The 57,671-nt window shown below is 34.5% G+C and carries 36 protein-coding genes (2 of these 36 running past the window's edge); 12 read left to right on the top strand and 24 right to left on the bottom strand.

From position 1 onward, the window contains the following. From ABTV69_RS04620 to ABTV69_RS04660, 9 genes are all read right to left on the bottom strand, one after another. On the bottom strand, positions 1–1,390 hold the 5' portion of the coding sequence (locus ABTV69_RS04620) for a LysM peptidoglycan-binding domain-containing protein (RefSeq protein WP_433834499.1). 440 nt of this gene lie to the left of the window's left edge; 1,390 of the gene's 1,830 nt are visible here — the first part of the coding sequence; it begins with the start codon at positions 1,388–1,390; the stop codon falls past the left edge of the window. 110 nt (positions 1,391–1,500) lie between these two features. After that, the gene (locus ABTV69_RS04625) at positions 1,501–2,688 is read right to left on the bottom strand and encodes a phosphoglycerate kinase (protein WP_433834500.1); all 1,188 of its coding nucleotides are present in this window, start codon (positions 2,686–2,688) and stop codon (positions 1,501–1,503) included. A gap of 158 nt (positions 2,689–2,846) precedes the next feature. Further along, positions 2,847–3,827: a PorP/SprF family type IX secretion system membrane protein gene (locus ABTV69_RS04630; RefSeq protein WP_433834501.1), complete on the bottom strand. Its 981-nt coding sequence runs from the start codon at positions 3,825–3,827 to the stop codon at positions 2,847–2,849. A gap of 43 nt (positions 3,828–3,870) precedes the next feature. Next, on the bottom strand, positions 3,871–20,343 hold the full coding sequence (locus ABTV69_RS04635; protein WP_433834502.1) for a T9SS type B sorting domain-containing protein: 16,473 nt from the start codon (positions 20,341–20,343) through the stop codon (positions 3,871–3,873). 119 nt (positions 20,344–20,462) lie between these two features. Beyond that, complete coding sequence (locus tag ABTV69_RS04640; protein WP_433834503.1) at positions 20,463–24,803, bottom strand: PorP/SprF family type IX secretion system membrane protein; 4,341 nt, start codon at positions 24,801–24,803, stop codon at positions 20,463–20,465. Between the two features lies 1 nt (position 24,804). After that, entirely contained in the window at positions 24,805–26,238 is a 1,434-nt protein-coding gene (sprC, locus tag ABTV69_RS04645; RefSeq protein WP_433834504.1) for a gliding motility protein SprC, read from the bottom strand. Further along, positions 26,235–26,636 (bottom strand): hypothetical protein, encoded by a 402-nt coding sequence (locus ABTV69_RS04650; RefSeq protein WP_433834505.1) that lies wholly within the window; start codon positions 26,634–26,636, stop codon positions 26,235–26,237. Before ABTV69_RS04650 ends, sprC begins: the two co-directional genes overlap by 4 nt. 100 nt (positions 26,637–26,736) lie before the next feature. Beyond that, the gene (locus tag ABTV69_RS04655; RefSeq protein WP_433834506.1) at positions 26,737–28,029 is read right to left on the bottom strand and encodes a hypothetical protein; all 1,293 of its coding nucleotides are present in this window, start codon (positions 28,027–28,029) and stop codon (positions 26,737–26,739) included. 181 nt (positions 28,030–28,210) lie between these two features. Next, the gene (locus tag ABTV69_RS04660; RefSeq protein ID WP_198855090.1) at positions 28,211–28,663 is read right to left on the bottom strand and encodes a hypothetical protein; all 453 of its coding nucleotides are present in this window, start codon (positions 28,661–28,663) and stop codon (positions 28,211–28,213) included. A gap of 446 nt (positions 28,664–29,109) precedes the next feature. Here ABTV69_RS04660 and ABTV69_RS04665 point away from each other — a divergent pair, with 446 nt between their 5' ends. From ABTV69_RS04665 to recA, 4 genes are all read left to right on the top strand, one after another. Then, positions 29,110–30,258, top strand: coding sequence for an ATP-binding protein (locus ABTV69_RS04665; RefSeq protein WP_433834507.1), 1,149 nt, complete (start codon positions 29,110–29,112; stop codon positions 30,256–30,258). Between the two features lie 6 nt (positions 30,259–30,264). Then, entirely contained in the window at positions 30,265–30,648 is a 384-nt protein-coding gene (locus tag ABTV69_RS04670) for a DoxX family protein (RefSeq protein WP_433834508.1), read from the top strand. A 131-nt stretch (positions 30,649–30,779) separates the two neighbouring features. Further along, positions 30,780–31,289, top strand: a complete 510-nt coding sequence (locus tag ABTV69_RS04675) for an acyl-CoA thioesterase (RefSeq protein WP_433834509.1) — start codon at positions 30,780–30,782, stop codon at positions 31,287–31,289. 144 nt (positions 31,290–31,433) lie between these two features. Further along, complete coding sequence (gene recA, locus ABTV69_RS04680; protein WP_095930180.1) at positions 31,434–32,441, top strand: recombinase RecA; 1,008 nt, start codon at positions 31,434–31,436, stop codon at positions 32,439–32,441. Between the two features lie 556 nt (positions 32,442–32,997). Here recA and ABTV69_RS04685 read toward each other — a convergent pair. Next, positions 32,998–33,738 carry a lysophospholipid acyltransferase family protein gene (locus tag ABTV69_RS04685; protein WP_433834510.1) on the bottom strand — a complete coding sequence of 247 codons (741 nt, stop codon included), beginning with the start codon at positions 33,736–33,738 and terminating at the stop codon, positions 32,998–33,000. Positions 33,739–33,887: 149 nt separating this feature from the next. On the opposite strand from ABTV69_RS04685, the gene ABTV69_RS04690 reads away from it, so the two are divergent. The 3 genes from ABTV69_RS04690 (at position 33,888) to ABTV69_RS04700 (ending at position 35,630) form a co-directional block, all read left to right on the top strand. After that, positions 33,888–34,247 (top strand): GxxExxY protein, encoded by a 360-nt coding sequence (locus ABTV69_RS04690; RefSeq protein WP_433836675.1) that lies wholly within the window; start codon positions 33,888–33,890, stop codon positions 34,245–34,247. 154 nt (positions 34,248–34,401) lie between these two features. Continuing rightward, a complete protein-coding gene (gene trpS, locus ABTV69_RS04695; RefSeq protein WP_433834511.1) occupies positions 34,402–35,376 on the top strand; it encodes a tryptophan--tRNA ligase in 975 nt (324 codons plus the stop codon). Positions 35,377–35,507: 131 nt separating this feature from the next. Continuing rightward, the gene (locus ABTV69_RS04700) at positions 35,508–35,630 is read left to right on the top strand and encodes a hypothetical protein (protein ID WP_433834512.1); all 123 of its coding nucleotides are present in this window, start codon (positions 35,508–35,510) and stop codon (positions 35,628–35,630) included. A 19-nt stretch (positions 35,631–35,649) separates the two neighbouring features. On the opposite strand, the gene dprA is transcribed toward ABTV69_RS04700, so the two are convergent. Further along, the gene (gene dprA / locus ABTV69_RS04705) at positions 35,650–36,750 is read right to left on the bottom strand and encodes a DNA-processing protein DprA (RefSeq protein WP_433834513.1); all 1,101 of its coding nucleotides are present in this window, start codon (positions 36,748–36,750) and stop codon (positions 35,650–35,652) included. A 237-nt stretch (positions 36,751–36,987) separates the two neighbouring features. Here dprA and ABTV69_RS04710 point away from each other — a divergent pair, with 237 nt between their 5' ends. Beyond that, on the top strand, positions 36,988–37,959 hold the full coding sequence (locus ABTV69_RS04710) for an SPOR domain-containing protein (RefSeq protein ID WP_433834514.1): 972 nt from the start codon (positions 36,988–36,990) through the stop codon (positions 37,957–37,959). Between the two features lie 345 nt (positions 37,960–38,304). Continuing rightward, positions 38,305–38,751 carry a hypothetical protein gene (locus tag ABTV69_RS04715; protein WP_433834515.1) on the top strand — a complete coding sequence of 149 codons (447 nt, stop codon included), beginning with the start codon at positions 38,305–38,307 and terminating at the stop codon, positions 38,749–38,751. 39 nt (positions 38,752–38,790) lie between these two features. Here ABTV69_RS04715 and ABTV69_RS04720 read toward each other — a convergent pair whose 3' ends face one another. From ABTV69_RS04720 to mnmG, 5 genes are all read right to left on the bottom strand, one after another. Further along, complete coding sequence (locus ABTV69_RS04720) at positions 38,791–39,552, bottom strand: hypothetical protein (RefSeq protein ID WP_433834516.1); 762 nt, start codon at positions 39,550–39,552, stop codon at positions 38,791–38,793. Positions 39,553–39,631: 79 nt separating this feature from the next. Continuing rightward, a complete protein-coding gene (locus tag ABTV69_RS04725; RefSeq protein WP_433834517.1) occupies positions 39,632–41,911 on the bottom strand; it encodes a helix-turn-helix domain-containing protein in 2,280 nt (759 codons plus the stop codon). A gap of 103 nt (positions 41,912–42,014) precedes the next feature. Continuing rightward, positions 42,015–42,599, bottom strand: a complete 585-nt coding sequence (locus ABTV69_RS04730; protein ID WP_433834518.1) for an OmpH family outer membrane protein — start codon at positions 42,597–42,599, stop codon at positions 42,015–42,017. A 240-nt stretch (positions 42,600–42,839) separates the two neighbouring features. Continuing rightward, positions 42,840–43,688, bottom strand: a complete 849-nt coding sequence (locus ABTV69_RS04735) for a class I SAM-dependent methyltransferase (protein ID WP_433834519.1) — start codon at positions 43,686–43,688, stop codon at positions 42,840–42,842. A gap of 200 nt (positions 43,689–43,888) precedes the next feature. Beyond that, complete coding sequence (gene mnmG, locus ABTV69_RS04740) at positions 43,889–45,760, bottom strand: tRNA uridine-5-carboxymethylaminomethyl(34) synthesis enzyme MnmG (RefSeq protein WP_433834520.1); 1,872 nt, start codon at positions 45,758–45,760, stop codon at positions 43,889–43,891. Between the two features lie 107 nt (positions 45,761–45,867). On the opposite strand from mnmG, the gene ABTV69_RS04745 reads away from it, so the two are divergent. Then, complete coding sequence (locus ABTV69_RS04745) at positions 45,868–46,089, top strand: hypothetical protein (protein ID WP_433834521.1); 222 nt, start codon at positions 45,868–45,870, stop codon at positions 46,087–46,089. 126 nt (positions 46,090–46,215) lie between these two features. Here ABTV69_RS04745 and ABTV69_RS04750 read toward each other — a convergent pair whose 3' ends face one another. From ABTV69_RS04750 to ABTV69_RS04760, 3 genes are all read right to left on the bottom strand, one after another. After that, the gene (locus ABTV69_RS04750) at positions 46,216–46,359 is read right to left on the bottom strand and encodes a hypothetical protein (RefSeq protein WP_433834522.1); all 144 of its coding nucleotides are present in this window, start codon (positions 46,357–46,359) and stop codon (positions 46,216–46,218) included. A gap of 238 nt (positions 46,360–46,597) precedes the next feature. Further along, positions 46,598–47,017, bottom strand: coding sequence for an rRNA maturation RNase YbeY (gene ybeY, locus ABTV69_RS04755; RefSeq protein ID WP_144216437.1), 420 nt, complete (start codon positions 47,015–47,017; stop codon positions 46,598–46,600). Next, on the bottom strand, positions 47,014–50,403 hold the full coding sequence (locus ABTV69_RS04760; protein ID WP_433834523.1) for a hypothetical protein: 3,390 nt from the start codon (positions 50,401–50,403) through the stop codon (positions 47,014–47,016). Before ABTV69_RS04760 ends, ybeY begins: the two co-directional genes overlap by 4 nt. Positions 50,404–50,566: 163 nt before the next feature. On the opposite strand from ABTV69_RS04760, the gene gltX reads away from it, so the two are divergent. Further along, positions 50,567–52,072, top strand: coding sequence for a glutamate--tRNA ligase (gltX, locus tag ABTV69_RS04765; protein ID WP_433834524.1), 1,506 nt, complete (start codon positions 50,567–50,569; stop codon positions 52,070–52,072). 254 nt (positions 52,073–52,326) lie between these two features. Beyond that, the gene (locus tag ABTV69_RS04770) at positions 52,327–53,310 is read left to right on the top strand and encodes an SPFH domain-containing protein (RefSeq protein ID WP_433834525.1); all 984 of its coding nucleotides are present in this window, start codon (positions 52,327–52,329) and stop codon (positions 53,308–53,310) included. 19 nt (positions 53,311–53,329) lie between these two features. Here the strand turns inward: ABTV69_RS04770 and ABTV69_RS04775 are convergent, their stop codons facing one another. From ABTV69_RS04775 to ABTV69_RS04795, 5 genes are all read right to left on the bottom strand, one after another. After that, the gene (locus ABTV69_RS04775) at positions 53,330–53,584 is read right to left on the bottom strand and encodes a DUF6327 family protein (RefSeq protein ID WP_433834526.1); all 255 of its coding nucleotides are present in this window, start codon (positions 53,582–53,584) and stop codon (positions 53,330–53,332) included. A gap of 2 nt (positions 53,585–53,586) precedes the next feature. Further along, positions 53,587–53,937 carry a competence protein gene (locus ABTV69_RS04780; RefSeq protein WP_433834527.1) on the bottom strand — a complete coding sequence of 117 codons (351 nt, stop codon included), beginning with the start codon at positions 53,935–53,937 and terminating at the stop codon, positions 53,587–53,589. A 73-nt stretch (positions 53,938–54,010) separates the two neighbouring features. Next, complete coding sequence (locus ABTV69_RS04785; protein ID WP_433834528.1) at positions 54,011–54,337, bottom strand: YtxH domain-containing protein; 327 nt, start codon at positions 54,335–54,337, stop codon at positions 54,011–54,013. A 93-nt stretch (positions 54,338–54,430) separates the two neighbouring features. Further along, complete coding sequence (locus ABTV69_RS04790) at positions 54,431–54,907, bottom strand: hypothetical protein (protein WP_433834529.1); 477 nt, start codon at positions 54,905–54,907, stop codon at positions 54,431–54,433. A gap of 1,215 nt (positions 54,908–56,122) precedes the next feature. Then, positions 56,123–57,671 carry the 3' portion of a glutamine--tRNA ligase/YqeY domain fusion protein gene (locus ABTV69_RS04795; RefSeq protein ID WP_433834530.1) on the bottom strand. Its footprint extends 569 nt past the window's final position, so only the last 1,549 of its 2,118 coding nucleotides appear in the window; the start codon falls outside the window, past its right edge; it ends in the stop codon at positions 56,123–56,125.

Below are 57,671 nucleotides of genomic sequence, written 5' to 3' on the forward strand. Positions count from 1 at the left end.
CAGCATTTACTTTACTAGCTGAAGATGAAGGCTCATCGGATTTAATTTTTAAACTTCTACCGATTGCAACGGCATTAGTTTTTAAATTATTCCATTTTTTAAGTTCGCTGATACTAACATTATATTTTGAAGCGATTGCACCTAAATTGTCTCCTTTTCTAACTTTATAGAATTCGAAATTATTGCTATCAGTTTCTGTTGGTCTAACGATTGCTTTCGCTGCTGGTTTTACTTTTGGAGCGTATTTTACAGCCAATCTTGAATTAGAAGATCTCGTTTCTGCATCGTATTTCACATAAGCGTAAATCTGCTCTTCGTTGGATACAAAAGTGGCTACTTTATCTTTGGGAAGACGAATAAAATGCTGTTCTTCCTGATAAAATGGCACCACTCCCATTTTATAAGATGGATTTAAAAGCTGAATTTGAGATTGTGGCATGTCTAATAAATCGGCAATCTGTTTGAATGACATTTGATTTTTTACACAAACCGTATCGGTTTCGAAGTTTTTAACTACAGCTCTTTCTGGATTAATTCCGTGCTCTTTGTGGTATTCGAAAAGGTACATTGTTGCTAAGAAAGCTGGAACATAACCTTGAGTTTCTTTTGGAAGATAATTGCGAATGTCCCAGTATTTTGTTTTTCCGCCAGAACGACGAATAGCTTTAGTAACATTTCCTGGGCCTGAGTTGTAAGAAGCTAACACCAGTTCCCAGTCTCCAAAAATATTGTACATTTTGGTCATATATTCTGAAGCTGCGGCAGTAGCTTTAAGAGGGTCACTTCTTTCGTCAATATAAGAATCGATTTTAAGAGCGTATTGTTTTCCGGTTCCGTACATAAACTGCCAAAGTCCAGTAGCGCCCATTTTAGAAACTGCTTTAGGATTTAAAGCAGATTCTACAACGGCTAAATATTTTATTTCCAAAGGAACGTTTTGTTTGGCAAAAGCGTCCTCAAACATTGGGAAATAATATTCTGATAAAGCCATTAATCGAGAAAACGATTTTTTACGGTTCTTAAGAAATGACTTTATTATATTTTCTAAACCTTGATTGTATTCGATTTCAAAAGGTGACTTCTGATTCATCGCCGCCAAACGCTGTTTTAGCAATTCGGTTGGCAGTTCTTCATCGACAGTTACATCCTTATTGATGGTTTGAATGTCTTTTGTTAAATCGTCATAAATGTCGAGACTTACTAATTCATTCATCCAAAGACTATCCACTTTTGAAGCTAATTGGTCTCTTTTGAATGTGCTTTTAATAGAATCTAAATACGACAACTTAATGTCTTGCTTAAACTCTTTTGGCAGCTCCGCAGATTCTTGCGCGAACATTGACAAAGAGAACAAAGCTGTCACCACTAAGGATATTTTCTTTACAATCATATAACATTTTTTTAAAATTCTGTAATTCAAACAATTACAAGAGTTGTATTTTTGCAAATCTAAGCCCTTTATTGAAGAAAAGTGTTTAAAAAAATGTTAATTGTGATTTTTTAGTCTAAAATCGCTGCGATTCCAGGTAAAATTCTTCCCTCTAACATTTCTAGCATAGCCCCACCACCAGTAGAAACATAGCTCATTTTGTCTTCAAATCCGAACTGTTTTACTGCTGCAACAGAATCTCCACCACCAACTAATGAAAATGCTCCATTTGCTGTAGCTTCTGCGATATAATCTCCTAATGCAATTGTTCCTTTAGAGAAAGTTTCCATTTCGAAAACTCCTAATGGACCATTCCAAAGAATCGTTTTTGAACCTAAAATTACCTTTTTGAAATTCTCTAAAGATTTTGGACCTGCATCTAAACCTTGCCATCCGTCAGGAATTGCAGTTACGTCTACAACCTGAGTATTTGCAGTGTTTGAGAAATCGTCTGCAGCAATAACATCAACAGGAATATGTACCTGAACTCCTTTTTCTTTTGCTAATCTTAAAATTTCAAGCGCTAAATCCAACTTATCATCTTCACAGATAGACTCACCGATTTTTCCTCCTTGAGCTTTAATGAAAGTAAAAGTCATTCCACCTCCAATAATCATGTGATCTACTTTATCTAAGATATTTTCGATAACGGTGATTTTAGAAGAAACTTTAGAACCGCCAAGAACAGCAGTTACAGGTTTTTCACTGTTTTTAAGAACTTTATTTAAACTATCAATTTCTTTTGCCAATAAGGTTCCGAAACATTTATCGTTTGGAAAAAATTGTGCAATAATAGTAGTCGATGCGTGTGCTCTATGAGCTGTACCAAATGCATCGTTTACATAGATATCTCCAAGAGAAGCTAATTCTTTAGCGAAAGCAACATCTCCTGCTTCTTCTTCAGCATGGAAACGTAAGTTTTCTAGTAAAAGAACTTCGCCTGGTTTTAAATCTTTTGCTGCAGTTTGTGCTGCTTCTCCAACACAGTTTTCAGCAAATTTTACTTGAACTCCTAAAATATCGGAAGCTGTTTTTAAGATATGTTTTAGAGAATACTTCTCTTCTGCGCCTTTTGGTCTTCCAAGGTGCGACATTAAAATCACACTTCCACCTTGTGCTAAAATAGCATCAATGGTTGGTTTTGCTGCTTCAATACGTGTTGTATCAGTTACATTAAAATTTTCATCCAATGGCACGTTGAAGTCAACACGGATAATTGCTTTTTTATTTTTAAAATCGAAATCGTTTAAAGTTTTCATCTGCTAATTTTTTTAATTTTTTGAAAGAATAACAAATATAGAACTTTTAGCGTAGTCTAAATTTCAAAAAAGCAAAAATAATCCGTTAATAAAAACGAAAACGTTGTAAATTATGAAAATAAACAAATTAATTCTCAAAAATGATAAAAATTACTTGCCTAATCGTGAACTGGACTTTGTGTACAAGGACAGTTACTAATTGATTGTAAGAAATCGAATCCGATAGTGATAGAATGGGTTCCTGAGTTATAAGATCCAAGTCCATTAAACATCAACTGGTAAGAGTATGCAAAATAGAATTTAGATTTCATAAAACCAGCCATTGGTCCCATTGCCAAAGGTTTTGGAAACTGGTCATTTAAGAAACGGTAAGAAACTCCGATCCAATAGTAATCTTCATAACGGTTGTAACGTCTGTATTTGAAGTTAAAATCAGTTGTAGAACGCTGGTCACTTGCAAAGTACTGTAAGAAAACCGATGGTTCGTATTCGATACGTCTGTTTTCACCATCTCTAAAAGTGAATCCAGAATATACCTGAAAGTTAGAGAGTAGATCTGGCTCTACTCCTCTATACTTATCAGTATTTTTCTTTAAAACGTTATTGGCGTTAAAACTAAAGTAAAATCCTCTGTTACGGTACAATGCACTAATATCAAAGTTATTATTTGAGTTGTAACGGTTGTCCGTAATCGAAGGGTCTAAAGCCACTGGAACACCATTTACGTCGCCAGTAAAATTGCCTGTTTCGATTCGGAAACTATTAAAGTTATACGATATACCGAATGAAAGATATTGTTCTGTACGATAATCTAAGATAAGGTGATGCGCAAACGAAACTTTAGCTCCTGTTTGTCTTGTGTTACCGTTGCTATCATTATACAATGAAACACCAACTCCAGAGCGGTCTAAAACACGAAAATCGGCGTATAACGATTGGTTATCTGGTGCGTCTTTAATTCCGACCCACTGAGTTAAACCATTGGCTCTAATACGGAGATTATCTCCAATACCCGCATAAGCAGGAGAAAGAATAAAAGGATTATCAGCTAAATACTGGGTAAACACTGGTAGGTTTAACTCTTGGCTGTAACTTGTTGTTACAGCCATGAGTACTAAGGATAAAATAAACTTTTTCATTGTAATAATATTTTTAGATAACATCATTGGGGCTATAATTTTGTTATCTGTATAAAGTGAAATGTCCAACAAATTCTCTTGGATCTTTCGGATCATTTAGTTTAAGAACGTACCAGTAATCACCTGTTGGCAATTCATTACCGTGATATCTACCATCCCATTTTCCATTCACACGGTATTTCGCAACTACTCTACCATATCTGTCATAGATATCAAACGTTAATTCTTTGTACGCTAATGCACCACAATCTGGCCCAATAGTATCGTTTTGTCCGTCACCGTTTGGAGTGAAGTAGTTTGGCATACAGAAGTCATAGAATGTACCATGAACTGTTATTGTAGCCTCACAACCATTTTTATCTCTTACGATAACAACATAATCACCTGTTTTATAGATTCTATAGCTATTAGATGACGTAAATGATTCTCCATTGAAACTGTACTCATAAGGAGCAACTCCACCCGTAGCTTGAACCACAATAGTGTTGATGTCTTTGCTTTGGTTGGTTATGTCTATTAATCCAAGTTCTGCAACTGCATTTACCTTAAAGATTGGTGTTGGCACTTCACATCCGTTAGTATGTCTTGCTACGATGAAGTGATCACCTGCAGGAACATTTGTAAAGATGTTACTTGGCTGGTATGTTCCATTGTTGTCTAATGAGTAATCTACATCTGTAGGATTAGTATTAGAAGCATCGATTGTTACGACTACCATGTTTGCCTGTGCATTGTTAACACAATCGTATGTTACTTCAGCAGTTGGGTTAAGAACTACTGGTTCTGGCATAGTGATTTCAACTTCAGTGATACATCCGTTACTATCTTTAATAAATACAGAGTGTTTTCCACCTACAAGACCTGTATAATCTTTCTCAGTTCCAGCAAATAAATTGAATGGACCTGCAGATTTATCAAGGCTTTCATAATAAGGAGCCGTTCCTCCTCTTACTTTAACACTAAACGCACCGTCGTTATCACCTTTACAAATTTCAGGAATCATTGATCCTGCGATTTCATTAGCAATTAAGATTTCTGGTTGGTTAATTTCAATAGTATGAATTTCTGTACAACCTAAAATATCTTGAACAATTACGGTGTAAGTACCAGCCTCTAATCTTTCGAATGTTCCGCTGTCTACGAATTGCGCTAAGAAAGGAGATATTGCAAACTTGATAGCACCTGTACCTCCAGAAGCTGTCACTACGATTTTACCTGTCTTCTCACCAAAACACTTAATTGGTTCTGCAGCATAAGAAGATGTTAATTTAACTGCTGCTTCTGTTATTGTTACTGGAACTTCTTTTTCGCAATCTCCACTTACTACACGAACAATGTATTGTCCTGCTGGCAAGTCAAAGAAAATTCCATCAGCTTGTGCTGGTCTAACTTCTGCATGAGTACTATCTAATAATGAATATTGATAATCTCCTAAACCTCCTTTTGCAACTGCATTAATAATTGCACTGCTATCTCCTTTACAGTTAACCACTGCATTTTTAGGATCTAACACGATATCTAGAGGAGTAAGTGGTTCTATATTTAATTGGTTAGAAATCTTAACACATCCTAAATTATCTTTTACATAGTATTTATGCAATCCAAGTGTAACAGAGAAAGTTGTCGAACTATTGAAACTTGTTGTACTATAGTTAACACCATCTTCACTGTATGTGTAAGGGCCCGTTCCTCCTGTTGCTGTTAATGTCACAGTAGCATCTGCCGTACATTTAACTCCTGTTGTAAGAGATAAAATTGGCTCTATTACTGTAGGATTTGTTAATGTGATAGTTGTTGGAGATGTAGCTTCACAGCTAAATCCGTCTTCAACTGTTACTACATACGATCCTGCACTTAATCCTGTAAAGACATTATCTTCTTGTGGACCTAACACGCTAACATCACCTTCTGGAGTTGTGTAAGTTAAACTATAAACATAATTTGAACCTTGTCCTCCTGTTGGAGCTGCAACTGTAATTACCCCACTGTTATCACCGTAGCAAGAAAGAACTGTACTCGTTGCTGAAGCAGTGAATTGTATCGGTGTTGGAACATCTAAATCAGCAAAATCAGTGATCTCACACTCGTTACTATCTTTAACAGTTATAATATAGTGTCCTGGCGTTAGGTTTTCAAAATGTCCTTCTGCTCCGTACTCATAACTAACTGGACCATCCAATTTATATTGGTAAGTTCCTGGCCATCCTCCGTCTGCAGTAACATCAATAGTACCATCATTGCTTCCTGGTGCACATGTAATAGGTCCTACTAATTTATTCATTGTTAACGCTGTTGATGGCGCAGCAATATCAAATGTAGTACGAACATCACAATTTGGCGTACCGGTTAATCTAGCTGCTACATCATATCTACCAGGTAATAATCCGCTTAATGAAAGAGTTGTACCTGTTGTCGTTCCTGAACTTGGAGTTGGACCTGTAACTGTGTATGTAAATGGACCCGCTTTATCTTTTGGAGAAGGACGATTATCTACAAGAGTTAGCACGACTGCTCCATCAGATGCTCCGAAACAGATATCTGTTCTTGTCGCATCCACATTGAAAGAGAACGAATTTGGATCTTGAACCAAATGGTTTTGAGATATTGTACAACCCGTTGCTGGATTTAAAACAGTTACCAAATAAGTACCAATTGCTAAATTTTGGAATAATCCTGTATTGTTTGTTATTGGTGTAATAACTGTATCATTCGTTCCTGTTAATGTGTACTGTAATGGAGCTGTTAAAGTTCCTTTAACGTCTACAACTGTTTGAATCGTTTCACCATCAATACATGTAATTGGCGTTACAGTGAAATCCATACCTAGTAAGCTTGCGAAAGCTCTAACTTCAATTGGGCTTGTATTGTCACCTTGGCAATAGTTACTATCATAAGCTGTTACGATATATGTACCACCTAAATGATCTGTTTCTGTATACGTATTTGATGTTCCGCTGTAAAGCAACGTTCCATCTCTTCTAAATTCGTATAATATATATTTACCAGAACCTCCAGTTACTGAGTTAACAGTAATTGTTGCATTATTGGTTTGATTCGTATTTGTTGTACAAGCATATTCTGTAAAACTTGCATTTACTTGAATTGGAGCTGGCTGTATAACTTCTACCGTTTGCGGTAAAGAAACACATCCTCTTCCAGATTTTACTGTTACAGTATATTCACCTGCAGCTAGACCATTAAAGTCTGGAGAAATGCTATCTACAATATTTACAGTAGGATTAGATGTTGGACCAGATATACTGTAAGTATATGGCATGTCAATATTCGTAGCATCTAATTCAACCGAAACACCTCCATTATTACCATTGAAACATGTTACAGGTCTAGCTTTTAAAGTTATTCCTAAAACATCTACCGCAGTAGCAATATGCACTTTAACGTCTTTTGTACACTTCGTTACAATGTCTTTCACACTGAAAATATAATCTCCAGGCGCTAGATTAACGAATTCGTCAAAAGTCTGATCTGTATTCCAATTGTCAATTGAGTAAATATAACTGCTTGGTGTAGTTACTGTACCTCCTCCAGCAGTTAACTTAACCGTTCCTGTAGCCGTGTTACATGTTGGCCATACTGTTACTTCTGCCTCTAATGTTAACGGTTTTAGAACTGTTACTGCTGTATTCCATTTAACAGGACATTGGTTTCTATCCCATACCCAAACCGTATAATTTCCTGGATCTTTTACCATAAAGTAATTATCATCTTGGTATACGATACCGTCTAAACTATACTGTAATTTCAATAATCCGCTTGCATCCACATCAATTCTATATCCTGCTGGACTTGGACATTGGTCTGCCACAGTTACATTATTGATTACTGGTAATGGATCTACTGAAATTCTTACCGTTTGGAATCTCTCACATTTATTAGCGTCTCTTACATAGACATCATACTCATCATATGCTGGCGCTATTTTAAGTGTAGCAAATGTTTTAATATTTGATCCATCAAAATCACTATCAGCTGGTGTTTGTCCTACTGGCACAAACGCATAAGTGTAAGTTCCTGTTCCTCCAGAAATACTAGCTGGATCAACCGTAATTGTTGCTACAGTTGTATTACAGTTTTGATTTTTCACATCAACCTTCATTGCAGTAATATCTACTGGTGAAGGCTCTGTAATTGTAACAGGGTCTGAAGTAACAGTACAATTTGGATAATTATTCTGAGTTACCTCTACTGTATAATCTATACCTGCCGCTAATCCTGTGATAACATAAGGATTGTTTGTTCCTGCATTGATGTTTGTTCCTGTTAAAACAGCAACTGGATTTCCTGGCAGAAGAACTTTATAATCATATAATCCTGTGTATTTATCAACATTGATTGTAATAGTACCATCATTAAATGTATTACAGCTTGCCATTTTTGAAGCAGTTGCTGTAACTGTCATTATGTTATATAATTTCACATCATAAGCGCTTGAAATAACGGTACAACCTGTACTCATATCTGTTATCTTAAACTGATACTTATGACCTGCATTTGGCGCAACATAGTTAAATGTATTTGTACCTACTACTGGAATTCCTGGAGTACTATAATTAGCTCCATCTACAGAAACTTGATACTCAAAATTGTATGGTGTTTTTCCTCCAACAATATCAACTGTAATTGTTTCTTGTCCTGCATTATTACAATCTGCTAAGATTGCTGTTCTAGGAGTTGCTGAAATTAATTCAGGGAACGGATTAATATCAATAGTATAAGAAGCCACACAACCTTTTAAGTCTTTAACATAATACGTTAAATGCTGAACAGCTGGCTTGTTATCAACTTTGAATTCGTTTGTTAAATACCAATTCGTTCCATTATCACTATAAGTGAAATTTGCAATTGGTTCAACACCCGCACCATGATTACCTGTAACCGTTACAATTGTTTGTTTGATAACATTTGCAGAAGTACAAGCAAACTCTGCTGCTTTTGCATCTGCAACTACCGCTGCAGGAATATCAATAATAACATTATTATTAGTTACTGGACATGATCTTTCCGAAGAAATAGTAACACTATAAGTTCCTGCTTCTAAACCTGTAAATAAACCATTACTTTGTGTAACTGGCAATCCAACAGGTGGAGTTAAGGTATAAGTGTATTCCTGATCATCTGCAAGCGCCGCTCCTGTTAACTCAACTAAAATTTGTCCGTTTGCTCCGTCACCTTGCGCAACCGTACAACTTGGTGATTTCGGTGTTGCATTAAAAGTAATAATCGTTGGATTGCTTACTGGAACTACATTTGTCGAAACAGGACAAGAATGTGCATCTGTAATATTAAATATATAATTACCAGCACCTGTTGCTCCATTTACAACATAGTCTGCTGTAGTCGAATTACCAACAAATGTATATACCGTTGGATCTGTTGTTCCGTCTTTAGTAACCGTATAGCTAAATGGCGCATAACCACCTACTACTTCTAGTTTAATTAATCCGTCAACTGGTCCACAGAAAATTTCTGTATCTACTTTCGCTGAAGCAAAAATTTGATTATTGATATCAACTGGAACAGAAGCTACTGCCTGACATCCATATTGGTCTCTTACTGTAATTTGATAATTCCCTGGTCCTAAATCACTAAATGTATTAGTTGTATACCATTTTTTACCATTATCAATACTATATTCATAAGATGGTACATATTCTGGCGTACCCGGTGTTGTTGCAGTAACAACTATTTTTGCTCCTTGCCCTACACCTGAACCAGTATAACAATATACTGATGTAAGATCGATTGAAGCAATTGGCTCAATTGGTGTTTTTAACTCGAATGTTTTTGTTTCAACACATCCATTTGCATCTCTTACCGAAGCAGTATAAACTCCTACCTGAGTAAGTCCTTCGAAAATACCATCTGTATTTGATGGCAGCACTTTATTTCCTGGAGCTGGCTCAGTAACTGTGTAAACATAACCTCCCCATCCTGCACTTGCTTCAAGTTTAACTGCACCTGTAGTTTTACAACCAAGAGGTGTAACAGTAACAGCTAAATCTAACTTAGTTGTTACAGTGTTAATATCGAAACCAACTGTATCTGGACATCCTGTCTCATTGTCTGTTACTGTAATACTATGATGTCCTGGAGCTAATCCTGTCAAGTCAATTGTACCAGTTGTCATTGTAACTATTGTTCCGTTTGAATCTAGTTCATAATCGTAACTTGTACTTGTACCACTTTCATAACCCGTTACTACGAAACTAGCTTTACCATCGCCTGCACCTAAACAAGTAACATCTGTTGGAGCTTGTTTCAACTCGATATCGATTTTGATAACATCTTTAATAGTATACTTAATTTGTTTGGTACATTTATTTGCATCTGTTACTTGGAAGATATAATCTCCTGGCGCTAGATTTGTAAATAATGGGACGTTGTTATTTTGCGTAATAATAGTACCTGTACCAGAAACAATTTGGTATGTTAATGGCAAAATACCGCCACTAACACCAGTGATTTCGACACTAGTACTTGTTCTATTACAAGTAATTGGATCTGGCTGACTAAAGCCAAAGTTTGTTGGAGGAGCTAACCATGAAATAGTTACTGTGCCCGTTTTTGGACAGCCATTTGCATCCTTAATTGCATACGTAATGGTTTGACTCGCACCGTTTTGATCTACATAGAAAGTATCTGTATCAGCGCTGAAATCACTGTTATTAAAACTATATTCATAGCTTCCAGTACCTCCATGTGCCGCTAAAACAACTTTTGCTTGTTGCGGATCATTATTTGGACCACATTCAGGCTGATCAATTGATGGTGTATCTAATATTAATTCTGTTGGCTGACCTAAAGTCTTAGTACCGGTTACGATACAGCCCAATTCATCCTTAACTGTATAAGTATAATCACCTGCAATTAAATTGGTAAATAATGGAGTTGATTGCGTTTGCAAAGTTCCTCCTGCTGGCAAAGTTCTTATTAATGTATATTCATACTTCCCTTTACCACCTTTTGCTGATAGTAACATCGTTCCTTCTCCTCCAAAACATAATGGTTCCGTTGGTGTTGCATCAGCTACGATTGCTACAAGCGGATCAACAATTACTGGAGTAGTTTCTACTGGACAGCCATTTGCATCTTTAATTAAAAATACATAAGTATCTGCATCTCCAGCAGCAACTGGATATGTGAACGTTCTTGAACCTGCTGGCGAAATTGGCGCATCACTACTAAATGCACCCGTTCCTCTCTTAACTGCATAAGTAAAATCAGCAGTACCTGTACCAGCTGCAATCGTTACAGTAATGATCGCATTTGGACCTGCTGCACCGGTGGCATCACAAACTAAATCGGTTGTAACTTCTGCTGTTGCTTTTGGAGTTGGCGTAATTGGAGATTGAACAACTGGTGTTTCACAACCATTAAAATCTTTAATAATTACATCTACTGGTCCTGAACTAAGATCTTTAATTGTATAAGGTAAAGTTCCAATTGATACGAAAGCTTTTCCGTTTACACTGATATAATATGGTTCTATTCCTTTTGTAGTTTCTGTTACTTCTACTTCAAAAGAACCTTCAGCAGCACATTTGTCTACGATGTCTAAAGTAAATGCTGGAATAGGATCCTGCAGCAATGTAACAGTATCAAATTTAATACAGCCATTTGCATCTTTTACAAAAATATCATAACTAATTCCTGCTACACTTCCAGCTAAATTAAAACTACTCTTATTATCCCATTTTGTTGGATCATAAGCAGTTCCAGAAGCTACTGCCTGATAGGTATAAGGCGTTGTACCGTCTTTTGCTATCGCACTAATTGTTCCTAATTTACTACAAGTTGCCGTTAAATCAACTGAAGCATCAATTGTCAACAATTTAGTCGATTTATCAATTTTAAAGTTTGTTGTAGCAATACTACATCCTTGATTAGGTGTAGCACCAACTTCTTTTATTAAAACATAATAATATCCTCTATCTAATGCCGATGGACTAGTAATATCTACTGTTCCAGCAACACCAGCAACAGCTGCAGGTACTGTACCTGAGCCTGTAACACCTGTTGATGTTAGGGTTAAGGCATTAAAAATTTCATATGTAAAATTAGTTGCGGTTGTGTAGACACTATTAACTGTAAATGTTACGTTACCGTCTGTTACATCACTACAAGTAACATTTTGAGGTACTACATTGCTAGCCTTTAAAGTAGAATTAGAAGGAATCGCTGGCGCACCCGTCTCATAATAATAACATTTTGACTGATCATCATATACCACATAAGTATAGGTGACACCTGGTGTTAAATTAGTAAAAGTAGTTTGCTTAAGTCTATCACCTGTAATCGCATCAACTTCTTCTGCCTGCCATTCTGGTCCAGGATAAGTTGAATTTGTACCGTCATATTTTTTAAAAAAGAACGGCCCTGTACCTGAAAATGCAGATCCAACCTTTACAATTGCAGAACCACCACCCCCACCTGGAGCTGTAGTATCACAATTTGTAGGAGGAGAAGTTACTGTAATATCAAGTTTATTAGGTGGAGATGTAACTAGCTCATCTGGGAATTCTACTGAACAACCATTTTCATCTTTAACTACAATCTTATATAAACCAAAATCTACAATACTAAAAGTGACAGAAGTTGTACCGTCAGTATTTAATTCACTCTTATCATAATTTGTCCCTGTAACAAAGTAGCTATAACCTGTAGATCCAGGAACTCCCGGAGAAGTAATTGTTCCACCTGTTACACTATGAATGATAATAGATCCTTTTGCCATTCCTCCAGCAGGATCACACGTTATACCAATAACTTCATAATCTACTACAATAGGCTTTGGTTTAATGATTTCCACTGTTGCCTCATCAAAACAACCTTTACTATCGGTAACGGTCACTTTATAATTACCAGCAGGTAATCCTGACATTTGAGAACCGAAATCTGTAAATGGTGCGTCTGTAAGTTCTACTTTATATGTAAATGGCGGAGCACCTTTACTTGTGTCAAGTGTAACTTTAATAGCTCCTGTAGATTCTTCTGGACATAAAATCTTTTGCGATTGAACAACAGTTAAAATTACTGGTGGTTCAATTGGACTTACTTTAACTACACCAGAAATAATAGAACACGCTGGAGTATTAGAATCTGTAGCTTCAAATTTGTAATCTCCATCTTGGCTTGTTGAAAAAGTATTTCCTACAATTCCTGTTGTATCGTAAGCTCCTCCATTACGAGAAACTCTGTATGTATAAGGTCCTACTCCTCCTTCTGCAGATAATGTAAATTGAGCATCTGTAGTAGTGTATGGAGGTAAAATAGCACATGTTAAATCCTTTACCGGAGTTACAGTAATTTTTAATTGATCATTAACTATAATATCAGTTGTATCCTCACAACCATTATCATCTTTAATACCTAATGTATATTTTCCTGGCGCTGTGATAGATTTGGTGTCGTTTGTATTGTAAACACCATTTAATCCGAAAAGTTTTGTTGTTGATCCTGCATAAACTGATCCTGTAATTGTTACATCGAATGCAGCACCAGCATAACAAAGCGGAGCTGTTACTGGATCAATTTTTGGAGAATCGTTACTTTCAATAGAAATTGATGTTTGAGCAGGACAGCTATTGCCATCTTGCACATATACATCATAATCTAAACCGTCTACGCTTGTATCTTTAATAAATGTATTGCTATCTACAAAGTCAGTAGCTAGTGGAGTAACTCCGTTTCTAACTACAGCATATTTTAAAGGAGCTTTTCCTCCTTGCGCAGTTACTACAATCGTTGTACTAACATGAGGCGTACAGAAAACTTTTGTTCCTGTAACATTCGTAATTTGTACTAATACTGGATCTGCAAGAGTAACTTCGCTTGTAGCAGTACATTTTGTTACTGTATTCGTTACAGTAAATGTATATTTTTCTCCACCTTTTAATCCTGAATAGGTAACAACATCATTTGCTGGATTTGATGGGCTAGGTGCTATACTAGGAGTTGAAGTAATATCACCTGAAACACTTCCAACTAATTTGGTAGTATACCCCCCTGTTTTATTTCCAGAAACTGTGAAATTAATAGAACCATTGCTCAATCCGTTACAAGTTACATTAGCTGCAACTAATCCTGTAGCTTGGATTTTTACAACATCTAAAATTTCAAAATCATTTGTTACAGTACATTTATTTGCATCGGTAACTTTAAAGTAATAGTGACCTGGCACTAAACCTGTAAATGTATGTGAATTTGAATTTACACCTGAAACTACAGTCGCTGTTGGGCTAGTAATTTCATATGTAAATGGCAATACACCATCAGTTACTGTTAGCGTTAAGCTTGTTTTATCATGTCCTGTTTCACAAGTAATTGCTGCTGGCGTAGCAAAAGCAATTGATTTTGGAGGGTTTAATGCATCAATAGTTACCCCTCCTGTTACGTCAACATGACATCCATTGGCATCATATACTGTTACACTTACATTTCCTGCATCACTTGTAGAATATGTATCTGAAATAACTGGGGTTGCACCATTATAGCTATATCTATAAAGATTTGGCGCTGCATATGGCGTACCTCCTGAAGCTGTTACCTTAATTGTTGCTTTCTGCGCATTGTTAGAAGCATCACAAGTTAATTTAACATCAACACCTGCATTTGCTGATAATGGAGTTGTTGGTTCTTTAATATCAACCGTTTGAGGATCTGAAGCACATTTTTTAGCATCAATAACCACAACACTATAAGTACCTGCTCCTAAATTCTCAAATAAATTTGTTGTTTGAGTAAGTTTCGTACCTGCTGGAGTAATTGGTGTTACTTCATAAGTAAATGATCCTGCAGGGCTTGCAGTAATGGTAATAGTTCCTGTTGTAGCTGATTTACATAGAATCTCATTTGGTTTGGCCGTGAAAGTTGGCTTCACAGTTGGACTTACTGTTTGAGAAATTACAACTGTACAACCTTTACTATCTGTAATTTCAAAATAGTAAGTTCCCTCTAAACGAGGTACAGTAAATTTAGTTGCACCAGCACCTACGTCAGTATATAGACCAGAAAAAGGAGCTCCAGTCATATTTACTCTATATTTATAATCTGGGTATCCATCTTTAATTGTAACTCCAATAATCGCTTCTGGACTAGTTGGATCACAAGTTAAATCGGTATCAATATCTGCTTTCGCACTTAAAGGAAGTGAAATAACTTCTTCTGCTAATTCAGCTGTACAACCTGTTACAATATCTCTAACTGTAATCGTATATTTCCCTGGAGTTAATCCTGAGAATGTACCTGACGGCTGATAATTACCGCTATTAAGTTTATATTCGTAATTAGGGTTTGGTTTAGGTGCATTTTTTGGAGTTGCAATTAATGTCGCTCCAAGGCCTCCAGCACAATAAGATGACGATACACTTATTTCTGCCTCAGGATTTACTGATGCATTAATAGTGAAATTCTGTCCGCTAACTGTACAACCTGTTAAATCTTTAACAGAAACGCTATAGTCTCCAGCGTTAAGACCAACAAATACATTATCGTTTACCTGAACTTTAGCAGTTCCAGCTGGAGATGTTGGTGTTACAGTATAGGTATAAGATCCAGAGCCATCAACTGCGTGAATCGTCGCTGTTCCTTTATCCTTACAAGTAACATGAGTTAAATCTGGGGTATTTAATTTTAATGCTGCCGTTGGTCCGCCAACAACTATGTCTTCAATAATTGGACAATTTGTAGTCGAATTTGTAACTGTAATACGGTGGTTTCCTGCAGTTAAGTCACTAACATTAATAGTAAAAGGATTTGCTGCAGATGTTCCAGAAACTGAAGCTCTTGAATCTACTACATAGCTATAATTAGTTCCAACTGCAATTCCAGTAACTGTGAAACTTGCTGTACCGTCATCCTCGTTAAAACAAGTTACAGTTCCAGGAGTACCTTCAACTGTAAAAGTCGCAGGTAGTGCAATGGTATGTTTGTCTGTAAACTTACATTGATTAGCATCTCTTACTTCAAATGTATATTCAACGTTAGCATCCAAACCATTGAATACACCTGTATTATTCGGTCCTGCTGTTATTGGAGCAATAATTCTATATTCCAAAGTACCTGTTAATGCAACACCTGCTGCATTGGTAACATTTGTAATTGTAACACTTCCTTTATTATCTGGACAAGTCGCTGCTGTTGTAGTCGAAATTGTCATTGCTGCAGGAGGGTTCAGTGAATTTACTGTTCCTGCATTTACAACTACAGAACAATTATTTGCATCTGTAATTCTTACGGTATAAATACCCGCTACATTTATTCCTGTAAATGTTTTACCATCTTGAGGACCTACAACTGCAACGTTATCTCTTAACAAAGTATATTTACGTGCACCTGTTCCTCCAGATTCAGCAGAAACTGTAATAGTTGCAGGATGGTCACAGTTGTAAACTGGATCAATAGTCGCTGTACCTTTAATTTCTGCTGGTTCAAAAATTTTGAACTCATACGATCTTTCGCAATCAGTAGCATCCTTAACTTTATAAGTATAAGTTGTTCCTGCTGCAGAACCTGATAATCCTGTATAGTTTGTTTGGTCTTTAAAAGTTCCAGATCCGTTAAAATCAAATTTAAATGGTGCTTTACCAATTAAACCTTCCAAATCAACAGAACCTTTTCCGCCATAACACAATGGGTCATGAGGATGAGCTGTTGCTGTTGGTTTTACTAATGCATCTACTTTGCGAGCAATAGATGTTGGACAACCGTTCTTATCTGTTATCGCAAAAGTATAAGTATCATCAATATTTGTCGAATAGGTAAATACAGGATTAGTAGTAGTTCCTGAATCAACTTGCTGGTTTAAACTATTTTTAACAATATAATTATATGGTGCAGTACCTCCTTCAATAGTCACTTCTATTGTTGCTTCAGATCCTGTCAGTTTACAGCTCAACGAACTTATAACAGCCGATTTTGCTCCTAATTGAGGCTCAATCTGCTGGCTAACGACTTCTGCACTACAAGTATTGTTATCTATAATTTCGAATTCGTAATTTCCAGAAGCTATTACATTATGTGTAAAAGTACGATTATTAAAAGGGGCGCTATAATCGCTATAAGTTCCACCATTACGTTTAACTCTATATCTAAACGGCCCTACTCCATCTTTGATTAAAATAACAATTGAAGCTCCCGCTGCATCTGTAAAACACAAATTAGAAGTTGATTGAATTTCAGCCGTTGGTTTTGATGAACCACTTACCGAAATATCAACAGTAGAAACCGCTGGACAGTTGTTTTTATCTGTAGCACTAACCGTATAATTTCCTGGTTCAACGTCTGTAGCTTTATACAATAAATCTGTAGGATCAAGATTAAATGGCTTAGTAGCGCCAGTAGCCTTATCTGTCAATACCAAATTAAACGGACCAGTACCTCCAGTTATAGTATTAGCCGTAACAACAGCTTTTTTGGCACAAGTTGCTATACTTGCAGATACTGTAAATTTAAGCTCCGCTGGCGATGGTACAATAGTAGGAATATCAAAATCACAACCTTGTGAGGTTGCATTTTCTCTTACTCTTACGCTATAAGTAGCACCAGACAAAGGACCAATTGTTACACGGTCTGTTGTAGATTTAGTCCAAGGTTCTTTATTATTAATTGAATAATAAAACTCTCCTTTAAAGTTTTCTGCAAAAATATCAAAAGATCCATCTTTTGCTCCAAAGCAACTTTCTCCTTTTAGGTTTTCAACATGTGCAATAAATGGCGGTGGAGGAATAATAGTAAAATCCCACTTAAATTGTGCTCCACATACTTTTGGAACCTGGAATACTTTAATATCATCTATAGCAACGTCATTACCAGATGTCTCTTGTACACTTGAACGGACAATAAGTCGCAACGATGTATAATTTCCAGGATCAAGCGTGATTGCTGTTTGTGGAAATTTCTTCCAGTCACTGTTTGAATTTGATCTTGTAATACTTCCTGTCGCAAACGATGAAATTTCATTACCTGCTGGATCTACCAAGGCAATTGTCAAATTAGGATCTGCCTTGCCCGCTCCTGGCATCATTAAGTTCATTGCATAGAACTCAAACATGATCGGCTGATTCGGAATTACATCATTAATCTGCTTTTCATATAAAATCGTACTTGTTGGAATTTTATCCCCAATATTAACCGCAAGAAATCTTCCTTTAGGATCTGCTCCGTTCTTAGTATGGTCAACCGGATATCTCCAGCTCCAACCTGAAGTGGCATCTTGGTTAATAGAACTTGTTACTGAATAATCACCATCATTAATAGCATAAGAGCCATTACAATATGTATCTGGTCTGTTTGGTATTTGTCTTTCAAAACAATAGTAGAAAGTATTAATCCCTGGCGAAGTTGTATTTGCTCCACTTCCAAAACTTTCATCTAATAAGTTACTATATGTACTAGCCGTTTTTACATTATAATCAACCGTAATAAAATGTTGCCCTTGAGGAACATTTAAAAATACGTTTGGCTGTGCTGTATTAGGGTTAGGATTTCCATCTATATAATATTGGAAAGTATATCTAGAATCTCCTGCTCCATTATTAATCAATACCGTCTGCGTAGCAGTACCATCGCAATTATAGCTAATTGGTCCTTTGGTAATACTAGGTTCAGTTGGTTTACCATCAATACGAATACCTGTCATATCAAATTTACAACCGTTTTTATCTCTAATACTTACTGTATAAGGTCCCCCTTCTTTCATATATCCTACGTTACTTGCAGTCCATCCGCCACCATTAACAGCATCAGTATTAAAAAAGTATTCGTATGGTGGAGTTCCTCCTTGTGGGTTTGTAATTCTCACAATACCATACTCTGGATAAGGCTGACATCCTGGCAAAGCCGCAACACCTGCAGAAGCTGTTAGTGCGGTCGTTGTACCAATAGTAATTGTAGTAAGAGCATCCTCGCAATAAGACCCTCTACTACCTGTACGATATCTAACCATTACATCATAAGAACCTCCATCAAGACCAGTATAAGTCCTTCCCGTTCCGGTAGAAAAATTACCATCCTGCCAACTTACTCCAGCATCTTTACTGTATTGAATGGTATTATAACCGTTTTTATTAGACACAGTAATCGTAATAGTTCCAGTTGGATTACAAATATTAGCTGTTGTTGTAGAGATACTGTATACTGGTTTGGCAACGTCTGCAACATCAAATGTTTTTTCTGCTGTACAACCATTCAAATCTTCAACTCGCATGATGTAGCGACCTCCTTTGTCAATAACGACTTTGTCATTTGGCACCAAAGTAAAAGCCCCTCCATTATAACTTACAAAATAGCGATAAGAAGTTCCTGCCCCACCGTTTGCATTACCTTGAAGTATACCTGTTTCACAAACAGATAAGCTTCTACTTATACTTGAAGTATTGTTAAGAGTACTTGCTGCCTTAATTTCTATACTTTGAGAATTTTTTACTTCACAAGTACCGCTACCAGTATTTTTTACAGTAGTTACAACCGTATAAGTTCCAGCGCTTAATCCTGTAAACTCATGTTCGGCAATAGATTTCTGTTGTGAAAAATCTATTGGAGTAGTCATATTTGAACTTCTAAAAAGCTGGTAAACATACTCGTTATTTGCTGTATTAGCCGTTACTTTTATTTTACCTTGACTGTTATTGCTCGTACAAGCTGGCTGTGTTGCAGTTAAAGACGTACTAAAAGTAGTAGTGCCAACAACAATATTTTTTACACTGAAAACGCAACCAGAAGGAGCTGCTTTTAATCTAATGAAAACATTATAAGTATCAGCATCTGGAGTAATAAAAGTATTACTATCCTGCCAAACATTAGGAGCAATATTGGTTGTAAAACTGTACTCGTATAAATTACTAAATCCTCCAGAAACGATTCTTCCAGGGATAACACAAGAACCATCAGCGCTTCTTACAATATTCGTTTTTACAATTCCTGTTGGATCTACTTCAGATTTATAAACATTGAAGTAAAAAGTAAAAACAGAAGCATCTGGATATTTTATGACAACCTTATATTCACCAGCCGAACTAGCAATAAATTTTTGTCCACCAACAACATCTGCCCAAGTACAATTCTCTGCTGTATTGGCGCAATTCCCGTTTGGATTTGGCGTACATCCTCCTGTACGTTTCATCCATACAATAGAAGTTGCATTTGTTATTTCCGTATCAATTTCTCTTGTTTCGTTACCTCCACACAAGAAAAGTTTTGGAAGTTCTGAACCATCATTAGGACAGGTCGAAACAGTACCAGCATAAGGATACTGAGCGTACTTTTTTATCGGATTCGGAATAGTCGGAGGCGCAGTCATTTTGCCAGTAAGAGTGTCCGAACTAGCATCAAAACTAATCTGATTTTTAAACTGATTATTTGCTTTTAAGAATAAATTCTCATTCGAGCTTGAACTAAGCTTTGAATTGAACGCGACCCAATTTTGCGAGTAGGAGGCAAAATTGAATAGCAGAGCTAAAACAAAAATCAGCGTTCTTAAAGTAGTAGGTTTTTTCATAATCATTTTTTGTTACTTCTGTTTATCCTCTAAGGGGCATTAGTGAATAAAAAAATTTGTATTTGATAACATTTATTTCAAAGTCTCTCTTCCCATTTTAAGAGAGACTGGGGCTTTTACTAATTCTCCACTTTTACAATGGCCATTCTTCCGTTGTATGGTTTATTACCTTTTGCTTCTAAAGCTTTTGTTGCCTCTTGTAAACCATCAAACTTCTCGTAATAGATGTAATACTTACTTGTAGTTACATTGTAAAAGAAATTAATATCTGAACGTCCTGCAGCAACCGCTTTTGTTACGAACTCATCACGTTTCTCAACACTATTATGAACCGCTATAATCATATAATAGCCACTATCAGAGTTTTTAATATTCTTGATAATCTGCATATTTGATTGCTCTTCACCAAAATCAAAATCATTTGAAGTTAATGGTGTGTTGCTTACTTTCGTTGTCTCTTTGATTCGTTTAAGAGCTGCAATGTCCTGTGCATATCTTCCTTCATCATTCTCATAAGCCGCACGTTTGATTCGACGTTTTTTCTCTACCTCCGTTTCCGTTTTAATACGTTCTAAATCGGCAATTAAAGCAGCGCCTTCTCTTTCCATTTTCAACTGAGCCGCTTTCAACTCGTTTATCTTTTCTAGATAAGCTCTATTCAAAGGATCGTCTTTCGGGAACTTTTTAAGCCTATCATTATAAAGATTTGTCAACTTCGCGATTTCGTTTTTCATGCTGTTATTTGCATCAGCAATCTGCGCTTTCAATGCTTCAATTTGACTGTTTTCTGCCGCTACACTCTTGAATGGTTTTGGCTCTTTATAAATACCTCTTTCACTTAAATCATTCTCCTCTTTTAAATCGCTCAAGTCTTTTTGCTTATTTGCAACAGTAGCTTTAAACTGATCTAGTAAATCTGTTTGTACTTTACTTGTGCTTTCAACAGACTGCGTTAAGTTTTCAATCGCTTTTCCAGTATCATCTTTCGCTTTTGCCGCTGCTGCCGCTGCCGCATCTGCTTTAGCTTTATCTGCTGCTAATTTTGCCTGACGCTCTTCTTCTTCTCTTAACAGTCTTGTTTCTTCTTCAGCTTTCAGTTTTTCAGTAGCTTCTGCATCTGCTTTTGCTTTAGCATCTGCTAATAATTTTGCTTGAAGCGCTTCCATATCCGCTTTTGCTTTTGCATCGGCTGCCAATTTAGCTTGAAGAGCTTCCGCATCTGCTTTTGCTTTTGCATCGGCTGCCAATTTAGCTTGAAGAGCTTCTGCATCTGCTTTTGCTTTTGCATCTGCTGCTAATTTCGCTTGAAGTGCTTCTGCATCAGCTTTTGCTTTTGCGTCTGCTGCTAATTTCGCTTGACGAGCTTCTTCATCAACTCTAGCTTTTTCTTCCGCTGCTTGTTTCGCTTTTAATGCTTCAGCATCTGCTTTCGCTTTTGCATCTGCTGCTAACTTCGCTTGACGTGCCTCTTCCTCTTCTTGTAATTTCTTAGCTTCCGCTTCTGCCTGCGCTTTTGCTGTTGCTTCTGCGTCTGCTTTTACTTTAGCATCGGCTAGTAATTTAGCTTGTAATGCTTCCATGTCAGCTTTTGCTTTTGCATCTGCCGCCAACTTAGCTTGAAGTGCTTCTGCATCGGCTTTTGCTTTTGCGTCTGCAGCTAATTTCGCTTGACGAGCTTCTTCTTCTACTCTAGCTTTTTCTTCTGCTGCTTGTTTAGCTTGTAAGGCTTCTGCATCAGCTTTTGCTTTTGCTTCCGCTGCTAATTTCGCTTGGCGAGCTTCTTCTTCTACTCTAGCTTTTTCTTCTGCTGCTTGTTTAGCTTGTAAGGCTTCTGCATCCGCTTTTGCTTTTGCTTCCGCTGCTAATCTTGCTTTCTCTGCTTCTGCATCAGCCTTAGCTTTTGCCTCTGCTGCTAATCTTGCTTTTTCTGCTTCAGCATCCGCTTTTGCTTTTGCGTCAGCTGCCAATTTCGCTTGACGAGCATCCTCCTCTTCTTGTAATTTTTTCGCTTCAGCTTCAGCTTTTGCTTTTGCTGTAGCTTCAGCATCGGCTTTCACTCTAGCATCAGCAATTAATTTAGCTTGTAAAGCCTCCATATCTGCTTTTGCTTTCGCTTCCGCAGCTAATCTTGTTTTTTCTGCTTCAGCATCCGCTTTTGCTTTTGCTTCCGCTGCTAATCTTACTTTTTCTGCTTCAGCATCCGCTTTTGCTTTTGCATCGGCCTCTAATTTCGCTTTCGCGGCAGCTTCTGCATCTGCCTTCGCTTTTGCGTCTGCTACAAGTTTAGCTTGAAGTGCTTCCGCATCTGCCTTCGCTTTTGCTTCTGCAGCCAATTGCGCCTGACGTGCCTCTTCTGCCTGTTTTATTTTCAGCGCTTCTGCATCGGCTTTGGCTTTTGCTTCTGCCGCTATAAGTGCTTGTCTTGCTTCTTCATCAGCTTTTGCTTTCGCATCTGCCGCTTGTTTCTCTTTAAGAGCAGCTTCTTCTGCAGCTTTTGCTTTCAAGTCAGCCGCCGCTTTTGCTCTATTAGCAGCATCGATAGAAGCTTTAGTTTTAGCTTCAGCAGCTGCTTTTGCTTTTGCTTCTGCAGCTAGTCTTGCTTGTAATGCATCTGAATCTGCTTTTGCTTTAGCATCTGCTGCTAATATCGACTGCATATCTGCAGCTTCCGCTTTTGCCTTAGCATCCGCTTTACGTTTTGCTTCTGCAGCATCTGCTTTTGCTTTATTGTCTGCAATTAATTTCAATCTTGCAGCCTCTGCATCTGCCTTTGCTTTTTCCGCTGCAGCCAATCTTGCTTGTCTTGCCGCTTCTGCATCGGCTTTCGCTTTATCAGCCGCTAATTGTGCCGCTGTTTTTTGAGGTGCTGGAGCTGGTACTGCAGGTTTTGCTGCTTCTGCTTTTGCTTTAGCAGCCGCTTCTGCATCTGCCTTAGCTTTTGCATCAGCTGCCAATTTCAACTTCATTGCTTCAGCATCTGCTTGTGCTTTATCAGCAGCCAATTGCGCTTGTGTTTTTTGTGGAGATGGAGCTGCTGCTACCGGTTTTTTAGCCGCTGCTTGTGCTCTTGCCGCCGCCGCTGCATCTACTCTCGCTTTATTATCTGCAGCTAATTTTATTCTGCGCTCTTCTGCATCTGCTCTTGCTTTATCAGCAGCCAATTGCGCTTGTGTTTTTTGCGTTGCAGCAACGGCTCTGTTTGCTGTTGCAGCCTGTGCTCTCGCAGCCGCTGCAGCATCTGCCTTAGCTTTTGCCTCTGCCGCTAATCGTATTTTCACAGCCTCAGCATCTGCTTTAGCTTTATTATCTGCTTCTAATTTTGCTTTCGCAGCAGCTTCTGCATCGGCTCTAACTTTTTCTGCTGCCGCTAATCTTGCTTGTTTAGCTTCAGCATCTGCTTGTGCTTTTGCCTCAGCTGCCAATCTGTTCTTCTCTGCAATTTCAGCTCTGTTAACTTGTGTTGCCTCAGAATTTTTCTTCGCTGGAACTGGTTTTGGTTTAGAAGGATCAATCAACGAACCTTCATCATCATCTCCATAATAGTAATTTCTATTCTTGAATTTATAAGCAATCGCGAACTCATGCGAGCCACCAAGATTAGAGAAATTCCCCATTCCTCTTTCGTAATTGTATTCAATAGCAATACTTGGAGAAATATTAATCCCAAGCCCCGCAGAAACTCCATATAAGGTGTTATAACCCAATTGTGCCCAAACGCCTTGTTGAAGTGCTAGCATTCCTAAACCAGAAATAACTGTTTTATCTTTTTTAATTTCTGTTCTAACAATTCCAGAAAATTTACTTCTGTCAAAAAAACCATAACTGTCAATATACCCAGTGTACATTGCGTGCAACTGAATGGCTCTTTCTGGATCGTCTTTTACCATTCCAGATCCGAAATTATAAAGCACTAAATTATTAATAGCCAATCCAAAATCTAAAAAGGCAGTACCATAGTTAATACCTGGATTTACCGTTAAAAATGTACTTTTAGGAAAATCTCCTGCCAGAATAGTAGAATCGTCAGATATGATTTTTCCTGTATTTAATCCGCTTTGATAAATACCCGCATTTAAACCGAAAGTCAAATTGCTATCTTCCTCAAGAACGATATTATGAGCGAAATTGGCAACTCCGCCAAAAACAGTCATAAGACCATAATTTTGTTGAAATAACCCTACGGCAAATGCTTCGTTTTCTCTAAAACGTCCTGAATAATTGGCCAAATAAGTTTGTGGATTATTTTCAAACTGAACCCATTGTCTTTTGTTGTAGAAACTTACATAAGGATTTGATTCCCTAACAAAACTGAAAGTTGGGTTAATTAAATATCTATTAAACTTTAAAGAATTTCTGATGGGTAATGAAAACGAAACAACTCCATCCTCAGTAGTGTTTTGAGAATAGAGTACATTTGATAAACCGTAAAATAACGTGATGAATAGTAAAAGTTTCTTCATATTATTTTATAACAGTTATTGATCCTTTTTTTTCACCTGCGTCGCCTTTAATGACATAGTAATAAACCGGATTTACATTTTTAAAATCTATATTGTTTTGAGGCCAATCGCCTTGATAATTTGTTACGTCCAAAACCATATCTCCGTTTGAACTAATGATCATTACCTTTGTATTTGCATTTTTATATTCGTCAGGAATATTCCAATACGGATTCATTCCGCTTAACTTAATAATGTTTGGAATAACACTTGACGGGCCAGAATCTCCATTAATCTTAAATGAAAATTCTCTAGTAGCAATACATCCTGATGCTTGAGAAATTACTGCTTTATAATTACCTTTTACAGCTACAACATATGTTCTTGATGTTTCTCCTGCAATTATATTTCCATTTAGATACCACTCGTAAGTAGGATCAACAGCATCTGTAGTAATTGTCACAGTTACAGTCTCACCTTCACTTAATTTATACCCATCTTGAACATCAATACTTGCTTCAAAACCATTGCTTTGAAGATTGATGCTTCCTGAAGCCGAACATCCTCCAAAGTCAACGTCTACAGAATAAACTCCAGATTCGTTTGTTGAATATGTGCGATTTGTAGCTCCTGTAATCGGATTACCATCTTTTTTCCACTGATACTTATTTCCCGCAGTAGCAGTTAAAACAGTTCCTGTACCACTTGCGCAAAACGGATTTCCAAGACTAGAACTGATAGTAACAGCAGAACCTGAACTTGAAGAAACAACATCAACTCGATTAGAACTAATATTGGTTTCAGTACAAACTCCGTAATCAATTTCAGAATAATATTGTCCTGGTGCAGTAACAGTTAAAGAAGCTCCACTCTGGCCAGAGATAAGAGCACCGTCCTTATACCACTTATATTTTAAATTGGGAAAATTTGCTGGTGAAGATGCTTCTTTATAAACTGATAATGTAATACTTCCAGACGAACAAATCGCTGCAGTTGTATTTTTATCATTAATAAAGTACGCAGATTCATAAGATTTAAAATAGGCTCCAAAAGACGTATTCCCTAAAGAGTTTCTAAATCTTTGACTAACTGTGCCTGTAGAACTTTTGATTCTTAAACTATAAATATCAGAACCAACTAAATCAGCAGGCACAGCAAACTTAATAGTTTGCTGTGTTGCCGATGTATTTATAACTTGAAGAGTTGTGGTTGCAGTTGGCGTTGTAAAACTACCTGTACTGTCCGACAGTTCAACTTGAAAAGTAGTTCCTGTTGGAAAATCGACATAACTAAAAGTTGCAAAAAATTCATTGAAAGAATTACCTGCACAAAGCTTTTCAAGTCCATCTAATTGTTGAGGAACTATAGTTTGAGCATAGGAATTCGATTCAGCAAATAATAGAATGCCAAATAAAAGTAAAAATTTAAAAAAAGATAAAGTAATTTTTTGAATCATATAGTGCGTGTTCTTGCTAGATCTATACGCTCAAAAAACAAGATATCTATGAATGTTTCAGAGAAATCATACTTGTAATTTTCAATCACTTCTTTTGCAAGAATTGAAGTTGCTGCAAGTGTTGAATTCTCTTGACAATCTTTTGATATTGTATTTGACTCAGCTGCTATAGTAAGGCTGTCCTTGGGGTTGGACATCCCTACTATAAACTGACTAAAATTGCTGTCTTTACTAACAGCATTATTATTGTTGTTTTGGTTATTGCATGCCAAAGTTAAACCGCACTCAAAACCAGCAGCCATAGTAGGTTTTTCTGCTGTATTCTGTGCATATAGAGTTAACGATATAGGCGAAACCAAAAATATTATATATAAAAAATATTTTTTCGTAGATACCATTATGTCTTGATCTTTATTTGGGCCCGTAAGACGATACATAAATTGTGTCTGGGGACTTAATTAATAAAATTTACGCGTGGGAAATAAAAATCGAAACTATTTATCTATTACCGCTAGAAGCTGTGATTTTTCCTAATTGTAATCTGAAATCTGGTTTTTTAGGATTGAAGATATCAATGAATGTTTCTTTGTTGTCGCTTTGAGACATAACGTTAAAGAATACACTGTTTCCATACCAGTTTTCTAAATCTTCATTGTTAGAATTGTATTCTGTAAAGATATTTCCTTTACATAAGTTGAAATACATTTCCTCAAATTTGATTTTTTTAAGGTTGGCATCATTGATTTCAGTTTTGCTGTCTAATAATACTGCAGGGTTGAATCCAGAGATTACACTTCTTTTCATTTCAAGAGAAGCATTTTCAGCCACATAAACAGCCTCTTTTACTAAACCTGCTTGAATGTCAGCATTGATGTTTTCACTGTCATTAACCATTGTAATATTACTTGCAACAACTAAAGTTTGTTTTTTAGTGAAATCTGTTTCACTTTTCTTCTCATAAGATTTAACCTCCATACAACGAGATCCATCTTTAGTACTTGAGAAGTAAGAAGATCTAACTGCTAAAGAGTTGAAGAAACGACATTGAACTCCTTGAGAAAATTTAAAGTCGTCATTAACTGATTTATAAGATACGAATTTTGTAGCATTTAAGTCACCACCTAAGATTCCGAAAGAATCTCCACCAGCGTAACTTACCATAATGTTTTCTAGAACTGTTTTATTTCCAACAGCTGCAAGAGTTAAAGCGTTGAAAGTATCTGCTCCTTTTACTTTTTTACCAGCAAATTCAATTCTTACGAATCTTAAAATTCCAGAGTTTGAAGCTACATTGTCACCACCATAAGTAGTCATTGTAGGATCAAGATCCAGGTTATAAGAACCTACATTTCCGAATTTGTTAATTGGTGCATCTCCAAGGATTACAATTCCACCCCAATCTCCAGCTTTTTTCATACTGCGATTTGAAGTAAATACAATTGGGTCTGTCTCTAAACCATCAGCCACTAATTGTGCGCCTTTCGTAATTACTAATGTTCCTTTTGTTTCGAAATCACCAATAATTACAGTTCCAGGTTCGATCGTTAAAACAGCATTGTTTGTAACATAAACGTTTCCTTGTAGAACGTAGATATTTCTCTTTAGCAACTTCGTATTAACAGAAATATTTCCTGCTAAAATTTGGTTTGCTTCTCCATAGTCAACTTTATTAGGCTTAAACTCGGTCCAGTTGTTTAACCAATTGGTGTAGCCCATAATTCCTTTCTCTTGTTGAGCACTCATACTCGTAACTGTCAAAAGAACGCAGATCAATTGAGTAATTTTTTTCATGATAAGGGGGTATTACGGTTAATAATAAATTTGGGTATGCGTAAATGAAAAAACTCCTCTCGAGTTTTCTGAAATTTATCAGAACCCTCGAGAATGAGTTATTTTTTATTTTGTTTTTTAAGAATGCCAAGCTGGTATTCACTTAGACTTTCTCAAAAAAGATTTTATAAAAAAAGCTTTATTACATTTCGTTCAAATCGTTGAACTCGTGTAATGATTTCAATGTACTTTCGTAGAACAAAATTGCAGCAATTAGATTTCCTTTATCAGAGTAAGGCATCATTTTTCTTTGAAAATCTACTGTAGTATCTAAGAAAGTTGTTGTACCTACTGCCTGAGCATCTAACACTTTTTTGTGTTCGTTATCGTCTGGAATACCAAGGTCAGCCATAGTAACTCCAGGTTTTGTAACCAAAGCAATGTAAGGGAGAGTTTTAACTAATACTTTAATACGCTCGATGTATAATTCCAAAAGTTCTCCTTTTTGCATACCACTTAATTCTTTTTGATCATGGTATTTACGGATAAGAGCAGTTGTACTGATAATACTTCTCGGTGCGTTTTTAGCTTGTGCTGAAACAGCCGCAGTAGTTAAGATAAAAAAAGCACTAAATAGAATAATTTTCCCTTTCATAGATTCTTATTTTATAATTGGTTGTTGATAAAAACAAAAATATATAAATTAACTTAAATTACAACTTCAACTCATTTTTTTTTCAAAAAATTTCCTTAAAAAAACCTTAAAAACCAGCCTTATGTCGAGAAAATGTGCGTTTTAACGCGCTTTTTGTTAAAAATGTTAATTAAAAAACCGTAAGATATTAACTATAAAAAATAAAAAATTGACTCAATAAATAACCAAAAAAAACCTACGTTTGACGATTATAGAAAAAAAATATTAACAAAAACATCTTGATATTTACTCACTTGACAAGATTTATTAACAAAATTCTGTCGAAATTGCCACAAAATTTTCTCGATCAAACGGCCAAAGACTTCGTTTCCAAATTTTAAAATGAAGACCCAAAATAATCTCAGCTGGAAAATTTTTGACTACACAATTTCTTCTATCTTTGCCCCATGCAATTTTCTCAAATTTTAGGTCAAGATTACATCAAAAGCCACTTGATAAAAAGTGCTGCTTCTGGTAGAATTCCTCACGCACAATTATTCGTTGGTCCAGAAGGAAGTGGTACATTAATAACCGCCATTGCCTATGCACAATATATTTTGTGCAGCAACACAGGTGACGAAAATTCAAACGGAAACGATTCCTGTAATCTTAAGTTTGATAACATCTCACATCCCGATCTGCATTTTATTTACCCAACTGTTACAACTGAAGACGTTAAAACAAAACCAAAAAGTTTAGACTTTATTCAGGATTGGCGCAGTTTCATTCAAGAAATGCCTTACGGTGGTTTATTTGATTGGTACAAAATTCTAGGCGTTCAAAACAAACAGGGAGAAATTCGTGTAGAAGATGCGCAGGAAGTTTTAAAATCGCTTTCGCTAAAATCTTACGAAGGCGGATACAAAATCATGATCATTTGGATGGCTGATAAAATGAATATCGCCGCTTCCAACAAACTCTTGAAACTTTTAGAAGAACCGTCAGATAAAACCATGTTTATTCTGATTTCTGAAAACGAAGAAGATATTATCCAGACCATACGATCGCGGTGTCAGGTAATTCACTTTAACGGACTTCCAGAAAAAGTAATTGCTGAAGCTTTGATTGCGCAAGAAAATATAGATCAGAATCTCGCAAAAAAAATTGCACATCAGGCACAAGGGAACTTTAATAAAGCGATTCATCTCTTAAAAGAAGACGACGATGATCTTCCGTTCGAGCAGTGGTTCGTCAATTGGGTACGTGCTGCTTTTAGAGCAAAAGGAAATGCTGCCGCTATTCAGGATTTAATTTCTTGGAGTGAGCAAATTGCCGCGCTGGGCCGCGAAAGCCAGAAAAAATTTATTCAGTATTGTATTGAAATGTTCCGACAAGCTTTAATGCTAAACTATCAAACGTCAAGTTTGGTTTATATCGAACCGAAAGTGGATAAATTCAAATTAGAGAATTTTGCGCCTTTTGTAAACGGAAATAACATTCACGAAATATTTAAGGAACTTTCAGATGCCATGTATCATATTGAAAGAAATGGAAATGCGAAAATAATCCTTACCGATTTATCGATCAAATTGACTCGTTTAATTCATAAAAAATAATTCATAATGAACAATGTTGCCTCAATTTTACTTTTAGCTTTTTTAGCTTTAACTTTTTTACAATCGGGTTACGAAAAAATTTTTTACTGGAAAGATAATGTGGCTTGGCTTAAAGAACATTTTGCTAAAACCCCATTAAAAAATCAAGTTCCGCTAGCGCTAATGCATTTACTAATTTTGGAATTAATTTCTGGTATATTATGTGTTGTTGGAGGAATTCAATTATTTACAAATAACGGAAGAGAATTTGGTTTTTATGGCGCTATCTTTTCATGTATCTGTTTGTTAATGATGCTTTTCGGACAAAGACTTGCAAAAGATTACGATGGTGCGAGAACCATTGTTATCTATTTTATACCAGCTGTTATGGCGGTTTATTGGTTGAACTAACAATCAATTTTTCATAAAATAGCCACAGATTTTAAAGATTTCCATAGATTCTTAATCCCTTTAATCTGTGAAATCTGTGGCAAAAAAGCCCTATTTGCTGGGCATTAAAAACAAATTTATTATTCAAAAAAATGAATCCAAAACATCCTTCAGAATCTGTAACTATTTTAACTGATTTAGTTTTACCGAGCGAAACAAATCCTTTAAACAATCTTTTTGGTGGCGAGTTATTAGCCAGAATGGATCGCGCGGCAAGTATTGCGGCTCGCAGACATTCGCGCCGAATTGTAGTAACAGCTTCTGTAAATCACGTTGCTTTTAACAGAGCGATTTCGCTTGGAAGTGTTGTAACTGTAGAAGCAAAAGTTTCAAGATCTTTCAAAAGTTCGATGGAAGTTTTTATAGACGTTTGGGTAGAAGACCGCGAATCCGGAAACAGAACCAAAGCCAACGAGGCAATCTACACTTTCGTGGCTGTGGACGATACCGGAAGACCTGTTGAAGTACCGGCAATTATTCCAGAGACTGAGCTTGAAATTCAGCGCTTTGATGCCGCACTCCGCCGTAAGCAATTGAGTTTACTGCTTGCTGGCAAAATAAAACCTTCTGATGCCACAGAATTAAAGGCCTTATTTCTGTAGATCAAATTTGTGACAAATTGGAACAATCAAACTTCAGAAAAAGAAGTAATTTTACCAATTGAAAATAAAGATTAATAAAATATAGGAGAATTTTCTTATTTTTATCCAGTAAGACAAAATAATAATTTAGATATTTAGAAAAAAATGAGTTCAGAGAAAGAAGCCAAATTAAAAGCACTACAATTAACGCTTGATAAACTTGACAAAACCTACGGAAAAGGAACCGTAATGAAAATGGGCGACAGAGCCATTGTAGAAGTAGAAACGATTTCTTCTGGCTCATTAGGTGTAGACTTAGCTCTTGGAGTAAACGGATATCCAAAAGGAAGAATTATCGAAATATATGGTCCAGAATCTTCTGGAAAAACAACTTTGACGCTTCACGCCATTGCAGAAGCTCAAAAAGCAGGTGGTATTGCTGCCTTCATCGATGCCGAGCACGCATTTGATAGAAATTATGCCGAAAAATTAAATGTTGATATCGAGAATTTAATTATTTCTCAACCAGATAACGGGGAGCAAGCTTTAGAAATTGCAGAAAACCTAATTCGTTCTGGAGCTATAGACATCGTTGTAATTGACTCTGTGGCAGCTTTAACTCCAAAAAGTGAAATCGAAGGCGAAATGGGAGATTCTAAAATGGGTCTTCACGCTCGTTTGATGTCTCAAGCTTTAAGAAAACTTACTGGAACTATCAGCAAAACAAATTGTACAGTTTTCTTTATCAACCAGCTTCGTGAAAAAATCGGTGTTATGTTCGGAAATCCAGAAACTACAACTGGAGGTAACGCACTTAAATTTTACGCTTCTGTACGTTTAGATATTCGTCGTTCTGCTCAAATTAAAGACGGTGAAAATGTAATTGGAAACAGAACTAAAGTTAAAATTGTTAAAAACAAAGTAGCTCCGCCATTTAAAACTGCTGAATTCGACATTATGTACGGAGAAGGAGTTTCTAAAACAGGTGAAATCTTAGACTTAGCCGTTGAATTTGATATTGTTAAAAAAGCTGGATCTTGGTTTAGCTACGGAGATACAAAATTAGGTCAAGGTCGTGATGCTGTAAAAACTTTAATTAAAGATAATCCAGAATTAGCTGAAGAACTGGAAATTAAAATTAAAGAACACATTAAAGAATTGGCAAATGCCTAAAATAGAAGTCTATTAAAGGACCCCTTAAAAGCCGAGTGATTGAAAAAATTACTCGGCTTTTTTATTTTAAAAATAAAATTGAAATTCTCACGCAACCTTTTTAATAAACGTCCATCTTATAAAAAAACAGTTTGCAATTTGGTACTGCCATATATCAATTTGGCGTTTTTTTAGAATTTACATTGGTTGGTTATTTGAGTAAAAAACCCGTTGGCTTTCTTCATCTAACGGGTTTTATCAATTTTTTTTAAATTCTTACGCAACCTTTTTAATTTTTCTTTATCTATAATAATGTGACATTAACTTGAGTTATTAAACTAAACTCTTTATTATCAACTATTAATATTTTTAACCATGAAAGAAAAAATAGAATTGTTGTACAGTAAAAACCGAAGAAAAACCAAATTGAAATTTAAAAAAGTATTACGTTTTATTTCAGAAAAGATAATTCACAGATAATAACTTTTGAATAAAAATAGGGGGTTTTTAATTCAAAGAAAAGCCGGTAGATCCAATCAATCTACCGGCTTTTGTATTTTACATAATGTTTTTATGGTTATTTCTGAAAATCGATCAAACCATTGTAAATCATATTTCTTACCCGATCTCTCAATTCTTTTCTGTGATCGCTTGTTAATCCTTTAGTTTCTACGAAAGGCAAAATTCGCGCTCGCATTTTTCCTGGACTTCCACTTAAGAATGTATATGAAAAACGTTCTTTGTTATCTGGATAAACAATCGGTACAATCGGAATTTGATGATCTATTGCTAATCTGAATGCACCATCTTTAAACTCATCCAGCAAAATGCTTTCATCATCTGGAACTCCGCCTTCAGGGAAAATGCAAATGCTCAAACCTTGATTTAATCTATTTTGAGCTCTTTTAAAAACTTCATTTTTACTTTTAGATGAACTTCTGTCAACCAAGATACAGGTTCTCTTGTAGAAAAATCCAAAAAGCGGAATCTTCACTAGCTCTTTCTTTCCAACAAAAACAAAAGGATTTTTAATTAGAGCCAATGTAAGCATGATATCGGTCATCGAGGTGTGATTGGCCACTATCATATAACTTTTGCCTTTAATGAGCTTCTGTTCGCGTTTTACGACATAATAAAACCCCATTCCGAAAAGGATGAATTTCGACCAAATTCGCGCCATTTTAAAAAAATAAGGGTAACCTCTCTCTGAGAGAATAGAAATCACGAGAAATGGCAACATAATCAGTATCGGAATTGCCATCAAAATGTAAAACCAAATACGCCAAAGAATCCAAAAAGCAATTTTAAATATTTTCATAGTTTCAAATGTAAGAAAGAGTAATGAATATTTTGTAGAATAATTTTCTTTGATTTTTAAACACAAAGCGCACTAAGTTTTCACAAAGAAACAAAAGCTAACAAATAACATAAGGTTTTCTGCGTTAAAATAAAAAATCTCAAAACGAAATTTCTAGACTAATAATCGGATTTGCCATTGAAGTTCACAAAGCTTTGGGACCAGGTTTGCTTGAAAATACATACAAAGAGTGCCTCTTTTACAAGATTACGAAAAGTGGGTTATTTGTTGAAAAAGAAAAACCTTTACCTGTGATTTTCGAAGAAGTTAAATTAGACTGTGGTTATCGTGTAGATTTGTTAGTTGAAAGCAAATTAATTATTGAAATAAAAAGTGTTGAAACACTAAATACAATTCACTTAGCTCAAACATTAACTTACTTAAGATTAGGGAACTATAAATTAGCTCTTCTCATAAATTTTAATGAAATCCTCTTAAAAAATGGAATTCGTAGAGTAATAAATGATTAGTCCTAAAAAAACTTTGCGAACTTACAATTCACTTAAATAATCATCTAAAAATAAACTTTGCGAAAACTTAGTGCACTTTGTGTTAAAAAAAAATTAGCGCTATGCAATAAGAAAATAAACTTTTACGAACTTTGCATTTCAGAAAAAAACGAGAATGGCAAAAATACTTACTGGTGTTCAAAGTACAGGAACACCGCATTTAGGAAATTTACTAGGAGCAATTATCCCGGCAATCGAATTATCGAATGATCCATCTAACGAATCATTTTTGTTTATTGCCGATTTGCATTCAATCACTCAAATTAAAGATGGGAAAACTTTAAGAGAAAACACGTATAGCACAGCTGCAGCTTGGCTTGCTTGTGGTTTAAATCCAGACAAAGTTACTTTCTACAGACAATCTGATGTGGTTCAAACTACAGAATTGACTTGGTATTTGAGCTGTTTTTTTCCTTTTCAAAGATTGACATTAGCGCATTCTTTCAAAGATAAAGCAGATCGTTTAGACGATGTTAATGCTGGACTATTCACTTATCCAATGTTAATGGCTGCCGATATTTTATTGTATGACGCTGAATTTGTTCCTGTTGGAAAAGATCAGTTGCAGCATTTAGAAATTACTCGTGATGTCGCGGCTCGTTTCAATCACCAAATGGGTGAAACTTTTGTTCTTCCTGAAGCAAAAATTCAGGAAAACATCATGTTAATTCCCGGAACGAACGGAGGCAAAATGAGTAAATCTGCCAACAACATTATCAATATTTTCTTGGATGATAAGACGTTGCGCAAACAAGTTATGAGTATTGAAACTGATAGTACTCCTCTTGAAGCTCCAAAAAATCCAGATACTTGTAATGCATTTGCAATCTATTCTTTGTTAGGAACAGAAGAGCAAATCGCAGCAATGAGAGCTAATTATTTGGGTGGAAATTATGGTTACGGACACGCGAAACAAGCTTTGTTTGAATTAATTACAGAAAAATTTAAAACAGAAAGAGAGAAATATAATTATTACATCAACAACTTGGAAGAAGTAGACGCTTTATTGAAAAAAGGTGCATCAAAAGCTTCTGTAATTGCTGATGGCGTTTTAGCAAAAGTTAGAGAAGTTTTAGGATTTTCGAAATAAAACAAATCTCAAGAAAATCAAAATATGGAAACGCTGATCAAATCTGGTCAGCGTTTTTTATGAATTATAATTATCCCATCAATATTAAATTTTGTAACTTCATCTATATTAATTATTTAACAAACAAAAAGATGGATAAGTATATTGAAGATTACAATGTTCCACCCTATTTATTCCAAGTCCTGAACATCGTATTTGGCTTATTGCTGATTTATATCTTGTACCGACTTTACAAACATTTCAAAGGAAAATAAATATATAGGATTTTCTGCGTTAAATAGACTCAAAAAGTTTTCCTGGAAGTGGTCGAATAACGCCTTTAAGCTCCATTCCTATCAGAATTCCAGACAGTTTGAAAATTGGAATTTCACATTCAATTGCAATGAGGTCTAATAGTTCCTTTCCGTTCTTTTGCAAAAAATCATAAATCCTTTGTTCTTCAGGTTCCAATTCTATAAAAAGCTGTTTCTGAATTGTTTTAGGTTTTTCTTTAAGATCCCAATTCAACATATAAATCAAATCGGCAGCACTTGTCAACACATTTGCTTTCTGAGTTTTAATCAAGTTATTACAGCCTTGACTGTATTTATCGGTCACTCTTCCTGGCACGGCAAATACATCACGGTTGTACTCGTTAGCCATATTTGCTGTTATTAAAGAGCCGCCTTTATCAGCAGATTCAATCACAATTGTCGCTTCGGTCATCCCTGCAACAATTCGATTTCGACGAACGAATTTCTCCTTATCCGGATTAGCATCACTCCAGAATTCCGTTATAAATCCGCCGTTTTCTTCCATTTTTGCCATGTACTTTTTATGCGTACGGGGATAAATCTGATTTAGACCATGAGCCAATACACCAATAGTCTGCAACTTATAATCCATAGCGGCTTGGTGTGCCACAATATCAACTCCATATGCAAATCCGCTAACGATTATTGGATCTAAGGGAGCTATATCTTCAATCAATTTTCTGCAGAAATCTGTTCCGTAAGAAGTAATTTGCCTAGTTCCCACAATACTAATTACTTTTTTGTTTTTAAGATCTATATTTCCAGCCGTAAAAAGTAAAATTGGCGCATCAAAACAATGTTTTAGCCGTTCTGGATAATTTTCATCATGAAAAAAAGAAACATGAATATGATTGCTTTTAATGAAAGAAAGTTCCTTGTCTGCCTTCTCAAAAATAGTCTTGTCTTTCAAGTTCTTTAATAAAACAGATCCAATTCCATCAACTGCAGCTAATTGAGCGCTTTTTGCTTTAAAAATATCCGAAGGAGATCCAAAAGAATGGAGCAATTTTTTACCCAAAATGTCACCTACTCCATCAACTTTAAGTAAGGCTAATAAACTAAATAAATCTTGATCGGTCATATTTTTAAAACATTATGTAAAATAGAAAAAATAATTTTACTTTTTCGAACGGCAAATATCATTAAAACAAAGTAATTTCTTACTAAAAACAAAATATATTTTTTATTCACAAAGACTAGTACTTTTGATCAAGGATGTAAATAATTGAAAACGAATTGTCTAAAAATAATTCTGAATTGTTAATAAAAATTGTGAATAAAATTTTGATAACTATACCTGTTGCATAACTTTGTTACTATGAAAATCGAAGTATATATCTCACAGTTATTGTATCGTTATCAGTGTGTAACGGTTCCAGGATTTGGTGCATTTTTAACCGAAACTCACTCGGCGCAGCTGAATGAAAGTACTAATTCGTTTTTTCCTCCAAAAAAGACCATCTCTTTCAACAGTCGTATCAAAAATAACGACGGATTGTTAGCAAATCATATCGCGCAAGCAGAAAAAACATCTTATGGTTTTGCTGTAAGTGCAATTGCTTTTGAGGTTTTGAATTGGAAAAAAACTTTGGAAGAAGGAGGCGTAATCCTTTTAAAAAATATTGGAGAATTACGTTTAAACGCTGAAAGCAATGTTATTTTCAAACCAAACGATCAAACCAATTATTTGGCAACTTCTTTTGGGTTAAGCCCTTTTGTTTCTCCGATGGTGAAAAAAGAGGTTTTCGAGAAAAAAATAGAAAAAATTGCAGCAAAAGAAAAAGATGCCGTTTTATTATACGAAAATGAAGAAGAAACCAAATCTTCAAGTCCATTTTTACGCTATGCAGCAATTCTTGTATTAGGACTTGGAATTACAGGAAGCATCGGTTATCCTTTGTACCAAAATCAAATTGATAACCAGACACTTGTTGTAGAACAAGCGGTTCAGAAAAAAGTACAAAACAAAATTCAAGAAGCCACTTTCTTTATCAAAAGTCCGCTTCCAGCTGTAACTCTTTCTGTAGATTCTGCTGCTGTTGAAACTGTTGAACCAACAATGCCGTATCACATTATGGCGGGTGCTTTTAGAAGTGAACAAAATGCTAGAAAAGCTTACAACCAATTAATTAAAGACGGTTTCAAAGCGAGAATGCTAAAAGAAAACAAACACGGTTTATTTCCTGTTTTGTACGGAAGTTATGCTACAATGAAAGAAGCCGAACAAGCTCAAAAAGAAATACAAAAAGGCGAAAATCCACAAGCTTGGATTCTGGTCGAAAATCTATAGATTACTTTATAATCCTGTTCGAAAGAGCAGGATTTTTTTTGTTTTTTTCCCAAAGAATCAAACTTGATTGTTTTTAATTGCTCACAAGTTCCACGCGAAACATTTCTATCGCAATATTCGCTGCCTTTCGAAAACAAAACAGTTCTATCTTTTTCAAAAAGCACAAAAAAAGTAGTAGTTTGAAGGGTTAAAATCTTGTCAATACAAATGTTTCACGTAAAACTTTTTATTGCAGAAGCAATTCTTTCTATAAACAAACTTTGGTCTTATTCTATCATTCTTAAATTTTTCTGTGGCATGCGTTGAATATTTCATGGCATAAATTCGTCCATAAAAATATTTACAATGAACAGAATTATTAAAATAGCGGTCTTAGCTTTATTATTAAATTTAAATTCCCAATCCTTTTTTGCACAGCAAATACAAAATGATACTTCTCAAGAATTTCAATTCAAAAAAAACGAAGTTCAAACACAGCAAATTCTAAAAGAAAATCATAAAATTCTAGACGATAGAATTGACGCTCTTAAAAAAGAACAAAAGGAATTGGAAACCAAAAAGAAAAATCTAACAAAGGCCGAAAACAATCTAAAATCGACTAAAGATAAAATTGGCAAACTGGAAATAGCCAATCAAAAAATCGAAAACAAGATTACAACTATTTCGGTTTCTGAGGAAGAGCTTCAAAAACAAAGAATCAAAACCAAAGAAAATGAGGTTGCCATACACAAATTGAAACTGACACAAATGAATCAAGAAAAAGAACTTGAAAAAGCAATGTCAGCCATTTAAAAGCGAAAAAGCCAGATTCCAATGAATCTGGCTTTTTGTTTATCGTGAAACAATCTTGGCATCTTGCGATAAAATTTCTTTTCCGGATTGATAAACCGTCAAAACTGCTGGCGGTGAATCTTTTTCTCCTAAAACGATAAAATAACATCTGTATTTGAAATTGCCTTTTTTAAATTCGTAATGATGATTTCCGCCTGTTCCATCCGCAACAAAAACTCCTTTTTCAATTACGAGATCTGGAATATCGGTCATTTTCTTTTTGATTGACCACGAAGCGTAACGGTAATTGTTATTTCCTAAATCGTCAATTCTAATTCTGAATTTTGACGTTTCTAAAATTGCGACAGGTTCTTTAAAATTTGAAAGCGAAGCATTTACGTTTTTTTTCTGCTTCGCAATTAATTCATTTTTCAATTTCAGTTCTTCCGCAGATTGGTTATTGATGCTGATAATTTTCCCATCGGTATCAATCCATAAATCGCCTTGATTTAGCATTATGCCTCGCCAGCCCATTTCTGACCAATCTTTTGCAGGATCTGATTTTGTTATTTTATCAATCAAACCTTTATCAAAAATCTGGTTGTATCTTTTTACAAAATCTGCTTTATCCTTAACCGAAGGAATTGGATAATCTCGCTTAAACGGAAATTTGATTCGTTTTGCAATTGCCTCTTTATCGCCGTTTTTCACTTCAAGAATAAATTTCGAAATAAACTTTTGGTATTCGGGTTTCAAATCTTGAGCATTCAAAAAAGAAGAACTAAAGACCAAAATTGTTAGCAAAATTTTAAATGTTTTCATATCAAAAATAATTTAATTCATTAGAAATTAGATTTTTGAAAAACAAAAAACAATGTTTCACGTAGGACGTTCAAAAAAATCAATTGATGCTTGCCTTGAACATTTTTAGTTCGTCCCAAGTAAATTCATCTCCATATTTTTCTTTTAAAGGGCTCAAAGATTCTTCTTGATAAAACTGAAATGCTTCTCGCAAAGCCAAAATTTTATCGTACGGCAAAACATCTGCAATTTCAATTTTTTTGGACTGAATCAATCTTACCAAATGCCCTTCGACGGTTTGAACTGTTAATTTACGCATTCTTGCAATATCTTCAACCGAATTTTTATCCATCCACAAATCGTATGTTTCTTCGACTGTCGTTTTTTTAGCCGTTTTAAGCTCGTTTTTCTCCGTCTTAGCTGATTTGTATCGCGCAACGGGTTCTTCGGTTCTAAAAATGTCTGTATTTGTCGTTTTAAGCTCGTCTCGAATCCTCTCCGCTTTGTTGCTTTTGTAATTTTTAATATTTGACGATGTCAGCTTTTCTTTGCTGATTTCTTCACCGGCCACCACAACTTCGATCAATAACTTGGCTTTCATTAATCGCAAAACGGCTTTCGTCTGAAGATCTTCCAAAAAGTTAAGCTCTTCGTAGAATTCTTTTACTTTTTTAAATTTTTGAATTTCAGCCATTTTATAAATCAGATCATCGACTAATTTATCCATCGCTTTGAAAAAATAATCGTAAGCCGCATCTACCCTTTCTTTCACAAAAAAAAGATCGACTGTTTCTTTGATAAAAATTTTGTTGAGCTGCGAAATGAATTTCTGCGAAGGATCTAAAAGCTGCTCCATAATTTCCATTCGCTTATGCGCCCAAACTGCGTGTTTCGTTTTTTCAGAACCTGCAGCATTTTCGTTATAACTGAAACGGTGATTTCGCCATTCTTGTGCTAATTCTCCCCAATTAAAACTGTTTATCAGATAATTGTGAATAAAATTTTTAGTTTCAAAATGAAGCGCCTTCTCCAAAGTTTCTTCCGTTGCTCTGTTCAAAGCGTAATCCATCACATCTTGGTCGTTGGAAATACCATTCATCTGCATCGGAGAAAGCAAAATAAGCCCTTCTAACGAACGCAAACGCGAAAGTGCTACATAGGCCTGCCCAGGAAGAAAAACTTGCGATACATCGAGCGCTGCTTTGTCAAAAGTTAAACCTTGGCTTTTGTGCACCGTAATCGCCCAAGCCAACTTAATCGGATAATGTGCAAAAGTTCCTAAAACTTCTTCTTCGATATCTTTGGTTTGTTCGTTGACTTTGTATCGAATATTTTTCCATTCATACTTTTCAACTTCGAGCGTCATGTTCTCTTCTGGAAAGTGAACAAAGATTTCTTCATCAGAAAGCGATTTGATTACGCCCATTTTTCCGTTGAAATATCTTTTCTCAAAAGATAAATCGTTTTTGACAAACATAATTTGTGCGCCGACTTTCAATTTCAATTCTTCTTCGACCGGAAAGATCTTTTCTGGAAAGTCTCCCACCACAAATGGCGTATAAACGTATTCTTTACCATCTAAATCATTGATTGACTGTGAGTTGATTGAATCTGCCTTAGCATTATGCGTTGTCAAGGTGATATACCCTTTATTCTCTTTGAAGTCAAAATCTGGCTTAACATACTGATTTAGAATAGTGATGTCTTCTGGAGTGATCTGATTATTTCGAAGATTGTTCAAAACCGAGATAAAAGCATCATCCGTCTGACGGTAGATTTTTGATAATTCGATATAAATCGGCGGATAGGTTTGGAGAACATGGGAATGGAAAAAGAATTTTCCGCGGTAATAGTTTTTCAGCGTTCGCCATTCTTCATCACGAATAACTGGCGGCAGCTGCAACAAATCTCCAATAAATAAAACTTGAACGCCACCAAAAGGATGCGTGTTTCTTCGAACGGTCTGCATCATGAAATCGACCGCATCCAATAAATCAGCACGCATCATACTGACTTCATCAATCACCAATAGTTCCATGTTCTTGATTACATTTCGCTTGACGTTATTCATTTTGAAATGTCTTCGAAGCGATTCTTTGTTTTCAAACTTTACTGTTTCTGTAAATTGCGCACTCACATCGTACGACGGAATAAACGCAGAAAATGGAAGCTGAAACATAGAATGAATTGTTACGCCACCCGCATTCAAAGCAGCAATACCCGTTGGAGCAACGACCACAGTATTTTTATGCGTTGTCGCGATAATTTCGCGTAAAAGCGTAGTTTTTCCTGTACCTGCTTTTCCAGTAAGGAAAATAGATTTCTGAGTCTGATTAATGAATTGTAAAGTGTAAGCTGCCGCTTCTGAAACGTTCTGCATTGGGCTTGTATTAAAAAAATAAAATTACCGCATTTTTATAAAAAGAAAAAACCTAAATCACAGTGGATTTAGGTTTTCAGTAATTTAGTTAGTTTGGTAGTTTTTATTTTTTAGCTTCGCCTTCTTTTGTTTCAGCTGCTGGTTTTGCATCTGTTTTTGGCTCTGCTTTGTATTTGTCGTTTAATGCTTTTACAATTTCTTTTGTAATGTCATATTTCTCTTCAGCATATAAAATAGATGCAGCATCTCCTGTTCCATAAATGTAAGAGTAACCATTTTTCTTTCCGTAGTCTTTAATGAATTTTTTAACTCCACTAACAAGAGAATCCATTTCAACACCACTTTCTTGTTGCAATTGTTGTGCTAATGCTTGTTGCGCATAACCTAATTGCTGCTCTCTTTTTTGCAATTCAGCACCTCTTTGCTGTGCCCAAGCTTGTCCGTTTGCTTGTGCTTGGCTTTGAAAATTAGCAGCGTCTTGTTTAAAACGTGAAATCTCAGCTTGTAATTGTCTACCTTTTTCTTCCGCTTGAGCTTTGTACTTTGCCTCTAAATCTTTTGCCTCAGTGTATTCTTTCATCAAAACCGAAGTATCCACGTAAGCTGTTTTTACTTCCTTTACCTCTGCTGTTTTGTTACAAGAAACTGCGAAAACTGAAAGTGCGATAATAACTAATGCTTTTTTCATTTTTTTTAAATTCTATTTTTTTAAGTATTGAAGACAAAAATATAAAAAAATCAATAGCATCAGCATAAAGTTTAAAAAATGCGCAAATTTTATGATATTGTTTTTATTTATCGGAAAAATAATAGCAATAATTCAACTTTATAGCATAAAAAAGGCTTTTTTCTGCTCATTTTTTAAATCAAAAAAAAAAGCTATTTCGCCACGAAAGGACAAAATAGCTTTTTGAGCGTATTTTTGAATTTATTTGTTTTTTAAAACGTAAATATGCGATGAATATTCTTTTGTCTTCTTCGCTTTCCAATTTGATTTCAAACCAATGAAAAAAGCTTTAATATAATTCATTTTTCCCGTTTTGTATTTTTCGGACAAAAGGCTCACATAAAATGAATCGAACTTCATTGGAAGTATTTTTTCTAATTTCATGTCTACTCTTTCAAAAAGCACTTGAATCGATTTTTTAGAAAAATGCCAAAAGTGAATTGGCACGTCATAAGCTGCCCAAAAAGTTTGATAATGATTCGCATCAAACGATTTGTAGTTTGGAACCGCAACAATTAATGTTCCAGTTGGCTTTAATAAACGCTTTAATTCTTGGATCTGATTTTCTAAATCTGGCACGTGTTCTAAAACATGCCACATGGTAATAACATCCAAAGAATGATTTTCTAACATGCTAATTTCTTCTACAAACGAAATTCCTTTTTGTTTGGCAATATTTTTTGCTCGATCACTAGGTTCTACTCCAATTGTTTCCCAACCGTCATTTTTTGCTGTTAAAAGAAAATCACCTGTTCCAGCACCAATATCTAAAATTTTACCTTTTTGCGGTTGCTGGCTATTGATTAAATTCAATTTGTTTTGAAGTGCAATATTTTTCACAAAGTGATATGCTTTTTCAAATAACGAACGTTTGTTATCTGTATGCGAAATATAATCTTCGCTTTCGTAATATCTTCCCAAATTTTGAAGTTCAGGTTGTGGAGAAGTAATTAGCATGTCCAATTCTTCATCGTAATACAAATCAAAAATTTCTTTTGAAACAGAATGGTCTTTAACCGTAAGAAAATGTTTTTTGTTTAAAACGTTCATTTTTTAATTTTATAGATATTGGGTTTAATTTATAGCAAATCCTAAAAACGAAATTATTTCATTTTTAGGATTTATTGTTTTTTTAATTGTTTGTTTTTTCAAAACGTTTCACGTGGAACATTAAATTTTGTTTCAGGTTTCAAGTTTCAGGTCTGAAGTTGCGAATAGAACGTGAACTTTAAACTTGAAACAAAACTATTTTATCTTCCCATATAAATCAAAAGCACGGAAATATCACTTGGTGATACTCCGCTGATTCTTGAAGCTTGCGAAATGGTTACAGGACGAATCTTGCTTAATTTCTGTTTTGCTTCAATAGACATTGATTTGATTTTGTTATAATCGAAATTGTCTGGAATTTTTACCTCTTCCAAACGATTCAACTTATCTGCATTATTTCTTTCTTTTTCGATATATCCAGAATATTTCACCTGAATAACGGCTTGCTCTACAATTTCTTCATCCAAATTATTCTCTTCGATATATGCAGAAACTTTTTCAAATTTCAACATATCTTCCAATTCAATTTGCGGACGAGAGAAAATCTTGAACATTTTATCTCCTTGCGAAATTGGTGCAGATTCTTTTGCTTCCAAAATTGGATTTGTTTCTGCAACTGATACGCTTGTTTCTTTAAAAAACGAAACCATCTTTTCAGATTCATTTAGTTTCTTTTCCATTCTTCGTAAACGAGCTTCAGAAGCTAAACCAATTTCGTATGACATTGGAGTTAATCTGAAATCGGCATTATCTTGACGCAACAATGTTCGGTATTCTGCTCTTGATGTAAACATACGATATGGTTCTTCTGTTCCTTTCGTAATCAAGTCATCAATTAGAACTCCGATGTAGGCTTCATCTCGTTTTAGAATTAACGGATCTTTTTCATGAACTTTCAAGTGCGCATTTATTCCGGCCATCAAACCTTGAGAAGCAGCTTCTTCATATCCTGTTGTTCCATTAATTTGTCCAGCGAAATACAATCCTTCAACTAACTTGGTTTCCAAAGTATGTTTCAATTGTGTCGGCGGAAAAAAATCATATTCTATAGCATAACCAGGTCTAAAGAATTTTACATTCTCAAAACCTGCTACCGAACGAAGCGCTTTGAATTGAATATCTTCTGGAAGAGACGTTGAAAATCCGTTTACATAAACTTCACAAGTATTCCATCCTTCTGGCTCCACAAATAATTGGTGACGCTCTTTATCTGCAAAACGATTAATTTTATCTTCAATCGATGGACAATATCTTGGTCCTAAACTTTTGATTCTTCCGTTGAACATTGGAGAACGATCAAAACCTTCTCTCAAAATATCATGAACATTCAACGACGTGTACGTCATGTAACAAGAACGCTGATGCGTTAACGGAGAAGTCACATCTGAATAAGAAAACTTATCTGGTTTTGCATCTCCTTTTTCTTCATTCATTTTAGAATAATCCAAAGAACGTCCATCTACACGAGGTGGCGTTCCTGTTTTCATTCTTCCTGCTTCAAAACCTGCTTTGATCAAATCTTCGGTAATTCCGGTTGCAGCACTTTCTCCTGCTCTTCCTCCTCCGAATTGTTTTTCTCCAATATGAATTAAACCATTCAAAAAAGTACCGTTTGTCAAAACAACAGATTTGGAACGAATCTCCACACCAAGTGAAGTTCTAATTCCTTTTATCTTTCCGTTTTCAATAATTAACCCTTTTACCATTTCTTGGTAAAAATCAAGATTTGGAGTTCCCTCCAACATCATTCTCCATTCTTCTGCAAAACGCATTCTATCACTTTGAACTCTCGGCGACCACATTGCAGGTCCTTTCGATTTGTTCAGCATCTTGAACTGAATTGCAGTTCGATCTGAAACAATTCCTGAATAACCTCCAAGCGCATCAATTTCACGAACGATCTGTCCTTTTGCAATTCCTCCCATCGCAGGATTGCAAGACATCTGTGCAATGTTTTGCAAACTCATTGTAACCAATAAAGTTTTCGATCCCAAATTTGCAGCCGCAGCCGCAGCTTCAGAACCAGCATGGCCTGCACCAACCACAATTACATCATATTCTTCTAAAAACATTTTGTTTTATTATTCTCCAAAAACCGCTAACGCGGTTTCTAGAATTACATTTATATTTTTCTTGTTCCACGTGGAACGTATTTTCTTTGTTTCAAGTTTGAGGTTCTATGTTTCAAGTTCAAACTGGAATCTTCAAACTGGAATCTTCAAACTGGAATCTTCAAACTGGAATCTTCAAACTGGAATCTTCAAACTGGAATCTTCAAACTGCCATCTTCAAACTGCCATCTTCAAATCAAATCTTCAAATCAAATCTTCAAATCAAATCTTCAAATCAAATCTTCAAATCAAATCTTCAAATCGAAATGTTTCACGTGAAACATTTATAAACTTCCATTCTAAACTTCCATTTTAAACTTCCATTCTAAACTTCCATTCTAAACTTCCATTCTAAACTTCCATTCTAAACTTCCATTCTAAACTTCCATTCTAAACTTCCATTCTAAACTTCCATTCTAAACTTCCATTCTAAACTTCCATTCCAAACTTCCATTCCAAACTTCCATTCCAAACTTCCATTCTGAACTTCCATTCTGAACTTCCAAATCAAAACTCAAACTTATGTTCCACGTGAAACGTTCTAGTTTTTCATTTGTCAAAATTTCAATTTTCAAGGATCGTTTCACGTGAAACATCACATCTAATCCTCAAAATTCAAACCTAAAAAATCGTTCCACGTGGAACGATTTAATCTTTTATCCGAATCCTTTATATAACGTTCCACGTGGAACGTTATTATTTAAATCCATCCTTTTTAAATATGTTTCACGTGGAACGTTATAAAAATCCAAAACGTTTCACGTGGAACAAATATTTGTTTTTTCTAAAGACATTTAACTACTGTTCCACGTGAAACATCTTCATCTTTTCTTCTTCTTTTGCTCTCATTAATTGAGCATCTTCATCTGTCTTATCTTTGTATCCACAGTAATGAAGTATACCATGAGAGAGTACTCTCTTAAGTTCTTCAGCAAATGAAACATTAAAGTCTTTTGCATTGTCTGCAACACGTTCCACAGAAACAAAAATATCTCCATTCAACTCGTTACCAACAGTATAATCAAAACTGATAATATCTGTAAGTGTATCGTGATCTAGATATTCAACATTGATCTTATGTAGATATTCATCATCACAAAATATATAATTGATTTCTCCTTCACTCTTCTTTTCAGAAACAATAACAGCGCTTAGCCAATCACTAAAAGCCTGCTCGTCTCCTAAAGTAAAATCTGTTTCGTAATTAAAATTTATCATTTTGTATTAAAGTATTCTTGAACTTTTTGATTAAAATTCGAGCGCAAAGGTAGTGATTGTCTGTTTAATATCTCTACACTGTTTAAATAATCCAATAGTGAACTTGGTAAAGCATTCGAACGATTTGAAAATTCAGTCTTATTTGTTTCAGATTGTCTTTGTGTATCTTGCCCTTGTTGCTGAACTGCATTGTTTAATTTCCATAATTCTTGTTGGATATTTAGTATACGTTGCAGGTTCTCATTCTTAAAACCTTTATTTAAAATCTGCTTTTCAGATTGCTTCATTTGATCTATTACAGATTTACCTTGAGAATCTAAACCTTTCTTAGCTAACTCTTTTTGTAATGCTTCTCTAAGTTTCACTTGCTCTTTGTAAATCTCCATAATAGCTTCTGCATCTCCTTCTCCATCTTCTCCTTCACTACCATTCTTCTCTCCTTTACCACTCTTTCCATCCTTACCAGAAGAACCTTTATCTCCACTTTTATTACCTTGTCCTTCTTTACCCTGACCATCTTTACCTCCTTGCCCAGACTTTCCATCTTTCCCTTCGCCAGACTTATCACCTTGTTGTTGTCCAGATTTCATTCCGTCTTTCATCTTATCTGCAAGACCTTTTTGTTTCTGGATAATATCTGGCAATTGCATTCCTTGCCCGTCTCCAGGTTTTGGTTTTCCAGCTCCCGGTTTAGACATCGACATTTGCATATTATTCAACATATCACTTAAAAAGTCTGCTAATTTATTAGCAGATGAAACTGCATATTGCTGGTGTGAAACTCCTCTTGGAATTTGAACATCGGTTAAGGTTTCTATAGCCTTGTCCATGTTGTATTGCACGTTTCCAATTTCTTTAGTTACGTCTTCAGCAACTTTTGGATTACGTAATGAAAGTGCAAACAAACTATCATCAACATGTCTGAATTGTTGTTTCAAATTCTGCTGAATCTTAATGTTCTTTGTAAAGGTTGATGAACCCAATTTCATTGCTTTAAACTGTTTCATCACATCTTCTTGTGATAAAGAATAAGCTAAAAGGTTATCTAAAATCTGACGTAGCATCGCAACATCTTCCTCCAATTGTTCTTGTTCTCCACCTTCCATTTCACTCTGCATATCCTGAGCCATATTTTTCATTTTCTTAGCCGCGCTTTTTTGTTTTGGCTTAGCCGAAGAAGTATTCTTTTTACTTAATTCTTCAGAAGCTTTCTTAAGATCTTCATCAACATCTTTCTCTTTTGAAGCATCAGATGGAATGTCCAAAGGTTTCTTCAAAGTCTTGTTTTCTTCTTTCAAATCTTTTAAATCTTCCTGAATCTTATCAAAAGATTTATTGATTTCATCTTGCTTCTCTTTTGTATTTTCTTTCTCTTTATTTGATAACTGTTCCTGTTGTTCTGACAGTTTATTTAATTTCTCAGCAACTTGTTCTGCTTTCTTTGAAACATAAAAACGCTTGGTTAACTCCACCAATTGTTCTAAATTACGAGATTGGTTTTTACTGATTTGTTTGAACTTTTCCATTTTATCAAACAGTTCTTCACTGTTTAATTTATCATTCAAGTTCTTTAATTCGTCTAATAATTTCTGATTCTTTTCTAAATCTTTCTGTGCATTATCTAAACGCTTTTGTAAATCTTCGGCCGTTTTATCTTTCTTATTATCTTTAAACTTATCTAGATTCTGATTCATTTTCTCAGAAAATTGTTTCATCATTTCGTCTTGTTGTTTCTGACGTTTGATAAAATCATTGATCTTCTGCTGATCTTTAAACTCTAAATTGTCTTTTTCTTTACCTGTGTTTTGAAGCTTATCCATTTCAGAAATCTGCTTTGTTTGGTTCTTCAAAGATTTAGATAAACTATTGATATTATTATTTTGCTGTTGTAATTCTTGATCTTGAATTTCATCTGTTGTAGCGACACGATCTGAAAACGTTGAAGACTTTGTACTCTTAAATCCGTGAGGTGCATCGTTATCAAAAACTTCAAAATAGTATTCGTATGAAACACCTTCTTCAACTGGAAGGTTACTTGGAAAATTAAAAACGAATTGATCAAATACTCCAGCCTTAACCGGAATGTTTCCACGTTTAGCAGACTGAGGTTTGTTACGTTCGTAGTATACAATTTGAAGTTTCGAAAGTCCGTAATCGTCACCCAATCTTCCCAAAATATAGTTCTTGTCTAGCTTTAAACTATCAGGCGCAGGCCCTACATTGATGGTTGGATACTGATCTTTGATTACAGACAGCTGATAGTCTAATTTTTCGTAGTTTTTAATCTTATTATTTGATGTAAGTATTTGATATTCGGTATTTTGACTTATATTTTTAGCCAATTTAAACTCATTTTCTACCTTATTAAACTTGAATACTTCATTCTCTCTTTTCCATGTTACTTCTTGGGTAGATTTGGTATTCATTTTCCAAGTTACGGTTGTTCCTTCAGGTACAATTGCATTTCCAGTTCCTTGAATTGTTTCTGATTTTTTCTTTAAATACGAAGGAAAATTCAAAACCATTTCGAAGTTGGCAATGGATGGAACAGTGATAACTTTCAAATCATATTCTTCCGAAAGAACCGAATTTCCTTCAAAAGAAAAACGAATATCTTCTGCTGGTTTCTCTACTTTAAATTCAAACTTTCCGGGTTGAGAAGATTCCATAAAATAACTTTCGTCACCAATATGAATCATCACATTTTCTGGAACTACGTTTCCAACAGATTCCATTTTGATTACGAAATCTTTGTTTTGCTCTGCTTGCAAATTAGAGTTCAGAACCACAAATTTGAAAGGAGCTGGTGGTAAAAATGCAGCATTAAAATGCACTACTCTATTCAAACTTTGAGAAATTACATTACTGTTTCCAGAAATATAAAACACGGCAAAAAGCAAAATTGGAACTAAAGCCAATGGCAAATATTTTTTGTTTGCTTTAAAATTGATTGCATTTCCAAACGGAATTGGTTGCAAAGAATTCGCCTTTTGTTCGATTGAAGCCAAAACCAATTCTGAACTTTCAGCATTATTTTCTGAAGACAATTGTAAAAAGTTCGTCAGCTTATCGCTCACTTCTGTGAAATGATTTCCAATAATTTTTGAAGCTTGAGAATAGTCAATTCCTTTTTGAAGTTTGAATAATTTAAATAATGGAAACAGAATTAAACGAACCAAAAGGAAAACTTCAACAGCAATAAAAATCCAAAAAAGGAAAGTTCTTCCCAATGGTTTTAACCAAAGAAAGTATTCCACAAAAAGCGTAAACAAAAAATATAATAAACCAAAACCAGTAAAAAGTAAGATCCCTTTTATCAATTCGTTGGTATAATATTTCTTAATGAAAGCCTCTAACTTTTGATATATTGCAGATGATGTCTTCAAAATAAATCTCTTTTAATTATAACCTATAAAAGTAGTAATTATAACTTTAAGTTTGAAAGTGGAAAGTCGAAAGTCAAAAGTTACATTATCAAGGTAAAAGCTTTCAGACTTTCGACTTTCGGCTTTTGACTAATGTTGTATCTTTGCATCAAAATTTAAACAAATGTCAAAGCAAGTTCGTGTGCGTTTTGCACCAAGTCCGACTGGACCATTACATATCGGCGGAGTTCGCACTGCCCTATTTAATTATTTATTTGCAAAGAAACATAACGGTGTTTTTTATCTGAGAATTGAAGATACAGATCAAACTCGTTTTGTTCCTGGTGCAGAGGCTTACATTATGGAAGCTCTTGAATGGTTAGGAATTGCTCCTGAAGAAACTGTTGGAAAAAATGAAAAATTTGGTCCGTACAGACAAAGCGAACGTAAAGATTTATACCAACAATATGCCGATCAATTGATCAATTCTGGTTGGGCATATTATGCTTTTGATACTCCAGAAGCATTGGATGCACATAGAAAACAACACGAAGCTGAAGGAAAAACATTTATTTACAATCATCACAATCGTGAAAAATTAGATACTTCATTAGTAATTTCTGCTGAAGAAACTGCAAAGAGAATTGCAAATGGAGAACATTATGTAATCCGTTTTAAAACTCCGGTTGATGAAACTTTACATTTGAAAGATATAATTCGTGGAGATGTTAAGTTTGAAACTAATCTTTTGGATGATAAAGTTTTATTCAAAAGTGACGGAATGCCAACGTATCATTTAGCCAATATTGTGGATGATCATTTGATGGAAACTTCTCATGTAATTCGTGGAGAAGAATGGTTGCCATCTATGCCACTTCATGTTTTATTGTACAAAGCATTTGGTTGGGACGCTCCAGAATTTGCACACTTACCTTTGATTTTGAAACCAGTTGGAAATGGTAAATTATCAAAAAGAGATGGAGACAAAATGGGATTCCCTGTATTTCCTTTAGAATGGAAAACGGAAGAAGGCATTTCTTCTGGCTACAGAGAAAAAGGATTTTTCCCAGAAGCAGTTGTAAACTTCCTTGCTTTATTGGGATGGAATGATGGAACTGACAAAGAAATATTTTCTCTAGAAGAATTGGCTGCATCTTTTGACTTGAATAGAGTTCATAAAGCTGGAGCTAAATTTGATCCAGAGAAAAATAAATGGTTCAACCACCAATATTTAGTAAAACAAAATGATGCAGATTTAGCAAAAACCTTCTCTCCTATTTTGATAGAAAAAGGCGTTGATATTTCTAAATATGACATCACAAGAATTGTTTCACTAATTAAAGAAAGAGCTAATTTCGTTTCTGATTTTTGGGAGTTAACAGATTTCTTTTTTCAATCGCCAACATCTTATGATGAGAAAGCAAGTAAAAACTGGAAAGAAGAAACTCCAGCTTTAATGCAACAATTGATTTCTGTTTTGGAAAATATTCAAGATTTTACTTCAGCAAACATCGAAGCAGTTGTAAAAGATTGGTTAACTAAAAACGAAATCGGAATGGGTAAAGTAATGCAACCTTTCCGTCTAAGTTTGGTTGGAGCTTTGAAAGGTCCTCACCTATTTGATATTGTAGAAATTATTGGAAAAGAAGAAACTATTTCTAGAATTAAGAAAGCAATCGCAACTTTATAAAATAATTTACCATTAAGATATTAAGTTTATTAAGCTCAACTTGATGATAAAAAAAAGAAGTTTTTTAAGTTCATAAAGCTTAATTTTCTTGACAAAGATTTGATCTTAATTTTCTAAATGAACTTAATGGTTCAAAAAAACTAAACGCTAAGTAACATCTCAAAAATGTTCTTAGCGTTTTTTTAATGTTTGATAATTTTATTTTAGAAGAATTTTCGTAATTTACCAGAATCATAAATATAAATTATATAACCATGAGTACAGCATTCATTATCTTTTTAGTATTAGCGTTCTTCATTTTTATGTCGTCGTTTTTTACTGTGAAACAACAATCTTCTGTAATTATTGAACGTTTTGGAAAATTTCAAAGTGTTAGAAATTCAGGATTACAACTTAAAATTCCGATGGTTGACAGATTGGCCGGAAGAGTAAATCTTAAAATTCAGCAGTTGGATGTTATCATCGAAACTAAAACTAGAGACAACGTTTTCATCAAAATGAAAGTTTCGGTTCAGTTCAAAGTGATTCAAGATAAAGTTTACGAAGCATTTTATAAGTTAGAATATCCGCACGATCAGATTACTTCTTATGTATTTGATGTTGTTCGTGCCGAAGTTCCAAAACTAAAATTGGATGATGTTTTTGAAAGAAAAGATGATATCGCAGTTGCAGTAAAACGTGAATTAAACGAAGCAATGTCTACTTACGGATATGATATCATCAATACTTTGGTTACCGATATTGATCCAGACATCCAGGTAAAAAATGCAATGAACAGAATCAATGCTGCTGATAGAGAAAAAACTGCTGCTGAATTTGAAGCTGAAAGTTCAAGAATTAGAATCGTTGCAAAAGCAAAAGCTGAAGCAGAAAGTAAACGTTTACAAGGACAAGGTATTGCAGATCAACGTCGTGAAATTGCGAGAGGTCTTGTAGAAAGTGTTGAAGTTTTAAACCAAGTTGGCATTAATTCTCAAGAAGCTTCTGCCCTAATTGTAGTGACACAACATTATGATACTTTACAATCTATTGGATCTGATACCAACTCAAACTTAATTCTTCTTCCAAATTCTCCACAAGCTGGAAGCGATATGTTGAACAATATGGTTGCTTCATTCTCAGCTTCTAATCAAGTTGGAGAAATGATGAAAAAGAACAATAAGAAAATTGAAAAACCAAAACCAACTCAAAGACAGTCCGGTTATGAAGATGATATTCAACCAGATGTTCAACAATAATTACGAAATAAAAAAGAGGCTAATTGCCTCTTTTTTTATTTATAAACCAATTGATCATAAATGGTAAAATAGATTGTAAAATTTCTGGAAATGATTTTTTGATATAACCTGTGTAAGAGGAAATGAAACCATTTACAATATTTTGCGGTGTGATGCTTTCCTTAGTTTTCTGAAAACTCAAAACCAATTTCTGATAATTGATTTCTTTTTCCAATTTTAGAATTTCTAGATCTCTTTCAATCTCAGCATACGAAGAGTATTTTTTTCTATCCATAATTAATCATTAAAAAAGATTTCTGAAAATTTCTCTAAAATTGGTCCTTCAACAAATTTGTCTTTTATAAAGAAAAGTAGGATTGTAAAGAAAAGATAGATCCCTCCTACTGCCAAAAATCCGAGAGCATTACTTTCAAATAAAGAACCAAAAGCATAAGCCGCGGCAAAAGATCCAAAAATCAAAACCATACTAAAACATAATAAAATCAAAGTAAACTTAAAGATTAAAGTTGTTGATTTCATTGCAACTTTAAAACCCCACAGTTTATAATAAGCTAAATGACTTTCAATGTATTCTTTAGCTTGATCTTGAACTTTATCTGTGTTTTCTTTTAATTCTTCAAACGCCATAATTATAATTTTAAATAAAAAAAGCACAAAACTTTCTTATAAAAATAAGCAAGTAATGTGCTTTGTCAAAATATTATTTCTGAAGTTTAGCGTTTTGTGCCTTTAAATCAGCAAGTTTAGTTTCTAAAAAAGTAATCACTTCTTCTGTTTTATGACTAACATTTGAAAGTAACTCTGTTAATGTACCGTCAAGATTTTGAGTTGCACTTGTAAATTTTTCACGTAAAACTTCTGAACTTGCATCAAAAGAATCTTTTATATTATGTTTAGCATCATCTAAACCTTCTTTGATTTTTGCTCGAGTTTTAGATCCCTTATCTGGAGCAAATAAAATTCCGATTGCTGCTCCTGCAGCTGCTGCAGCTAAAATTGCTGCGGCGGTATTTAAGTTCTTAGACATGATATTACAATTTTAAATTATTACTTAAAGATACTCTTTTTTGAACTTATAATTTTCTGATTAATTGTAATTTACAAAAAATTAACAATATAATTAATACACATAAGTTGTAGCTTCATATTTGCCATCTTTTTCAGTTATACTTACAAAAGGAGAACCATTTGAAGCCGACTTACTTTTAATTCTCATCGCAGTTTGCTTCTGGTTTGCAATAGGCGGTTCACCTTTTGTCTTGGTCGAGACTCCTGTAAATGTTCCGGTTTGTTTCAGTCCTATTGTTTTTTCTTGTGGCAAAACAGTTACCATTTTGTAATCGTCTTTTGAATCAACTACTATTTTATCAGAAACTTTCTGAGTTTGTTTTGTTTGTTTGTTTGTAATTGATGACACTGCATGTTTACTGATTTTGATTTCTTCAGAACTTCCATTCAAAGAATAATAAACAAAACCATTTTCAGATTTAATAAAATTTACATCAAGTTGTTCTCCATTGTGTTTTGTAATTTGATGTGTTTGTGAAATTGCTACGTTTGCAAATAATAATGCTAATGCGAAATATAAAATTTTCATGATAATTAGATTTAAATTAAAAATTGTCAGACTTTGAAATTTAAAAACTAAACTTTCACTCAAATTCAACATTATGGAATTTTGTACATTATGATCTAATTTGAAAAATATCTTTTTACGAGAAATATTATCAAAATTATATCACAATAAAAATGAGAACATAAAATTGTCTTTTTGGGAAATCAGTTTTGAAAATCTATTGTGATAAAAATTACGAGTTTCTAAAAACAATAAATTTCAGCTTAGATTCTTTATGGCAAATTTTAATTTTTACAAAAATCATCTCTGACTTTTGATATTGAGTTAAAAATAGCAGTTTTATAAACAATTGTGTGTTAACAAGCAGTTAAACTGGCTTAAATAACAGTAAAAATTAAAATAAAGACCGTAAATAAACAATAATTTAAAAAATGAGTTATCTATCAAATCATTTTAAAAACCGCTTTAAAATCGATTTATGAGGGTTAAAATTAATATCTAAAAACTATTAAAATCATTTTTAACATCATTTTTATAAATAATAATTAAAATCTTAAAATTAACTAAAATTAATAATTAAAATTTATCATTTTAAAACTGAAATAAAAACTTATAAAAATAATCAAAAACTATAATTTTATACATTTCAGTCATTTATACCTATAATAATTAAAAACTAAATTTTTAATAAAATAATAGTAAAAAATTATGATTTATAAAATTGAAATGAAAAATTAAAAAAGCAAGAAAAAACTTTTATTTTATTCTTTTGAGAAGAAAATTGAAGCAAAAAAAACTAAAACCTAAAATAAAGAGTTTTAATCAATGAAAAATAAAAAAAGGTCTTCTCTACTCGAGTATTTTTTATTTTATCTTAAATATCATTTATGAATGTCACTTTTAATCTATAAAATAAATTAAAAGTAAATTTTTAATAGATTTTATTAATAATATATATAATCAATTAAAAATATAAAATATATTATTTAAAACTATAATTTATAATATGATAGCAAAATCGGGAGTTAAAAAAGAGTAAAAATTAAAATAAAGGCTTTTAATAAGCTTAAATCTAAAAAATGAATTGGTCATCCAACATTATTTTATTTTCGATTAAAACTAATCTATGATAGTCACTTTTAATCTATAAAAATTATTAAATTTTAAATAACAATAGCAAATCTATATAATAAAAAAAAGCGCTTATAAAAGCGCTTTTCATAAATTTAATTGATATTACTTCTTCACCATTTCAGAAAGAATTTCAATTTCTCTTTCCGAAGCATTTTTTGGTGGATTCGAATATAATTTCAAAATTTCGTCATCGTATTGATTTCTCAAAATTTCATTTTCTATATCTCTTAAGTTTAAAAGTGCTTTTGATCTTACATAAGTTGATTCACTTTTCAAAGACATGGAATACAATTTCTTAATATCTTGTTCTTCAAAATCTACAGATTTCCAGTTTGAATACTTCAAAATAAACTGAGAAAACAATAGCGAAGCCTTATTATTGTTGATATTTTTCTTTAATGAATTTTGTATCAAAGAGAAACTCGAAATGTTTTTAATGTTCTCCCCTATTGCACTTTCAATTGCAATTCGCTCAGGTTTACTTTCAACTTTGAAATATTTGTTGATTTCTTTTAAAGAATTATTGATGCTGTTTTCTTCTTTTTTACCTTTTTCTTCCCAAGCATCTTTCAATCCAACCGTTTTGTTAAACACTAACTTTGAAGGAGTTGAATCTTTATCAACAGTAAAATATCCTAAACGTTGAAACTGGAATTTATCTTCATTTTGAGCTGTTGATAAACTTGGTTCAACATATCCAGTAACAATTTCTAAAGAGTTTGGATTCACAAAATCTAAGAAATTTTTCTCTTTATAACTGTCTGGAGCTTCATCTGTAAACAAACGATCGTACAAACGAACTTCTGCTTCCAAAGCATGTTTTATAGAAACCCAATGTAAGGTTCCAGATACTTTTCTTTGGCTTGCTTCTGTTCCGCTTCCGCTTAAAGAATCGGTATCATAAGTTACATGAATTTCCGTAATATTGCCTTCAGCATCTTTTATAACTGATTCTCCTTTAATGATATACGCATTTTTAAGACGCACTTCTTTTCCTAAAGTCAAACGGAAATATTTAGCTGGAGCTTCTTCTAAAAAGTCTTCTCTTTCTATGTATAATTCACGAGAAAAAGGCACTTTTCTGAAACCTGCATTTTCATCTTCTTGATTGTTTTCAGCTTCTAACCACTCCTCTTTTCCTTCAGGATAATTGGTAATCACCAATTTTACAGGATCTAAAACAGCCATTACACGAGGTGCAATTTTGTTCAAATCTTCACGAATACAGAATTCCAAAACCGATACATTGATCAAATTATCACGTTTTGCAATACCAATTGTGTTCGCAAAATTACGTAATGAAGCAGCTGTATAACCACGTCTTCTTAATCCAGAAATAGTTGACATTCTAGGATCATCCCAACCGTTAACATGCTTTTCCTTAACTAGTTGCTGTAATTTTCTTTTACTAACAACAGTATGTGATAAGTTACGTCTAGCAAATTCTCTTTGCTTTGGACGAAGCTTATTATCATCAAAAATCTGATCTAAAAACCAATCGTATAATTCACGGTGAGGCAAGAATTCCAGCGTACAAAATGAGTGAGAAATTTGCTCTAAATAATCACTTTGTCCGTGTGCCCAATCGTACATTGGATAAATTTTCCAAGCATCTCCAGTTCTGTGGTGATGTTTGTGTAAAATTCTGTAC

The sequence above is a fragment of the Flavobacterium anhuiense genome, from assembly GCF_050990855.1.
In the GTDB taxonomy this organism is placed as follows: Bacteria; Bacteroidota; Bacteroidia; order Flavobacteriales; family Flavobacteriaceae; genus Flavobacterium; species Flavobacterium anhuiense_C.

Coding starts and splice junctions, on each gene's coding strand:
- ABTV69_RS04700 (WP_433834512.1), top strand. CDS start 35,508: ATGGATAAGTATATTGAAGATTACAATGTTCCACCCTATTTATTCCAA.
- ABTV69_RS04655 (WP_433834506.1), bottom strand. CDS start 28,029: ATGAAAAAAATTACTCAATTGATCTGCGTTCTTTTGACAGTTACGAGT.
- ABTV69_RS04720 (WP_433834516.1), bottom strand. CDS start 39,552: ATGAAAACATTTAAAATTTTGCTAACAATTTTGGTCTTTAGTTCTTCT.
- ABTV69_RS04625 (WP_433834500.1), bottom strand. CDS start 2,688: ATGAAAACTTTAAACGATTTCGATTTTAAAAATAAAAAAGCAATTATC.
- ybeY (WP_144216437.1), bottom strand. CDS start 47,017: ATGATAAATTTTAATTACGAAACAGATTTTACTTTAGGAGACGAGCAG.
- ABTV69_RS04715 (WP_433834515.1), top strand. CDS start 38,305: ATGAACAGAATTATTAAAATAGCGGTCTTAGCTTTATTATTAAATTTA.
- ABTV69_RS04725 (WP_433834517.1), bottom strand. CDS start 41,911: ATGCAGAACGTTTCAGAAGCGGCAGCTTACACTTTACAATTCATTAAT.
- ABTV69_RS04640 (WP_433834503.1), bottom strand. CDS start 24,803: ATGAAGAAACTTTTACTATTCATCACGTTATTTTACGGTTTATCAAAT.
- ABTV69_RS04710 (WP_433834514.1), top strand. CDS start 36,988: ATGAAAATCGAAGTATATATCTCACAGTTATTGTATCGTTATCAGTGT.
- mnmG (WP_433834520.1), bottom strand. CDS start 45,760: ATGTTTTTAGAAGAATATGATGTAATTGTGGTTGGTGCAGGCCATGCT.
- ABTV69_RS04790 (WP_433834529.1), bottom strand. CDS start 54,907: ATGAAAATTTTATATTTCGCATTAGCATTATTATTTGCAAACGTAGCA.
- ABTV69_RS04775 (WP_433834526.1), bottom strand. CDS start 53,584: ATGGATAGAAAAAAATACTCTTCGTATGCTGAGATTGAAAGAGATCTA.
- ABTV69_RS04730 (WP_433834518.1), bottom strand. CDS start 42,599: ATGAAAAAAGCATTAGTTATTATCGCACTTTCAGTTTTCGCAGTTTCT.
- ABTV69_RS04670 (WP_433834508.1), top strand. CDS start 30,265: ATGAACAATGTTGCCTCAATTTTACTTTTAGCTTTTTTAGCTTTAACT.
- ABTV69_RS04735 (WP_433834519.1), bottom strand. CDS start 43,688: ATGAACGTTTTAAACAAAAAACATTTTCTTACGGTTAAAGACCATTCT.
- ABTV69_RS04650 (WP_433834505.1), bottom strand. CDS start 26,636: ATGGTATCTACGAAAAAATATTTTTTATATATAATATTTTTGGTTTCG.
- ABTV69_RS04630 (WP_433834501.1), bottom strand. CDS start 3,827: ATGAAAAAGTTTATTTTATCCTTAGTACTCATGGCTGTAACAACAAGT.
- ABTV69_RS04685 (WP_433834510.1), bottom strand. CDS start 33,738: ATGAAAATATTTAAAATTGCTTTTTGGATTCTTTGGCGTATTTGGTTT.
- trpS (WP_433834511.1), top strand. CDS start 34,402: ATGGCAAAAATACTTACTGGTGTTCAAAGTACAGGAACACCGCATTTA.
- gltX (WP_433834524.1), top strand. CDS start 50,567: ATGTCAAAGCAAGTTCGTGTGCGTTTTGCACCAAGTCCGACTGGACCA.
- ABTV69_RS04770 (WP_433834525.1), top strand. CDS start 52,327: ATGAGTACAGCATTCATTATCTTTTTAGTATTAGCGTTCTTCATTTTT.
- ABTV69_RS04745 (WP_433834521.1), top strand. CDS start 45,868: ATGTTTCAAGTTCAAACTGGAATCTTCAAACTGGAATCTTCAAACTGG.
- ABTV69_RS04635 (WP_433834502.1), bottom strand. CDS start 20,343: ATGAAAAAACCTACTACTTTAAGAACGCTGATTTTTGTTTTAGCTCTG.
- ABTV69_RS04660 (WP_198855090.1), bottom strand. CDS start 28,663: ATGAAAGGGAAAATTATTCTATTTAGTGCTTTTTTTATCTTAACTACT.
- recA (WP_095930180.1), top strand. CDS start 31,434: ATGAGTTCAGAGAAAGAAGCCAAATTAAAAGCACTACAATTAACGCTT.
- dprA (WP_433834513.1), bottom strand. CDS start 36,750: ATGACCGATCAAGATTTATTTAGTTTATTAGCCTTACTTAAAGTTGAT.
- ABTV69_RS04780 (WP_433834527.1), bottom strand. CDS start 53,937: ATGGCGTTTGAAGAATTAAAAGAAAACACAGATAAAGTTCAAGATCAA.
- ABTV69_RS04675 (WP_433834509.1), top strand. CDS start 30,780: ATGAATCCAAAACATCCTTCAGAATCTGTAACTATTTTAACTGATTTA.
- ABTV69_RS04665 (WP_433834507.1), top strand. CDS start 29,110: ATGCAATTTTCTCAAATTTTAGGTCAAGATTACATCAAAAGCCACTTG.
- sprC (WP_433834504.1), bottom strand. CDS start 26,238: ATGATTCAAAAAATTACTTTATCTTTTTTTAAATTTTTACTTTTATTT.
- ABTV69_RS04785 (WP_433834528.1), bottom strand. CDS start 54,337: ATGTCTAAGAACTTAAATACCGCCGCAGCAATTTTAGCTGCAGCAGCT.